Source organism: Nonomuraea sp. NPDC050783 (genome assembly GCF_040802095.1).
Classification (GTDB): Bacteria; Actinomycetota; Actinomycetes; order Streptosporangiales; family Streptosporangiaceae; genus Nonomuraea.
On sequence record NZ_JBFAHK010000004.1, the window covers coordinates 167,852 to 224,688 of the forward strand.

The following is a 56,837-nucleotide window of genomic DNA, read 5'->3' on the forward strand; positions in this document are numbered from 1 at the left end:
GGAAGACACCGGGCACAACTTCGGCCACTTCCTCACTCACGAGGCTCTACTCTATCCGGTATCGTTCCCACAATGGATGTCCTCCAGTGGATCGTTCCCTGTCCCAAGAAGGCCGCCCTCGGGTCTTCGCACCTCGACCTGGGTGCCTGCCGGATCCACGGTGACGATGCCACCGGCACGGCGGTCGACGCGCTCACCTCCTCCCTCGCCCTCGCGGAGCCCTCCACCGACGCCCCGGACACCCGCGTGGAGGTCCGCGTGGAGGTCCGCGTGGACGCGGCGGCGGGCCTGCCGCCCGAGGGCTACACCCTGGTCGCCGGCGACGGCCGGGTGGCCGTCGTCGGGGCCGACGCGGCGGGCGCGTTCTACGGGGCGCAGACGCTGCTCGCGCTGGCCGCCGTCCCCTGCCCCGAGCACGCCAGGTGCGTGCCGGAGTGCGAGGTGCGCGACTGGCCCGACCTGCCGCTGCGGGGCACCATCGAGGGCTTCTACGGCACCCCGTGGAGCCACGCCGCCCGCCTCGACCACCTGCGCTTCTCGGCCCGCCACAAGCTCAACGCCTACGTGTACGCCCCCAAGGACGACCCCTTCCACCGCGAACGCTGGCGGGAGCCCTACCCTCCGGAGGAGCTGGCGCGGCTGGCGGAGCTGGTGGCCGAGGCGGGCCGGCAGCACGTGCGGCTGGTCTTCGCGCTGAGCCCCGGCCTGTCGATGGTCTGCAGCGACCCGGCCGAGCGGGCGGCGCTGCGGGCCAAGGCCGAGCAGGTGTGGGAGATCGGCGTGCGCGAGTTCGCGCTGCTGTTCGACGACATCCCGCCGGAGCTGCGGCACGAGGCCGACCGGGCGGCGTACGGCACGGAGGAGGGCGCGAGCGCGAGCGCCCACGCGGCCGTCTGCCGCGACTTCGCCACTGAGTTCCTGGCCAGGCACGGCGCCGAGCGCCCGCTGACCATGGTGCCCACCGACTACGCCGGCACCGCCCGCGGCGCCTACCGCGACCGGCTGGCCGCGGAGCTGCCGCCCGGCGTGCTCGTCTGGTGGACCGGCCCCGACATCGTGGTGGGCACGATCCCGGCCTACGACATGACGGCCGCCGCGGCCTCCTACGGCCACCGCCTGGCCCTGTGGGACAACTTCCCGGTCAACGACTTCGACTTCTCCCGGGTCTTCCTCGGCCCGCTGGTCGGGCGGGCGACCGACCTCGGCCACGCGCCGCTGGAGGGCGTCACCGCCAACCCGATGGTCCAGGCGACCGCCTCCCGGCTGGCGCTGACGACGGTGGCCGACTACGCCTGGCACCTGGCGGCCTACGACCCCGGGCGCTCGCACCGGGCGGCCGTCCGGCTGCTGCCGGGGGCGGCGGAGCTGCTGCCGCTGGTGGAGGCGTGCTCGGCCTGGCCGCCCGGCGCCGACCAGAGCCCCGCGCTGACCGCCCTGTGCGCCTCGGCCCTGCTGGGCGAGGGCGCCGGGCGGCTCAGGGCCGAGCTGGAGCGGCTGGCCGGGCTGCCGGTGGACGTGCCGGGCGCGTTCGCCGCCGAGCTGGCCCGCTGGGTGGCCGCCGCCCGGGACATGGGCGCCGCGGGTCTGGCGGCGCTCGACCTGCTGGCGGGGGGCGAGCCCGGGCCGGCGCGGCGGGCGCTGGAACGTGCCGAGGCGCACGAGGCCAACGTCCTGCGCGGGGTGATCCCGCCGTTCGTGCGCGCGGCCCTGGAGCGAGCGCCCGGGAGCGCCCCGGCCTGACGGCGGGCCGGCCCCTGCCGACCGGGCCGCGCTCCTGCACGGGGCCGCGCTCCCGCACCGGGCCGCGCCCCTGCACCGGGCCGCGCTCCCGCACCGGGCCGCGCTCCCGCACCGGGCCGGCCCCCTGCACCGGGTCGGCCCCCTGCACGGGGCCGGGCCGCCGGGGGCCGGCTGCCGTCAGAGGGACAGCACCTGGCCGGCGGCGGCCAGCTCCTCCTGGAGGGCGGCCACGTCCACGTCCTGCACGTCCGCGCCGGTGGCGGCCGCCCGGGCGGCGGCGAGCCCGGCGGCGTGGCCCAGCATCTGGTACTGGACCTCCATCCGGATCGACGAGAACGCCACGTGCGAGGCCGACACGCACACCGGCACCAGCAGGTTCGCGCACTCCTCGCGCCGCGGCACGATCGCCCGGTACGGGATCGGGTACGGCGGCACCCGTACCGACAGGTAGCCCTCGTTGACCACCATCGGCACCGGGTCCGGGTGCTCGTACACCCATCGCCAGGTGCGCTGCACCTCCCGGATGTCCAGGTGGTAGGAGCCCATGGCGACGGCGTCCGGCCACGGGCGGGCCCGGCGCAGGTCGTGCTCGGTGAGGTGCGCCTCCCCCAGCATGCGGCGCGCCTCGCGCACGTAGAGCTGGTGCGGCAGGTGCCCGGTGTCGGCGAACTCGTCGGCGGGCAGCCCCCACCGGCCCAGCTCGGCCCGCACGGGCGCGGGCACCTCGGGGTCGGTGGCGAGGAAGTACAGCAGGTCCTGGGCGTGGTGGAGGTGGTGCAGCCGGATGCGCTCGCGCTCGGCCGGGCCGGCCTCCGGGTAGGCCCAGGCGGAGCGGTCGAGCACGCTGAGCGAGAACGGGCCGAGCGAGTTGCCGTCGCACTTGCCGTTCGGCAGGTTGGGCTCCAGGCCGACGAGCCGCCCGGCGGGCACCTCGACGCCGCGCTCGCGCCAGTGCCGGAACAACCGCCGCCCCAGCTCCCAGTGCTCCTCGTCGTAGCCGGGCCGCCGCTCGAACGGGATCCGGCCGGGGGCGGTGGTCATGCAGACGCGGTAGCCGTAGGACATGACGCCGCCGTCGCCCGCGCCGACCTCGGCCATCGGGCCGTCGGCCACCTGCGGGAGCAGGTCGCCGCCGGCGCGGAACGGGGAGACCCACGACGGGAAGCCGTGCCTGCCGGGCATCACCTCGCGCCGGCCGGCGAAGGTCTCCCCGTGCAGCGCGCGGTCCTCCCTGCCGACCCGGTAGCCCACCCCGGCGGCGGCCATGAGGTCGCCCTCGTAGCCGGCGTCCACGAAGACCCCGGCGGTGTGGCCGGAGGCGGAGACGATCCGGCCGCCGGCGGTGACCACGTCGCGCAGCGGGGCGTCGAACACCACCTCCACCCCGGCGCGCTCCAGCCACTCCAGGAAGATCCGCTCGGCGACGTGCGGCTCGGGGCCGGCGTAGTGGCCGGGGGCGACGCCGTAGGCGCCGGCGACCGCCCGGCGGAACTCGGCGGCCATGCCGCCCAGCACGCGGGCGTCGCCGAGGTCGGTGTAGCCGAGCCCGCCGGAGGTCATGCCGCCGACGTGCCGGCCGGGCTCCAGCAGCACGGTGTCGAGGCCGCGGCGGGCGGCGGCGACGGCGGCGCAGACCCCGGCCGACGTGGCGCCGAGGACGACGACCTCCGCCTGCCTCAACGCCGCCACCAGGCGGCCACGCGGCGCAGGTCGTCGCCGGTGATCTCCTCCAGCGAGCCGTCCACGCGCTCGGCGTAGTAGAGGGCGGGCACGCCGAGCGCGGGCTGGGCCTCGGCGTAGGCGAGCCAGTCGGCGCGGCTCGGCATCGGCCACTGGTCGGTGTCGATCAGGTGCCGGGGCATGGCGTGCGTGGCCACGGCGTGCCGGTAGCGGAGCTGGTCGGCGGCCGGGACGCGGGCGCCGCGCGGGTCGTACTCCAGCACGTCGTTGAGCCGGATCATGTCGGTGACGTCGCCGAAGGCCGGGTGCGGGGTGTGGGTGATCATGAGGGCGTCGGGCTTGACGCGCTTGGCGGCCCCGTACATGGTGGCCAGCAGCTCGTGCAGCAGCGCCAGGCCCCACGTGGAGCCGTACGCCTTGAGGTGCGTGCCGCTGGGGAACCACTGCGTGAAGTCGATCTTGAAGCCGTCCGCGGCCAGGTCGCCGAGCAGCCGCTCCATGATCTCCCCGACGCGCCGCCGGTAGGCGGGGTTGGAGGGGTCGGCGGCCACGGGGCGGCCGGCCGCGTCCAGCACGCACTCCTCGGGCGGCAGCCCGTCGGCCGACCAGGCCCGCCACCACAGCAGCACCCGCTGGCCGCGCGCGTGCCGGCCGGCGATCCAGCCGCGCAGGTCGGGCCACTTGTCCGGGTCCGGACGCGGGTCGCCGTAGGCGAGCTGCCAGCGGTCGTCCACGACGACGGTGCCGGGCACGACGCCGTGCGCCTCCAGCCGGGCCAGCCACCCGTCGTAGAGGTCCTGGCGGGACAGCTCGACGGGCGAGCGGGCGCCGTTCGCGCGGGCGCACTGGGCGCCCCAGCCGCAGAAGATCGGCTCGCTCCACCAGGCGTGCCGCTCGCGGGCCGGCCCGGCGGGGGCGAGGCGGTGGGCGAGCAGGTCCTGGCGGTGCTGGGTGATGGCCTCCCAGGGCGAGCCGGCCAGCCACAGCACCACGGCCGGGGACGTCCACGAGCCGCGTACCTCGGTGTGGCACTCGTAGTCGAAGCGCAGCAGCGCGCCGCCGTCCACCGGCTCGTACGCCAGCTCGGTGAAGGTGAGCCCGGCGATCCCGGCCCGCACGGCCGCCGCCAGCCAGGTGCCCTCGGGCACGTCGGTGGGCCCGGCCGGCTCCTCCTTGGTGAAGGCCAGCACCAGCGGCGGCGGCGAGAAGACCGCGTGCAGCCGGCCCGGCGAGGCGTCGCCGATCACGGTCAGCGCGACGCCGGCCGACACCGGCCGGACGACCTGCACGGGGTGGGCGGGCGTGGGGCTGAAGACGCCGCGGGCGTGCAGGCCGCTGCGGAACGTTCCCGCGGCGCGCGAGTTGAGCACGGCCCGGCCGCCGAGCAGCGTCACGTCGGACAGCACGCCGTCGCCCTCGACCCGCACCTCGACGGCCAGGGTCTCGGGGGTGCAGGTGAGGCGGACGGTCTTGGCCTCCCACCCGGTGCTGCGCTGCGGGAAGTCGAAGACCACCTCGCCCTCGCGCTCGGCGAGCACGGGCGGCAGCGTCTCGTAGGTCTCGTCCCGCCCGGCGGCGGTGCCGACCGAGGACAGGAGGCTGAGCGTCGCCCAGCCCTCCAGCTCGGCGCTGGGGTCGGTACGCGAGACGGTCAGCCGGTAGTGGCCGGTGTCCAGGTAGTACGCCTGGTCGGTGGTGGTGACGCGCATGGTCTGGAGGACCCTCATCTGCCGCCGGTCGTGGCGATGCCCCTGACGAAGTGCTTCTGGCCGAGGAAGAACAGGATGATCATCGGGATCGTGGTGATCACGCTGGCCGTCATGACGATCTCCCAGTGCCACTCGCCGCCGAAGCCGAACTGGTCGAGCAGCGCCTTCAGGCCGCGCGGCACGGTGAAGGTGCCGGAGTCGCGCAGGTAGATCAGCGGCCGCATGAGGTCGGTCCAGGCGGCCTGGAACTCGAACAGCAGCGTCACCACGACGGCCGGCCTGCACAGCGGCAGCGCGATCCTGGTGAAGATCCGCCAGTTGTCGGCGCCGTCGATCTTGGCCGCCTCGAACGGCTCGCGCGGCAGGCCGAGGAAGAACTGCCGCAGCAGGAAGATGTAGAAGGCGCTGCCGAACAGGTTCTGCGCCCACAGCGGCGTCAGCGTGCCCACCATGCCGAGGTCGTTCCAGATGAGGAAGACCGGGATCATGGTGACCGCGCCCGGCAGCATCATCGTGGCCAGCACGATCCCGAACAGGAAGCCGCGGCCGGGGAAGCGGAAGTAGGCGAAGCCCCAGGCCACCATCGCGCTGGTGATCGTCACCGCCACCGCGGCCAGCACGGTGACCAGCAGCGTGTTGGCCATCCACAACGCCAGCGGCGCCTCCTGCCAGACCCTGAGGTAGTTGTCGAAGGTGAAGGTCTCGGGGATGAGCCGGTGGTCGAACACCTCGCTGCGCGGCTTGAACGACGCGCTGAGCAGCCAGATGAACGGGTAGACGAACAGGAGCGCGAAGCCGCTGAGCGCCGTCCACGTCGCGGCCAGCCTGATCCGCCGTCTCACGGCCGACCCCCTTCGTAGTGCACGAACCGCCTGGTGACGAGCATCTGCACGGCGGTGATCACCATGATCACGACGAACAGCAGCCAGGCCATGGCGGAGGCATACCCCATGTGCAGGAACTCGAAGGCCTGCTGGAACAGGTAGATCGCGTAGAACAGGGCGGCGTCGTTGCTGTAGGTGGTGTTGCCGGAGCCGAAGAAGGCGGTGTACGCCTCGGTGAACGACTGCAGCGCGTTGATGCTGTCCACGATGAACAGGAAGAACAACGTCGGGCTGATCATCGGGACGGTGATGCGCAGCGTGCGCCGCCACCAGCCGGCGCCGTCCACCAGCGCGGAGTCGTACAGCTCCTGCGGGACGGCGCGCAGCGCGGCCAGGATGATGACGATCGAGGAGCCGACCGTCCACAGGTTCATCAGGACCAGGCCCGGCTTGACCCAGTCGGGGTCGGTGGTCCAGGCGGGCCCGTCGATGCCGAAGATGCCGAGGAAGCCGTTGATGAGGCCGCTCTGGCCGTTGAACAACATCAGCAGCAGGATGCCGACGGCGACCGGCGGGGTCATCTTCGGCAGGAAGAACGCGGTGCGGAAGAACCCGGTCGCCCGGGTGGCGCCGTTGAGCAGCAGCGCCAGCCCGAGCGCGACCACGAGGTGGGTCGGCACCGACAGCACCAGGTAGACGAAGGTGTTGCGCAGGGCCAGCCCGACCTTGGGGTCCTGGAAGAGCTGCACGTAGTTGTCGAAGCCGACGAAGTTCGGGTCGTTGATGACGTCGTAGTCGGTGAGCGACAGGTACGCGCTGTTGATGACGGGCCACAGGGTGAAGATCAGGAACCCGAGGATCCAGGGGCTGATGAACAGCAGGGCGGCCCGGGTCTCGATCCACTGCATGGACCGCCGGCGCGGGACCTTGGCACGGGTGGGCGGCATGTCAGTTGGTGCGCTTCGTCCAGCCGGCCCACGCCTTGTCCAGCGCCTCCTGGGCCTCCTTCTGCGCCCGGTCGAGCGAGGACTGCGGCTTGTCCTGGCCGTTGAGCACCCGGTTCACCCCGTCCTGCCACGCCTTCTTGAACTCCGCGTCGGCGGGGTTGGCCGGCAGGCTGAAGGTGTGGTCGTTGGCCTCGTAGAAGGCCTTGACGCCGGAGTCCCAGGGCTCGCCGCCGGAGGTCAGCATGCCCTTGATCTCCGCGTCGGCCTTGACGTTGCCGGTGAGGATGCCGGTGAACGGCTTCTTCTCCTGGTTGCGCTTGTCCAGGCGGGCCTGGGCGGCGGCCTTCCAGGTCTCGACGAGCGTCATGGTCTTGGCGAAGCGGCAGGCGGCGCCGGCGTTCTTGGAGCCCTTCGGGATGGCCCAGGCCGAGCCGGAGGAGTAGGCCAGCGACTCGCCCTGCGGGGTGCGGAAGGTGTCGAAGGCGAGCGGCGCCTTGGGCGAGACGTCGTTGAGCACGTTGACGTACCACTGCTCCATGGGCATGGCGCCCAGCGCGCCGGTGGCGAACTGGTTGCCCTTGCCGAAGAAGTCGGCCGCGTCGCGCACGGCCTTGACCTTGGCGAAGCCGCCCTGCGCGTCGTAGACGCCGACCGCGAACTCCAGGGCCTTGACCACGGCCGGGCTGTTGAGCTGGGCGGTCCTGCCGTCGGCCGACAGCAGGTCGGCGCCGTTGGCCTTGGCCCACAGGGGCAGGAACTCCGGCAGCTTGCTGTCGTAGCCGATGACCTTGAGCTTGCCGCCGGGCGCGCTGTAGAGCTTCTTGGTCGCGGCGGTGACCTTGTCCCAGCTGGAGCCGTTGACGTCCTCGACGGTCAGGCCGGCCTTCTTGAGCAGGTCGGCGTTGGCCATCGTGATCTGGACCTGGTTGAACTCGGGGATGCCCCAGACCTCGCCGCCGAAGGTCACCTGGGCCAGGGCGTTCTTGTTGTACATCGAGGTGTCGATCTGCTCGCCCTGGACGCACGCGGTCAGCGGCACGATGGCGCCGCGCGAGGCGAAGGTGCCGATCTGGTCGCGGTTGGCGTAGATGATGTCCGGCGGGTCGCCGGCCGCCACCGCCGACAGGAACTGCTGGATGTCGAGGTCACCCTCGATCAGCTTCACGTCCGCGCCGCCGAGGGCCGCCTTGGCCTTGGCCACCCGGGTGGAGCCGATCTCGTCGGTCGCGCCGAAGCCCATCACGGAGATCGTGCCCTGGTAGGTGGCAGCCGGGTTGAACTGGCCGGGGGACTGCGACGGGGCCGCCGTGCCGCCGCCGGTGCCCTTGGCGCACGAGGTGAGCGCGAGGGCCAGCGACACCGTGACGACGGACCAACGGGCGAGGGGGGAGCTCATGAGATATTTCGCCTCCACACTGATCAAGCGGGGCTCAGGCATGCCGATGACGGCCACGTGGCGGCGTGCCAGTGTGGCAACGTTCACATATCTGAGAACGTACCCATACCGCTGAAATCCCGTCAACCACTCACTTCACTGCGTTTCATGGTTGTTAAGATCGCCGCCGGTGCGGGATGCCGATTCTCTTCCCGCCGAGGCACTTCCAAACCTGAAGACCGCTTCAAAAACCGGGGCCCGGTTCAGGACGTGACGGCGACGCCCTGGCGGAGGTAGGCGCCGTCCTCCAGCTCGGACACCATGAACGCGGCGAGGTCCGCGCGGGACACCTTGGACGTGAAGGTCAGCCGGAGATCCGGGCCGGCGCGGTAGCGGCCGGTCCGCGGCCCGTCGGTCAGGACGGGCGCCCGGACCAGCGTCCACGCGGTCTCGCTGGATCGCACCAGGGCTTCCATGTGCTCCTTGTCGCGGAGCACCGGCCGTTGCAGGAGCCAGGAGACGGCGACGTAGAGGCCGCGGTGACGGCTTTCGGCGACGCCGTAGTTGCTGAGGACGAGGAGCCGGCGCGGCCGGCCGTCGGCCATCGCCGACAGGATCGTCCGGATCCCCTCGGTGCAGATCGCCGGCCCGCGTCGCCGCCGACCCAGGGTGCTGACCACGGCGTGCGCATCCTCGACGGCCCGCGCGACGGGCACGGGGTCGCGCACGTCGCCGGTCACCACGCGAAGGCGCTCGTGCCGCGGGATCGCCCCCGGGTCCCTGCTCAGCGCGGTGACCTGGTGCCCGCGTTCGAGAGCCTGGTCGAGGAGGACGCGGCCGGCGCGACCGGTCGCGCCGAAGAGGGCCAGACGCATGATGCCGCCTCTCTGAGGGGGTACGGCCACAATTATGCGGGACGTGTGTCCCGGTTAAGTGTTATCGTGCCGTACGACACCACGCAAACGGAGGTCGAACATGGTGATCGTCGCGGGCAGGGGCTACGTCGATCCGCGGCAGCGCGAGGCGTTGCTCACGAGCCTGGAGGCGTCCCTGCGGCGGACGCGGACCGAGCCGGGATGCCTGGACTACGTCGTGGCCGCCGATCCGGTCGAGCCCGGCCGCGTCAACGTGTACGAGCGGTGGGAGTCCGAGGAACACCTCGCGGCCCACCTGGCGGCGATGACCCCGCCGGAGGGGCCCGCCCCGGCCGTGCTCGACATGGAGATCACGCGGTACGAGATCGCCGCTTCCTCGCCCTTCCGGGCCTAGCGCGGTGTCTATGATCGGCAGGGATGGCACAGGAACGATTCCCGGGCGAGGCGGAGCCGAGTGAGGCGGAGCCGGGTGAGGCGGGCGAGCAGGCCACGGCGCGCCCGCTCAGGCGCCGGCGCGCCGACGGCCGTCGCAACCAGGCACGGCTCCTGGAGGCCGCCTTCGCCGCCTTCGCCGAGCACGGCGCCTCCGTCTCCGTACGGGAGATCGCCCGGCGGGCGGGCGTCAGCACCGGCACCTTCAGCAGGCACTTCCCGACCAAGGACGCGCTGTTCAGGGCCGTCGTGCTCCACCGCGTCGGGCAGCTCGTCCAGCGCGCCGACGAGCTGGCCGCCGACGACGACCCGGCCACGGCGTTCTTCGCCTTCCTCACGCTCCTGGTGGAGGAGGGCGCGGCCGACCACGCGGTCGGCGCCGCGCTCGGCAGCACGGGTTTCGACGTGCAGGCCGCCGCGTCGGCAGCGGGACTCGACTTCGGGAGCGCCCTGCGCGGCCTGCTCGCCAGGGCGCAGGAGGCCGGCGCGGTACGCGGGGACGTCGACGCCGCCGACGTCAAGGCGCTGGTCGTCGGCTGCCTGGCCCGGGAACGCGACGGCATCGACGACAGCGCGCGGCGGCGCATGATCTCGATCATCCGCGAGGGGCTCCGCGCCCGCCCGCGGCCCTGAGGGAACCCCTCACGGGGCAGAGCCCTGCGCGGAAGACGCCCGGGCGGGGGTGGGCGCCTTCCGCGGGAGGCGCCCTCAGGGCAGGTGGCGCCTCGCTGTTCGGGCCGTGCGGGCCCGGGTCGGTGCCGGCCGGGTCGAGGCCGGCCGGATCGGTGCGGGTCGGGTCAGTGCGGCCGGGTCAGTGCGGGGTCGCCTTCTCCGCGCCGACGCCGGTGAGCGAGCGGACCTCGATCTCGGCGTACTTGGCCTCGTTGTGCTCCTTGCTCAGGATCGTGCCGAGCCAGCCGCACAGGAAGCCGATCGGGATCGACACGATGCCCGGGTTGCTGAGCGGGAACCAGTGGAAGTCCGCCGTCTTGAACAGGGCCGTCGCCGATCCGGAGACCACCGGCGAGAAGATCACGAGCACGAGGGCGGAGACCAGGCCGCCGTAGATGGCCGCGACCGCGCCCGCCGTGTTGAAGCGCTTCCAGAACAGGCTGTAGAGGATGGCGGGCAGGTTGCCCGAGGCCGCGACGGCGAAGGCCAGCGCCACCAGGAACGCCACGTTCTGGCCCTGGGCGAGGATGCCGAGGCCGATCGCGATGGCGCCGATGATCAGGGCCGAGATCCTGGCCACCACGACCTCCTGCCGCTCGCTGGCCTGGCCGCGCTTGAAGACGTGCGCGTACAGGTCGTGCGAGAAGCTGGAGGAGGAGGCCAGCGTGAGACCGGCGACCACGGCCAGGATCGTGGCGAAGGCCACCGCGCCGATGAGCGCGAGCAGGATCGTGCCGCCGACCGGGCCGAAGATCTCCTCGCCGATGCGCTGGGCCAGCATCGGCGCGGCGGTGTTGCCCGCCGCGTCGCCCTTGGTGATGGCCGCCTTGCCGACCAGGGCCGCCGCGCCGAAGCCGAGGACCAGGGTGAGCAGGTAGAACACGCCGATGATGCCGATGCCCCACAGGACCGACTTGCGGGCGTCCTTGGCGGTGGGGACGGTGTAGAAGCGGATGAGGATGTGCGGCAGGCCGGCCGTGCCCAGCACCAGGGCGAGGCCCAGGCTGACGAGGTCGATCTTGCCGGCCAGGCCCTGCGCCTCGGTGCCGTACTTCAGGCCGGGGCTGAGGAAGCTCTCCGGGTTGGCCTTGGGCCCGCTGACCGTGGCGGCCTGGCCGAGCAGCGACGACAGGTTGAAGCCGAACTTGCCCAGCACCAGCACCGTCACCAGCGCCGCGCCGCTCATCAGCAGCACGGCCTTGACGATCTGCACCCAGGTGGTGCCCTTCATGCCGCCGAACACCACGTACACGATCATCAACGCGCCCACGCCGACGATCGTCCACGCCTTGCCGGCCGGGCTGGTGATGCCGAGCAGCAGGCCGACCAGCGCGCCCGCGCCGACCATCTGGGCCAGCAGGTAGAAGATGCTGACGACGATCGTGGAGACGCCGGCGGCGGTGCGGACCGGGCGCGGGCTCATCCGGAAGGCCAGCACGTCGGCCATGGTGAACTTGCCGGAGTTGCGCATCAGCTCGGCCACCAGCAGCAGCGCCACCAGCCAGGCCACCAGGAACCCGATCGAGTACAGGAACCCGTCGTAGCCGGACAGCGCGATGATGCCCGCGATGCCGAGGAAGGAGGCGGCCGACATGTAGTCGCCGCCGATGGCCAGGCCGTTCTGCACGCCGCTGAACGAGCGGCCGCCCGCGTAGTAGTCGGCCGCCGTCCTGGTCTGGCGGCTGGCCCAGAAAGTGATCCCCAGCGTGGCGGCGACGAAGGTGAGGAAGAGGATCATCCCCAGGGTGGTCGAGCTCACGGAGTCTTCTCCTCAACCTCGTGGCGCAGCTTGTCGGCGATGGGGTCCAGCTTCCGCTCGGCGTGCCTGGCGTAGGCCCAGGCGATCAGGAACGTGGACACGAACTGCAGCAATCCGAAGATCAGCCCGACGTTGATGTCCCCGAGCACCTTGATGGCCATGAACCCGCGTGCCCAGCCCGACAGCACGACGTAGAGCAGGTACCACACGAGGAACGCCACGGTCATGGGGAACGTCCAGGCCCGGAAGCGGCGTTTCAGCTCCTGGAACTCGCTGCTCGCCCGGACCTGCTCGTAGACCGAGGCATCATGTTCTTGAGTCGTCACGAGACCTCCACTGTGATGCGGATCACGCCCAACGTAGGAGCGCAACCTATCCCGCGTGGAGGCCCCCGGGAGGGTTGTTCGCCGAGCCGCCGCCGGGCCGCGATTAGTTGGGGTGGGTCTGCGGTGAAAGGTCTTTTACACGCGACGAGCGGTAGGTCATCCCTTTCACCCCCTTACCGCCGTGCTGGAGACAGCGCTGTCAGCCGGGCCGGGCGGTCAGGCGGCCAGCCCCTCCAGCGCCAGGTCGAGGTCCTTGACCAAGGCGTCCGCCGGCTCCAGGCCGACCGACAGGCGGACCAGGCCGATCGGGATGCCCATCGTGGCGCGCACGCTCTCCTCGGTGGACAGGGCCGGCGCGTTGACCAGGCTCTCGAAGCCTCCCCAGGACACCCCGATCCTGAAATATCGCAGCTTGTCGAGAAATCTCGCCACCTTGTGGCGATCGTCCGTCGCCAGCTCGATGCTGAACAGGCTGGAGAAGCCGGACATCTGCCGCAGCGCGATCGTGTGTCCCGGATGCGACGGCAACCCCGGATGGTTGACCGCCCGCACCGCCGGATGATCGGCCAGGAACCGCGCCACCGCCAGCCCCCGCTCCTGGTGGGCGGCCATCCGCACGGGCAGCGTCCGCAGGCCCTTGATCACCTTCGCCGCGTCGTGCGGCGACATGGCGGCGCCGTAGAGCTGGTACTCGGTGAGGGCGAGCGGCCTGACGAGCCGGGACGGGCCGACGACCACCCCGCCGACCAGGTCGCTGTGGCCGCCGACGTACTTCGACAGCGAGTGCACGACGAGGTCCACGCCGAGCGTCAGCGGCTTCTGGAACAGCGGCGTGGACCAGGTGTTGTCCATCACCGTCACCAGCCCCCGCCCGCGCGCCCAGGCCGCGACCCCGGCGATGTCCACCACCGCGTACGCCATGTAGGAGGGCGACTCGAAGTAGAGCAGCCGCGTCCGCTCCTTGATAGCGCTGTCAGCCTGCCCGAGATCGCCCACGTGCGTGTGCGTGACCCCGAACTTCTCCAGGTAGCGCAGGAACTGCGTGGTTGGCCCGTACACCGCGCCCAGCACCAGCACGTGGTCGCCGGCCGACACCAGCGACGAGATCGTCGCCGCGATGGCCCCCATGCCGGAGCCGAAACACTTGGCCCGCTCTCCCCGCTCCAGCGCCGCCAGCTTACGCTGGGCGAGGTCGACCGTCGGGTTGGTCCCCCGCCAGTAGACGTAGCGCTCGTCCTCGTTCCTGACCGCCTCGCCCAGCTCCTCGGCGGTCGCGAACGCGAAAAGCGAGTTCTCGAACACCGGCGGGTTGACCGCGCCCAGCATCCACGGCTCGTCCTCGCCCAGCCGGCCGCAGATCCATTCATCATCCATGGGGGCAGAGTATGACAACGCGCAAGCCGACCATGGCGGACGTGGCCCGGCAGGCGGGGGTCAGCCTGAAGACCGTCTCCCGGGTGGTCAACCAGGAGCCGCACGTGCGGGCGTCGCTGCAACGCCGGGTCCAGGAGGCCATCAGCACGCTCGGCTACCGGCGCAACGAGGCCGCCGCCCGCCTGGCCAGGGGCGCCACCATGCTGACGCTGGGCCTGGTCATGGAGAACATCTCCAACGAGTTCTACGCGCGCCTCGCGGCGGCGGTGGAGGCGGCCGCGGCCGCGCACGAGGCCCTGGTGGTCTTCGGCTCCTACGAGGAGAGCCCCGACAAGGAGCGCATGCTCATCGAGTCCATGTCGGCGCGGGGCGTGGACTCCCTGATCGTGGTCCCGTCGGCGGCCGACCACGGCTGGCTGGCCGAGCACCCGGGCCTGCGGATGGTGTTCGTGGACCGGGTGCCGCGCGGCCTGGCCGCGGCCGACGTGGTGGTCCTGGACGACGAGCGGGGCGGCCGGGCCGCCACCGAGCACCTGCTCGCCCACGGGCACCGGCGGATCGCGCTGATCTCCGACGACGACGGGCTGAGCTCCGTCCACGACCGCGCCGCGGGGCACCGGGCGGCGCTGCGCGCGGCGGGGCTGCCGGTGGACGGCGCGCTGGCGGTGCACGGGATCTTCGACCCGCGCCGGGTGGCGGGCGAGGTGTCCCGCCTGCTGGACCTGGCCGATCCGCCGACCGCGTTCTTCGCCACCAACAACCGGGCCGCGAGCGGCATCCTGCAGGCGCTGCGGGAGCGGCCGGAGCGGCCCGCGTACGTCGGGTTCGACGACTTCGCCCTCGCGGACGTCTTCACCCCCGGGGTGACGGTCGTCCGCTACGACGTCGCCCGGCTGGCCCGCAGCGCCGTGGAGCTGCTGCTGCGGCCGGCGGAGGGCACGCGGCGGGTACGGATCCCGGTGGAGCTGGTCCCGCGCGGCTCCGGCGAGCTGCCTCCCCCGACCTGACCCCGCCCGACCTGACCCCGCCCGCCCGGCCCCTGCCCGCACCGGCTCCTGCCCGCGCCGGCCTCCGCGCCCCTGCCGCCCCGCCGGTCCCCGCCGCTCCGGGTCCGGGGCGGCGCCGCCGGTGCCGGTCCGGCGGTGTGATCTGTCGGGGTGGGTCGCTAGGCTCGTCGTCGTGCGCCGCACCACGACCGCCGAGCTGACCGAGCTCCTGGGCCACCGCCCCGAGCTGGCCGTGGCCCCCTCCATCGAGGTGGTCGAGCGCCTGCTGGCCAGGCCCGAGCTGGCCATCCCCGTGCTGCTCGACCTCGACGCCGACTGCCACGTGGTCAGCCAGGCCGTGCAGGCGGCCGGCGGGTCCACCACCCGCGCGGCCCTGGCCGCCGGCCTCCACGACCCGCACGGCCGGCTCGACGAGGTCCTCGCGACGCTCGCCGCCCGCGGCCTGCTCACCCTCGACGGCGGGTCCGTGCACTCCCCGCACCGCCCCGGCCTGTGGGAGCACCCGTTCGAGCTGGGCCGGCCGCTGCGGGAGCTGGCCGAGGGCCTGACCACCGACGCGCTGAAGACGCTGGTGTCGGCCCACGGCGGCCGCCCGCGGGGCCGGAAGGCCGAGCTGACGGCCCAGGCCGCCGAGCTGCTGCGCGACGGCGCCGCCGTGCGGGCCCGCGCCGCCCGCCTGCCCCGCCAGGCCGCCGACCTGGTGCGCGTCATGGCCACCGCCCGGCCGGTGCTGGAGAGCGACCAGGTCCACTACGTCTCCGGGTCCCGTACGCATCCGGTGCCGCGCCTGGTCGAGGGCGGGTTCGTGGTGCGCGACGGGTGGACGTACGAGATGCCGCGCGAGGTGGCTCTGGCCCTGCGCGGCGACGGCTGGAAGCCGGTGCTGACCGGCCGGCCCGACGTCCCCGTCCGGATCGCGCACGACGGGCGGGCCGGCGGGGCCTGCGCCGCGCTGGCCGCGCTCGACCGGGTCGATGCGCTGGTCGAGCTGGCCACGGCGGCCCCGGTCAGCGAGCTGAAGGCGGGCGGCGTGGGCACGCGCGAGCTGCGCCGCGTGGCCAAGGCGCTGGGGGTGCCGGAGCAGGAGGCGACGCTGTGGCTCGACGTCGCCCACGCGGCCGGCCTGCTCGCCTCCGACTCCGGCGAGCGCCTGACCGGCACCACCGTGGCCGACGACTGGGCGACCCGCTCCCCCGCCGCCCGCTGGCGGGCGCTGGCCACCGCCTGGCACCGCCTGCCGCAGGCGCCCACCCACCGGGTGGTGGGGTGCTGCGAGGGGCACCTCGACCCGCTCGCGCCGCCCTATCCGTTCGACAGCGGCGCGGGCTCGATCCGCCGCGCCGTCCTCGACCTGCTCCGCACCCTGCCCCCGGGCGCGGGCTCGGACGCGGCCGGCCTGATGCCGGCCGTCCACTGGCGCACCCGGGCCGCCGCCGAGTCGCCCCCGGCCGCCGAGTCCTTCGTGGCGGCCGCCCTGCGCGAGGCCGACCTGCTCGGGTTCACCGCCGGCGGCGCCCTGACCCTGCTGGGCCGCGCCTGCCTGGCCGCCTTCGACGACCCGGCAGACGACGGTGACGCCGCCCTGGCCGGGCTGTTCCCCGAGCCCGTCCGCACCGTCACCCTGCAGAACGACCTGACGGCCATCGTGACCGGCCTGCCCTCCCCCGAGCTGGCCGCCTTCCTCAACTCGTGCGCCGACCTGGAGTCCCGCGACCGCGCGAGCGTGTGGCGCTTCTCCGAGGGCAGCGTCCGCCGGGCCCTCGACGCGGGCGCCGGCGCCGACGACCTGCTGTCCGGCCTGGCCCGCCACAGCGCCAAGCACGTCCCCCAGCCGCTGCGCTACCTCGTCACCGACACCGCCCGCAAGCACGGCAGCCTCAAGGTCACCGGCGCCCCCTCGGTGGTGGTCGCCGCCGACCCGGCCACGCTCACCGAGCTGTGCCACGCGCGGGCCCTGCGCAAGCTGGCCCTGCACGCGGTCGCCCCCACGGTCGCGCTGTCCGCGCTGCCGCCGGAGGAGACCCTGCGCCTGCTGCGCGAGGCGGGCCACGCCCCGGTCGCCACGGCGCCCGACGGCACGATCAGGGCCGAGCCCGCCCGCCGCGCCCGCCTCCAGGTGGAGCTCGCCCCGCCGCCCGACCCGGCCGCGACGGCCGCCGCCATCCTCGGCGGCGGCGCCGGCGCGCCGAGCGGCACGGCCGAGGCCCTGGCCCTGGCGGCGCTGACCGGCGAGCTGGTCGTGGTCGTGTGGCAGCGCCGCGAGCACTACATGGACAGCCTCGCCATCGCGGGCGACGCGGTCACCGGCTACTGCCACGACTGCGACCGCGGCCACACCCTCGACCGCACCCGCGTCAAGAAGGCATACCTGCCCTAGGAGGAGCGGGGGCGCCAGTCGCCGCGGTCCAGGTCCAGGTTCTCGGGGGTGTGCAGGCGGACCATCACGCGGGCGACGCCCGCCGGGACGCGGTGCGGGGTCAGGAACGACACCGACACCATCACCACGAACGCGATCGGCACCGTCCACGCCGCGGGCTGGGCCAGCAGCGCCGCCGTGAAGCCGTCGTTCGGCGCCCCGCCGATCGTGGCCAGTACGGCGCCGCAGGCCAGGCCGCCGCCCACGAGCAGCCCCGCCAGCGCCCCCGTGGTCGTGAGGCGGCGCCACCAGATGCCCAGCACCAGCAGCGGGCAGAACGACGAGGCGGCCACCGCGAAGGCCAGCCCCACCACGTCCGCCACCGGCAGCTCGCGCGCCTGCAACGCCAGACACAGCGGCACCGCCACGGCCATCAGCGTGGCGATCCTGAACGAGCGCACCCCGCCCTTGAGCAGGTCCTGGGCGATCACCCCGGCCACGGAGACGGTCAGCCCGGAGGAGGTGGACAGGAACGCGGCGAACGCCCCGGCCGTCAGCAGCGCCGTCAGCAGGTCGCCGAGGGTGCCGCCGATCATGCGGGCGGGCAGCGTCAGCACGACCGTGTCGGTGCGGGTCAGGTCGGGGGCGTAGAGGCGGCCGAGCCAGCCGTACGCGGCGGGCATCAGGTAGAAGGCGCCGAGCAGGGAGAGCACGACGAGCGTGGTGCGGCGGGCGGCCCGGCCGTCGGGGTTGGTGTAGAAGCGCACGAGCACGTGCGGCAGCCCCATCGTGCCCAGGAAGGTGGCCAGGATCAGCGAGTACGTCGAGTACAGCCCGTACTCCTTGCCGCCGGCCAGCGGCACCTGCCAGGTGGCGGCGTCGGCCGGGCTCACCCCGGGCGCGCCGCCGGCCCGCCAGGCCATGAGCAGGAACACCAGCGGCACGGCCAGCGCCGTCAGCTTGAGCCAGTACTGGAACGCCTGCACGAACGTGATCGACCGCATGCCGCCCGACAGCACGTTGACCGCCACGACGAGCGCCACCAGCAGGCCGCCCATCCAGCCGGGCGCGCCGGTGATCTCCCGCAGCACCAGCGAGGCGCTCTGGAACTGCGGCATCAGGTAGAGCCAGCCGATCAGCACGACCAGCACGCTCGCCGTGCGGCGCACGGTCATGGACTCCAGCCGGGCCTCGGCGAAGTCGGGCAGCGTGTACGCCCCGGAGCGCCGCAGCGGCGCGGACACCAGCACCAGCAGCACCAGGTAGCCGCCGGTCCAGCCGACGGGCAGCCACAACATGTCCACGCCGAAGGACAGGATGAGCCCGGCGATGCCCAGGAACGAGGCGGCCGACAGGTACTCGCCGCCGATGGCGGAGGCGTTCCAGAGCGGGCTGACCGTGCGGGAGGCGACGTAGAAGTCGGAGGTGGTGCGCGAGACACGGATGCCGAACGCCCCGATGAGCACGGCCGCCACCACCACGACCAGCACGGCGGTCAGGCTCATCGGCGCTCGACCAGCTCGGCGAAGTGGCGCTCGTTGCGCTCGGCCTGGCGGACGTACAGCCAGGCGCCCAGGACGAACGCGGGGTAGATGAGCCCGGCGAGCACCGCCCACGGCAGGGGCACGCCGAGCAGGTCCACCTCGCGCAGCGCGGGGATGAGCAGGAACAGCAGCGGCAGGCCGCCCACCACGCAGGCCAGCACCGTGCAGACGAACAGCGCCAGCCTGAACTGGGTGCGCAGCAGCGAGCGCATGTACACCTCGCCGAGGCCGGTCTGCTCGTCGATCTCGCGGGTGGCCGGATAGCGGGGGCGGCGGGCGGCGGCGGTGCGCGGGCTGGTCACCGCCACCCGGCGCGGCGACTCCCGCGGCGGGCGCCACTCGCGCGGGATCCGCCCTTCCTTGGTCATTCCGGCCGTCCTTTCCGCGCGCGCCGCACCAGCAGGTCGCGCAGCTCGCGCGTGTGCCTGCGGCTGACCGGGATCTCGGTGCCGCCCACCCGCACCGTGCACCGGCCGGAGTCGATGTGCAGCTCGTCGATGTGCTTGACGGCCACCAGGTGGCTGCGGTGCACCCGGACGAACCCGGCCGGGGCCCACCGCTCCTCCAGCGTGGCCAGCGGGATGCGGACGAGGTGGCTGCCGGCCGCGGTGTGCAGCCGGGCGTAGTCGCCGTGCGCCTCGACGTAGATGACGTCGGCGCTGGAGACGAAGCGCGTCACGCCGCCCAGCTCGACCGGGATCGTGTCGCTCCCGCCGCCCTCGGCCGGCACGTCCGCCGAGACCGCGACCCGCCGGATGGCCTCGGCCAGCCGCTCCGGCCGCACCGGTTTGAGCAGGTAGTCCTCGGCCTTGATCTCGAAGGCGTCCACGGCGTGCTCCTCGTACGCCGTCACGAACACCACCCGCGGCGGGTTGGCGAACTGCGACAGCAGCCGTCCGAGCACCACCCCGTCGAGCCCGCGCATGCGGATGTCGAGGAAGACCGCGTCGATCGGCCGCCCGTCGGCGATGGCCCGGTCCAGCAGCCGCAGCGCCTGGGAGCCGTCCCGCGCGGTGGCCACCTCGCCGATGCGGGGGTCGGCCCGCAGCAGGTACGACAGGTCTTCGAGGGCGGGCAGCTCGTCGTCGACCGCGAGGACCCGGAGTTGTGCCATAGACAGTGATGAAACCGACAACAAAGATCGAGGTCAACGGGCAGAGACACCGGGGTGATATTTCGGCAACCTGATGTTGACCTTGGTGCCCGCTCCCTCGCCGGTCTCGACGACCAGGCCGTACTCGTCGCCGTACACCTGGCGCAGCCGCTCGTCCACGTTGGCCAGCCCGACGCCGCCCGCCGGGACGATCTCACCTGCGAGGATGCGCCGCAGCCTGTCGGGGTCCATGCCGAGCCCGTCGTCCTCGACGCTGATGCGGCACTCGGCCCCGGCGTCCTCGGCGACGATGGTGATGCGGCCGACGCCGTTGCGGCTCTCCAGGCCGTGCCGGACGGCGTTCTCGACCAGCGGCTGCAGGCACAGGAACGGCACCGCGACGGGCAGCACCTCGGGCGCGATGCGCAGCGTGACCTGGAGCTGGTCGCCGAACCTGGCCCGCTCCAGGATGAGGTAGCGGTCGATGGAGCGCAGCTCCTCGGCGAGCGTGGTGTACTCGCCGTGCCGCCGGAAGGAGTAGCGGGTGAAGTCGGCGAACTCCAGCAGCAGCTCCCTGGCCCGCTCCGGGTCGGTACGCACGAACGAGGCGATCGTGGTCAGCGAGTTGTAGATGAAGTGCGGCGAGATCTGCGCCCGCAGCGCCCGCACCTCGGCCTCCATGAGCCGGGTGCGCGAGCGGTCCAGCTCGGCGAGCTCAAGCTGGGAGTCCACCCATCCGGCGACCTCCTGGGCGGCGCGCACCAGGCCGGCCGAGGCGCTCTGGCTGTAGGCGATGAGCGCGCCGACGACGCGGTCGTCGGTGGTGAGCGGCACCACCACGGCCTGCCTGATCGGGCATTCGAGCAGGTCGCAGTCGAGGGTGAGGACCTGGATGCGGCCGTCCTCGACGGTGGCGGCGGCGTGCTGGAAGGCCGCCTCGGCGTGGTGGTCGTCGCCCTCGCCGTCGTAGACGAGCAGCCGCTCGGCGTCGGCGATGGCCAGGGCGGGCGAGTTGAGCAGGGCGCGCAGGTGCCGGGAGGCGCGCTCGGCGCCGTCGGCGGTGAGCCCGGAGCGCAGCGGCGGCCCGGCCAGCGAGGCGGTGTGCAGGGTCTCGAACGTGGCCCGCTCGGCCGGGCTGGTGCCCAGCTCGCGGCGGCCCCGCATGACGCGCCAGAGAACGATCGCGGGCACGCCCACGAGCGCGGCGACCACGGCGCTGCCGACGACGTACTCCACGCGGCCGAAGCCTAGCTCATGGGGCTCGCCGGGCCCGCGGGGCTCACAGGGCCGCCGCGATGCGGGCGGCGTACGACGCGGCCTCCTCGGCGGAGTCGTACGTGGTGCGCGGCCAGAAGAAGCCGCGCAGCCCGTCCTTCTTGCGCCGCGGCACCACGTGGACGTGCAGGTGGGGCACGCTCTGGCTGATCCGGTTGTTCATGGCGACGAACGTGCCGCCGGCCTCCAGCCCTTCCTCCACGGCCCTGGACATGGCCTGCACCCGGGCGAAGAACGGCCCGACGTCGCCGAGGTCGGCCAGCGTCTCGGCGTGGGCCCGGGGCACGACCAGCACGTGCCCCTTGAAGACCGGCCGGGTGTCGAGGAACGAGACCGCCACGTCGTCGGCCCGCACCAGGTGGGCAGGCCGCTCGCCGGCGATGATCTCGCAGAACAGGTCTGTGCTCACCGCTCGACCCTACCGGCCCGGCGCCCAGCGGCCCGAGGCCGCGGCTCGCGCTCGGCGCGACGCGGGCGCGTGCCACAATTCCTTCCGGGACGCCGCTGAGGATCGTTGGGTGTGATGGAGTTACGCGACATCGAGATCTTCCTGACGCTCGCCGAGGAGCTGCACTTCGCCAGGACCGCCGAGCGGCTGCGCGTCAGCCCGGCACGCATCAGCCAGGCGGTCAGGAAGCAGGAGCGCCAGATCGGCGCCAAGCTGTTCGAGCGCACCAGCCGCAGCGTCCGCCTCACCGCGATCGGCGAGCAGCTCCACGGCGACCTGCGGCCCGCCTACCGCGAGCTGTGCGCCGGCCTGGAGCGGGCCAGGCTGGCCGCGCAGGGCAAGACCGACGTGCTCAGCGTCGGCATGCTGCCCTGCAACGCCTACGACCTGCGTCCCTACTGGGAGGCGTTCCGCGTCCGCCACCCGCAGTGGGGCCTGCGCATCCGCCACAACCCGTTCATCCACCCCTTCGAGCCGCTGCGCAACGGCGACGTGGACGTGCTGGTCTCCTGGCTGCCGATCGAGGAGCCGGACTTCACCGTGGGCCCGGTCGCCTTCACCGAGCCCCGAATGCTGCTGGCCGCGCCGGGGCACGAGCTGGCCGAGCGTTCCTCGGTCTCGATCGAGGTCTTCGGGGAGTTCGGCGCCCTGCGCGCGGCGGTGCCCCTGCCCGACTACTGGGAGGACGCCTTCATCCCGTTCCGGACACCCGGCGGCCGGCTCGTCCAGCGCGGCCCGGCGGTCGGTCAGCTGGAGGACATCCTCACCATCGTCGGCGCCGGCGAGGCCGTGCACCACCTGGGGGCCCATGTCGCCCGCTACCACGCCCGCCCGGACGTGCGGTTCGTGCCCATCCATGACGTCCCGCGGCTGCGCTGGGGCCTGATCTGGCGCGCCGAGGCCGCGTGCGAGCGCGTCCTGGCGCTGGCCCGGGTGGTCCGCGACCTCGGCCCCGTCGCGCTCTGAGCCCCGGCCGCGCGGCGTCGCCGGGGCGCCGGCGCACCTAGCGCACGGTCAGCGTGAAGACCGCCTCGCCCGACTGCCGCCTGCTCTCCTCGTCCTTCGGCGTGCGGTCCGTGCCGCAGCGCCAGCAGTCGAACAGCCTGATCTCGGTGGTGCCCGCCCGCTTGGCGTTGAAGACGAAGTAGACGGTGGCCGGCGCGCCCGGCTGGTGGCTCTCGCCGTCGCTCTCCTGGCTGATGAACGAGGCCACCTTCGCGTCCGGCACGGCCGCCAGCGACCAGCTGTCGCCGACCGAGGCGTTGCTCGGCACGGCCAGCGAGAAGCGCTGCCCGGAGCGGAGCTCGACCGGCACGGTGGTGCCCTTGGCGCCCTTGACCACCGTGCCGAAGTCGCTCACCGCCGCGCCCGCGCCGCATCCGGTGAGAAGCAGCAGGCCGAGCGCGGCGGCGACCGTTCGAAGTGTCATTCCGGCAGGTTATCGACCTTCGGGGGATCGCGGGGCACGGCGTACGGCTCCCGCTCCGCCGGGCGGCCCTGGGCGATCGAGCGCTGGCGCATCAGCTCGGCGTCGAGCTCCGCGCCGAGCAGCAGCGCCATGTTGGACAACCACAGCCAGACCAGGAACACCACGATCCCGGCCAGCGCGCCGTACGTCCTGCCGTAGGAGGCGAAGGTGGCGACGTACACGGCGAACCCGCCGGACACGAGCACCCACAACACGATCGCGAGCACGCTGCCCGGCGAGATCCAGCGCACGCCGGGCTGGCGCACGTTGGGCGCGGCCCAGTACAGCAGCATGATCAGGCCGGCGGCGACGACTACCATGACCGGCCATTTGAGGATGTTCCACGCGGTCACCGTCGCGTCGGTGAGGCCGAGGGCCCCGCCGACCGTCTCGGCGATGTCGCCGGTGAGCGTGACGGCGATCGCGCCGAGCGCCAGCAGCACGGTGGTGAGCAGGGTGAGGCCGATCCGCAGCGGGGTCGTCTTCCAGAACGGCCGGCCCTCCTCGATGTCGTAGATGGCGTTGCCCGCCCGGATGAAGGCCGCGATGTAGCCGGAGGCCGACCACAGGGCGACCAGCAACCCGACGATCGCCACGACGCCCGCCCTGCCCGTGCCGCCCTGGGCCGCCTCGATGCTCTTGACGATGAGCTCGCGCACCTCGGCGGGCACCAGCACCAGGACGCTGCCGAGCTGGGCCGAGGCGTCGCTCCTGCCGAGCATCCCGAACACCGACACCAGCACGATCAGCGCGGGGAAGATGGACAGCACGGCGTAGTAGGTGAGCGCGGCGGCCAGGTCCTGCACGCGGTCGTTCCTGAACTCGATGAACGTCCGCTTCAGCACCGTCCACCAGGCCCGCCGGGGGAACTCGCCGGGCCCTTCCGGCACGCCTCGCGGGTCGGTCACCTCACTTGCCCCCGCGGCGCCCCATGACCCGGGACCCCATGACCCGGGACCCCATGACCCGGCGGACCGCTGCCCGGCCGCTCGCGAGCCGGCCGCCCTGCCGGGCCCGGCGCCTCATGACGACGCGGCGCACCACGAGGGCGGCCACGGCCGCGGCGGCGGCGACGAGCACCACCGGCTTCCTGCGTGCCTCCTCGGCCACGGCCCTGACCTGGTCGGGCGCGTGCTCGCCGAAGCGGCCGGCCATCTCCGCGGTCCTGTCCACGACCACGCCGGCGGCCCCGGCCGCGCGGGCCTTGACCGTCCCGGCTGCCTCGACCGCCTTCTCCTTGGCCGTCCCCGCGGCCTCGGCGGCCCGTTCCTTGGCCGTTCCCGCGGCCTCGGCGGCCCGTTCCTTGGCCGTCTCGGCGGCGTGGCTCGCCCTGGCCTTGACGTCGGCCTTGCCGGCCAGCGCGCTGACGGTCCTGCCCAGCTCCGCGCGGGTCTCCTCGATGTCCCTGCGCACGGCGCGCCTGGCAGCGTCGTCCTCGTCGTCGTCACCGTCCCCGGTGGTCCTCCGGGCGGGGGCGGTGCCGCCCTCGCGGGTGGTCCCCGTGCGCGTGGACGTGCCGCCGGGGGTGTCGGTCCGGTTCGTGCCCTCCATGGAACGTTCCTCGGTACGCCGGCTGTCGACGGCGTCGGTGCGGTCGTCCTCGATGGGCGGCTGGGGGACGAAGGTCTCGTGCCCCTTCCTGGAGGCCTCCTCCCGGCGGGCGTTCTCCGCCGCGCCCGGCCTGGTCGCCGGCACGTTGACGGACTCCGGCTCGGTCGGCGTGCCCACGGTGGCGCGGTGGGCCCCGATGTCGCCGGCGTGCTGCTCGCTGTATCCGGGGTTGGTCTCGCTCATCGGCGTGCCCTCTCCTTGACCATGTCGATATCGGCCTTGACGCTCGCGATGGTCTCCTCGGGGACCGGCGGCGTGGCGCGTTTCACCTGGTTCTTGCCGATCAGGCCCAGCACGGCGGCGGCGATGAGCAGGACGACGCCCACGATGAGGGCCGCCAGCCAGCCGGGCATGACCAGAGCGAGGAGCAGGACGACGGCGGCCACCAGCACGGCACCGCCATAGAAAGCGGCCGTCCCGGCCGCACCGAACAGGCCCGCGCCGAGGCCGGCGCGCTTGCCTTTCGCCGTGAGCTCCATCTTGGCCAGGCGGAGCTCATCCTTGACGAGCCTGGAGACCTGCTCGGAGAGATCGTTGACCAGTTTCTGGGTGTCGTTCACGATCGTTCGCCTCCTCCGTCGAGTGAGGCGACTACCCAGGCACTTGGCCTTCTATCACGTACTACTTACGTCTTGCGGACTTCAGGACGAAGTCAAGGACCTTCAGCACGGGGTGCTCGGGCACGTCGCACCAGTTGCCGGGCTGCTTGGGGCGGCTCCACGGGGACGGGAGCTCGCACGGCGGGGCCTGCGGACCAGGCCGTTCACACCACGATCCGGGAGTCTTGTTCATCCGTCCATTTTACAACTTCAGGGGCCGCTTATATAAGGGTCGTGGCGGGCGGCGGTAATCTGCCGTGGTGCTGGTCGTACACGGAGTCTGGGCGGGAGACGGGCTCGCGTTCTGGGCGGAGGACGCCGGGGCGCCACCCGGGCGGCCCGGCGGCGGCGACCGGCCGCGCCCGCATCCCTTCGCCGCCCCGGCCGCCGCCGTCGCCGCCGCGCTCGGCCTGGAGGACCCGCCGGAGCGCACGCTGGAGCTGCTGTTGCCCGGATCGGCCAGGGAGCCGCTGCCGTCGCCGGAGAGCGGCCGGCCCACGGAGATCGCCCGGCCGCGGCTGCGCCCGTGGCGGGTCCCGGTCGTCGTCCCGCCCGCCGCCACGGCCCTGCGCCTGCTCGACGGCCGGCCCGGCACCGCCACCCTCCGCCACTGGGCGGCCGTCGCCGCCTTCGCCCGCGACCTGGTCCGCCGGGGCCGCGTCCTGCCCCAGCTCCTCGCCCCGGAAGGCCCAGAGCCGGACAACACAGGGCCGGGCAGCACGGGGCCGGGGAGCATGTGGGAGGTGCCGTCCGCGGACGCGCGGGCGGTGTGGCGGCCGGTGGTCAGCGGGGTGGACGGCGGCTACTTCCGGGAGTTGGCGCTGGCCATGCCGCCCGCCTGCCGCGCCTGCGGCGCCGAGCGGCCCTCCGCCGGCGTCCTGCGCGAGGCCCTGGAGGCGTTCGCGGACGCGCTGGCACGGCAGGCGCTCACCGGGCCGCTCGTCGCCCGCCCCACGACCCTGCGGGACCGCTGGCTGGCCGCGCTGACCGGCCCCGACCCGGCCTGCCCCGACGTTCCCGAGCTGCGGCGCGAGCTGGAGAAGTGGCACGCCGCCGCCACCGCGGCCGAGGGCACGGCCCGCGTGTGCTTCCGCCTGATGGAGCCCGCCCCGGACCGCGACCCGGACGGCGAGGCGGGCGGCGAGGTGGGCGGCGAGGTGGGCGGCTGGCGGGTGGAGCTGGCGCTGCAGGCCGCCGACGACCCCAGCCTCTACGTCCCCGCCGCCGCCCTCTGGGCCGGCGAACGCGCCCCCGGCCTGCCCCCGGCCCCCGGACGCGAGCTCCTGACCGGCCTCGGCCGCGCCGTCCGGCTCTACCCGGAGCTGGAGCCCGCCCTGCGCGTGCCGGAGCCGAGCGAGCTGTGGCTGGACACCGCGGGCGCGTTCGGGTTCCTGCGCCAGGCCGCGCCGCTGCTGCAGGCGGCCGGGTTCGGCGTGCAGCTCCCCCGCTGGGCCGGCCGCACCCGGCTCGGCCTCAAGCTGACCGCCAGGACCAAGGCGCAGACGGCGGCCGTGAGCCAGGGGTTCGGCATGCGGGAGCTGGTCGACTTCCGCGTCGAGCTGGCGGTGGGCGAGGAGACGATCAGCGAGGAGGAGCTGGCTGAGCTGGCCCGGCTCAAGGTGCCGCTGGTCCGGGTGCGCGGCCAGTGGGTGGAGCTGGACGACCGGCAGCTCAGGGCGGCCCTGCGCGCCGTGGAGGGCGCGCGGGCGGGCGAGGCGAGCGCCGCCGACGTCCTGCGCCAGGTGATCCAGCACGACGGCGACCCGCCGCTGGTGGCGGTGGACGCCGACGGCGTGCTCGGCGACCTGCTGTCCGGACGGGCCGAGCGGCGGCTGCGCCCGATCCCGGCCCCGGCGGGGCTGGAGACCGTGCTGCGCCCCTATCAGGAGCGCGGCCTGGCGTGGCTGAGCTTCCTGTCCGAGCTGGGCCTGGGCGGGGTGCTGGCCGACGACATGGGGCTGGGCAAGACGGTCACCACGCTCGCGCTGCTGGTCCACGAGAAACAGGCCCACGAGAGACGGGCCCATGAGAGACAGGCCCACGAGAGACAGGCCCACGAGGGGCCCGCTCACGAGCGGCCCGCGCCCACGCTGCTGGTGTGCCCGATGTCGCTGGTCGGCAACTGGCAGCGCGAGACGGCCAGGTTCGCGCCGGGCCTGCGCGTGTACGTCCACCACGGCAGCGGGCGCGACCCCGCCCGCGTCCTGGACGCCGACCTGGTGATCACCACGTACGGCACCGCCCACCGCGACCTCGACGCCCTCAGCCGGTACGAGTGGCGCCGGGTGGTGTGCGACGAGGCCCAGGCCATCAAGAACAGCGGCACTTTGCAGGCGCGGGCGGTCCGCTCGATCCCGGCCGCCACCCGCCTGGCCCTGACCGGCACCCCGGTGGAGAACCACCTGGCCGAGCTCTGGTCGATCATGGAGTTCGCCAACCCGGGCCTGCTGGGGCCGCGTTCCCGGTTCCGGACGCGCTTCCAGGAGCCGATCGAGGCCCGCCAGGACGACGAGGCCGCCCGCGCGCTGAAGCGGGCGACGGGCCCGTTCATCCTGCGCCGACTCAAGACCGACACCTCCATCATCTCCGACCTGCCGGAGAAGCTGGAGGTCAAGGAGTGGTGCCCGCTCACGCCCGAGCAGGCGAGCCTCTACCAGGCGGTCGTGGACGACATGCTGGACCGGATCGACGGCAGCGAGGGCATCGAGCGGCGCGGCCTGGTGCTGGCCACCATGGCCAAGCTCAAGCAGGTCTGCAACCATCCGGCCCACCTGCTCAAGGACGGCTCCCGCCTGGCCGGCCGCTCGGGCAAGCTGACCCGGCTGGAGCAGCTCGCCGAGGAGATCCTGGCCGAGGGCGAGAAGGCGCTGCTGTTCACCCAGTACGCCGAGTTCGGCGCGATGCTCCAGCCCTACCTGGAGCGGCGGCTGGAGCGCCCGGTGTTGTGGCTGCACGGCGGCCTGCCGAAGAAGACCCGCGACCGCCTGGTCGAGCGGTTCCAGAACGACCCGGAGCCGACGTTGTTCGTGCTGTCGCTGAAGGCGGCCGGCGTCGGGCTCAACCTGACGGCGGCCAACCACGTCGTGCACGTGGACCGCTGGTGGAACCCGGCCGTTGAGGAGCAGGCCACCGACCGGGCCTTCCGCATCGGGCAGCGCAGGAACGTGCAGGTACGCAAGCTGATCTGCGCCGGCACGCTGGAGGAGCGCGTGGACGAGATGATCGAGCGCAAGAAGGCCCTGGCCGAGCGGGTGGTCGGCACCGGCGAGGACTGGCTGGCGGAGCTGTCCACCGGCGAGCTGCGCGAGGTGTTCCGCCTCACGGCCGAGGCGGCGCGAGGGGCGGGAGACTGAGGATGTCCTGGTTCGGCGACTTCGACCACGGGGACTTCCCGTACCAGCGGCCGATCCGGGTCGAGGGCGGGCTGCGGGCGCGCTCGATGCGCGGCTCGATCGGCTCCACCTGGTGGTCGCGGCGCTTCATCGACCTCCTGGAGCGGGTCTGCGACAAGGGCCGCCTCGCGCGCGGCCGGGCCTACGCCCGCCAGGGCCAGGTCCTGGCGATCGAGCTGGCCGCCGGGGAGGTCAGGGCCTCCGTGCAGGGCTCGCGGCCGGCCCCGTACACGGTGGTGGTCAGGATCGAGGCGTTCGGCGAGAGCCGGTGGGCCGCGCTGGAGGAGGCCATCGCGGCGCAGGCCGTGCACCGGGCCAGGCTGCTGGCCGGGGAGATGCCGCCCGAGATCGAGGAGCTGTTCGCCGCGGCGGGGGCGGAGCTGTTCCCCAGCGAGCTGGACATGGACTGCTCCTGCCCGGACTGGGGTTTCCCGTGCAAGCACCTGTCGGCGGTGCTCTACCTGCTGGCCGAGTCGTTCGACGACGACCCGTTCCTGGTGCTGGCCTGGCGCGGGCGCACCCGCGAGCAGCTGCTGGGGTCGCTGGCCGCCGGCGGGGCGGCGGACGAGCCGGAGGTGGCGGACGTGCCGTTCGCCGACCGGCTGGCCGACTTCTACGCCCCCGGCGCCACCGCGCACCGGCCCGAGCGGCCCGCCGCGGGCGCGGCGCCCGACCTGCTGCTACGGATCTTCCCGCCGCCCGGCGACCTGGGCCGCGTGCTCACCCCCGCCTACCGGGCACTGGGTGAGGTCTGATCAGGCGAGGTCTGATCAGGTGGGGTCCGATCAGGTGGGGTCCGATCAGCGGTCCTCGAAGGAGGCCGGCACCATGACGCGCACGCCGTTGGGCACCACGCGCAGCCGGATCGGGGTGCGCAGCCGCACCTCGCCGTCCACGTCGGCGGCCATCGGCGGGTCGGTCTCCAGCAACATCTCGCGCCCGACCACGAACGGCCCGCCCGCGAGGCTGCGCCAGCGGCCGGTGGTGGCCCGCAGCAGGGTCTCGCCGAGCAGGCGCAGCTTCTTGCCCGAGCCGAGCTGGTAGGCCACGAGCATGCCGTTGTCGATGCTGATGTCCCTGGCCACCTGCCAGCCGCCGTGGAAGCGGCCGTTGGCGATGTTGAGCTGGTGGGTGAGCAACTCGTGGCGCTGCCCCTCGACGGTGATGAAGGCCCGGAACGGCCGGTGGCCGGGCAGGACGGTCAGCGCCGTCATCGGGTAGGCCGGGCGGCCCACCAGGCGCTTGAGCCACGGCTTGACCTTGCCCGCGACCTCCACCGACACGCCGAAGCTGGCCAGGTTGGCGAACGGCCGGTCGTCGGCCATGCCGAGGTCGATGTCGGCCACCTTGCCGGTGGCGAAGACCCGGATCGCCCCGGCCAGGTCGAGCGGCAGGCCGAGGCTGCGGGCGAAGTTGTTGGTGGTGCCGAGCGGCAGGACGCCGAGCGCCACGTCGCGGTGGGCCACGTGGCGCACGGCCGAGGACAGGGTGCCGTCGCCGCCGCCCACGATGAGCAGGTCGGGGTCGGTCGCCAGCGCGGTGTCGAGCAGCTCGCGCAGCCGCTTGGGGTTGTAGACCGACAGCTCGGCCAGCGGCTCGAAGCCGGAGGCGTGCAGCTGCTCGATCACCTCGAAGTAGTGCCGCCGGCCGCGGCGCGAGCGAGTGTTCACCACCACGGCCACCCGGCGATCCCGCTGGATCGCCTCGGTGTGCTCGGTCTTGGTGCGCAGTTCGCTCATGGTCACCAATGGTAGGGCCGCCGGGAGGTCCCGGCGGCCCATGATCTACTTCTTCGGCGGGACGACCTGGACGATGGCGCCCAGGTTGCCCGGGAGCGGGCTGATCAGCTTGAACTGCACGCCCAGCGCCTTGCCCTCGTCACCGGGGTTGCCGGTGCCGAGCACCGAGCCGGCGGCCACCTGGCCGTACAGCTCGGGGGCGGGGGTGCCGTCCTGGTGCACCACGCGGGTGGTGTACTTCTGGTCGCCCTTGGACGGCACGACCACGGAGGCGTCGAAGTCCCGGTAGGCCAGCGCGCCGTTGATCACCTCAAGGCCCGGGTACCAGGTCTTGGCGTCGGTGAAGGCGGACACGCCCTTCTGCGCCGGGAAGTCCGTGCAGTACTCGCTGAACGGCTCGTCCGGCGCCTCCAGGCACTCCTTGAACGGGTACGTCTTGCCGAACCCGAACGCGGCGTTGGAGGTCTGGACGCGGCCCTGCAGGTTCTTGTTGAGCGTGGGGTCCTTCTGGGCGGCGGTGCCGGTGCGGCGCAGCGGCTCGAAGTGCGAGTCCACCACGAGCAGGCTGCCCTTGGGCCCGATGCTCGGCGGGAGCTGCAGCGTGCTGGCCAGGTTGTTGTTGATGTAGGTCGAGTCGCGGTACCACACCAGCAGGCCCGGCGCGTTGTACTTGATCTTCTGCACCTTCCACGCCCCGTCGCGGGAGTAGTCGGTGTCGTAGGTGTAGGCCAGGCCCTTGTCGAAGCCGTCGAAGTTGCGCCACTCGGCCAGGTAGAAGCGGGAGATCTCGCGCTCACCGTTGTTGCGCGTCCAGCCCGTTCCGCTGGTGTTGGTGAACGTGCCGCCGGTGGCCTTCCAGCCGTTGTCGCCGCCCTCGACGTCGTCGCTCCACACCGTCTCGGTGCCGTTGGTCAGCGCGAAGTCGTCCACGTGCCAGCCGCGCTCCTGGAAGGCGGCGTCGGTGTTGTACGTCAGCCGCAGCTTGATGCTCTTCCCGGCGAACGGCGTCAGGTTGACGTAGTCGTGCCGCCAGCCGCCGCTGTCACCGGTGAGGCCGTACTTCTTGTGGCCGAAGGTGGCGAGGTTCTTGTTCGGGTCCGGGTAGTCGTCCGGCGTGGTGACCTCGGTGCCGGCCTCGTCGTAGACCTTCTGCTGGGCCCAGGTCTCGCCGCCGTCGGTGGAGACCTCGACGAAGCCGAAGTCCCAGTCCTGCTCGATGACGTAGTTGTTCCACATCCACAGCCGCAGGTCGGTCCCGGCGGGGACGGCCAGGTCGCGGGTGAGGGTCAGGTTGGCCCAGTCCTGGTCGAGACCGCTCCACCAGGCGTTGGAGCCGCTGTGCACGTCCACCATCTTGAGCGGCGTGGAGGCGAGGTTGACCCGGACGCCGTCGGCGGTGAGCTTGGGCGTGCGCGAGGACTGCCCGACGGTCACCAGCTTGGCGGCGTCGCCGGGGTCGAACGTCTTCGGGTTCGCCCAGCCGAGCACCCACTTGTCCCACAGGCCCATGTGCGACGGCATCGACTGGAAGATCGGCCCGGAGTGCGAGCCGCTGGACATCAGGTCCCAGAAGTCGACGGCCGAGCTGGCCGCGCCGGAGGTGTCGTACAGGTCGGGCAGGCCGAGGTCGTGGCCGTACTCGTGGGCGAAGACGCCGACGCCCGAGTCCTCCGGCTGCACGATGTAGTTGGAGATCTTCTTGTCGGTGCCGGGGACCTTGTAACCGCCCGCCACCGCGCTGGAGTGCGCCCAGATGGCGTAGGTGCCCTGGGCGCCGCCGTCGGAGGACTTGTCCTTGCCGGCGTGCACGAGCACCAGGTGGTCGATGACGCCGTCGGGCTCGTTGAAGTTGCCGTCGCCGTCGGCGTCGGAGACGTCCTCGACGTCGTAGTCGGCCCACGGGAAGCTCGGCTGCGCCTGGGCCAGGGCGTTGACGGTGTCGATCGGGAGCTGCTGAGCGCCGAGCGGGTTGTCCGGGTGGCCGGACATGTCCTGGGGCGCTCCGCCGCAGGCCGCGGCGCCGTACCACGCCTCGGAGTGCGGCACCTTGATCCAGCCGACCGCCGAGCCGGTGACCGAGTAGGCGCCCTTCGACATCTCCTCGTACATCTTCTTCATGGTGTAGCCGGAGATGTCGATGCCGGGCTTGCCGTCGCGCGGGTCCTTCAGGTCCTTGCGCACGCGCTCGGTGATGCCCTGGTCGGTGTAGAGCATCTTGTTGAAGTGCTCGGGGCTGAAGTCCTTGACCCAGAAGGAGTTGTTGTCCTTGTGCGGCAGCGTGGCCGGGTCGGGGATCTTGTTGTGCAGCGGGCCGTTCTGGAGCGTGCCCGGCGGCTCGACGACGCAGTCGTCGGGGTCGCTGTCGGGGGTGCGCAACCGGTTGAAGCCCGAGAAGTCGTCGTTGGCCTGCTCGTTGAACTCGACGAGGATCGTCAGGAGCTTGGCCGTACGGGTCTGCTTGGTGTTCTTGAAGATCCACTCAGCCGGGTTGCGGCCGGTCCTGATGGCCTCGTTCTCGCGGGCGGCGAGGACGCGGCCGGCGGCCGGGTTGCCGCTGCTGAACTTGCGGTCGAACTTCTGGGCGGGAGTGAGCGAGCGCGCCTGGCGCTGGTTCACCGGGGGCGCCTCGGGATCCTTCGCCACCCGGGGCGGGGCGTAGTTGACGTAGAAGTCCGAGGCCGCGGGCTCGTAGTCGGCGACGGAGGCCGCCTGAGCGGTGGGCACGGACAGGGCGGCCCCCAGCAGGGCGACCGCCGGGAAAGCTGCCAATAAGCGCTTTGTGCTGGGCACCAGGAACCCTCTCTGCCCGGGGTCGCCGGGCGCATGGCCATAGGGTGTGCAATGCCGGACGTTAGAACGTCGATAAACCCGGCGTAAAGTGCGTTGTTGAAACGTGATCAAAACACGACATTTAGACCATCAATAGTGTCGCGACCACACCCCCGACAATGGCCCCTCCGTAACACAACACCGCGATGATCGGGTCGAACCTGGCGATCCCCAGCAGTTCCTCGCTGGTGAACCTGATCCGGTGCGCGGCGTGGAAGAGGCACAGCACGACCACGACCGGCACCGCGACCCGCACGACCGGGTTCCCGGCCAGGTCACGCAGGTGCGCGGCGGTCGGCCAGTCCACCACGCCGAGCGGCATGAGCACCCCGAACAGCAGCACGAGCACCGGCAGCACCAGCGCCGCCACCACTCCCCCGCCGCTGAACAACAACCACAGGTACGGCTCCGGCGTGCGTCTCATGGCGTCCTCAGCACGAAGTAGGCGACGATCAGCGAGACCAGCGCCCAGGCCGTGTGGTTGCCGCCCTGGATCATCCAGGCCGGCACCCGCCAGCCGTCCAGCCGGACGACCGTCGCCTTGGGCGCGAGGTTGAGGAAGGTGACCGCGTGGAAGACCGTCGCCGCCAGCGCGACCACGTTGACCGCGATCATCCACGGGCGCGCGGCCAGCGCCGCGAACTCCTCCTGCGTGCCGTCCAGCACCGCCGCCAGCAGCATCAGCGTGAACGCGACCGCCCACGCCACGAAGACACTGGTCAGCTCGCGCAGCACGAACACCGTGCAGGAGCGGGTGCGGGCGAACCAGAAGCGGTCGCGGCGGGCGCGGTAGGTGGCCGTCATCGCCGCCGCCCCCAGGGCAGCACCGAGCGCATGGCCGCGGTCACCTTGTAGCGCTGGATGGCCTCGGCCGGGTCCACGTGCTTGGGGCAGACCCGGGTGCACTCGCCGACGAACGTGCACCCCCAGACGGCCTCCTCGGCGTTGAGCACGTCGAAGCGGTCGTCCATGTCGCGCGAGTCCAGGTTGTAGCGCTGCGCCAGCGCGATCGCGGCCGGGCCCAGGAAGTCGGGGTCGAGCACGTACACCGGGCAGGCCGAGTAGCACAGCAGGCAGTTGATGCACTGGCTGTACTGCTTGTACGCCTCAAGCTGCGCGGGCGTCTGGGCGTACTCGGTGCTCAGCGGCAGCTCCTCGCCCTCCCGCACCAGCCACGGCCGCACCGACGACAGCTTGTCCAGGAAGCCGTCGATGTCCACCACCAGGTCCCTGATCACCGGGAAGCCCTTCAGCGGCTCGATCCGCACCGGGCCCCCGCCGTACTCGGTCAGGAACGTGCCGCAGGTCAGCCGGGCCTCGCCGTTGACCGTCATGCCGCACGAGCCGCACACGCCCATCCGGCACGACCAGCGGAACGACAGGCTGCCGTCCAGGCGGTCCTTGACGTAGGCCAGGCCGTCGAGCACCGCCCAGTCGGCCATCAGCGGCACGTCGTAGCCCTGGAAGACCGGCTCGGCGTCCCGGCCCGGCCGGTAGCGGGCGATCTCCATCCTGATCGTGCGGGTGCCCGCCTCCCGCCGGGCCTCGCGCGTGGTGTCAGTCACGGCCGTACACCCTTTCTCCCGGGGGCCAGCGGGTGATCGTCACGGGCAGCAGCGTCACCGACGGGGTGCCGTCGGGGGCGCGGTGCACCAGCGAGTGGGCGAGGTAGGCGCGGTCGTCGCGGGCGGTGTGGTCGGTGCGCTGGTGCGCGCCGCGCGACTCGCGCCGGTTGAGCGCGCAGGCGGCGACCGTGCGCGCGACGTCCAGCATGGCGTGCAGCTCCTGCAGGGCGACCAGCTCGGTGTTGAAGGCGTCGCTGGTGTCCTCCACGCGCGCCTCGTCGGCGCGCTCGCGCAGGTCGGCGAGGGTGTCGACGGCCCGCGCCAGCGCGCCGCCGTCCCGGTAGATGCCGGCCGCGCCCTCCAGGGTGTGCTGCATCCGCTCGCGCAGGTCGGCGATGCGCTCGCCGGAGGCGTTGCCGGCCCGCGCCCGCAGGAGCCTGCGCTCCTCGTCGGCGCCCTGGCTGCGCACGGCCGCGGGCTCCGCCTCGCCGCGGTGCGAGCGGGCGAAGGCGGCCGCCGCGGCCCCGGCGCGGGCACCGAAGACCAGGCACTCCGGCAGCGAGTTCGAGCCGAGCCGGTTGGCGCCGTTGATGCTCACGCAGGCGGTCTCGCCCGCCGCGTACAGGCCGGCGATCGGGGTGGCGCCGTCGAGGTCGGTGTGGACGCCGCCCATCATGTAGTGCACGACCGGGCGCACCGGGATGAGGTCGGTGGCCGGGTCCAGGTTCTGGTAGCTGCGGCACAGCTCGCGCACGAACGGGATGCGGGCGTCGATCTTGCGCTCGCCCAGGTGGCGCAGGTCCAGGTAGACGACCGGCCCGTACGGGGTGTCCACGGTCCGCCCGGCCCGCTGCTCGTGCACGAACGCCTGGGAGAGCCGGTCGCGCGGCCCCAGCTCCATGCTGCGCAGCGTCGGGGACGGCGTGGGCTTGCCCAGGTCGTAGTCCTGGAGGTAGCGGTAGCCGTCCTTGTTGATCAGCCAGCCGCCCTCCGCCCTGGCCGCCTCGGTGATGAGGATGCCGGTGAACGGCAGGCCGGTCGGGTGGTACTGGACGAACTCCATGTCCTTGAGCGGCGCGCCGGCGCGGTAGGCCAGGGCCATGCCGTCGCCGGTCTTGATGGCGGCGTTGGTGGTGAAGGGGAAGATCCGGCCGCAGCCGCCGGTGGCCAGGAGCACGGTCCTGGCGGGGATGGCCTCGATCCGGCCGGTCCTGATCTCCAGGGCGACGACGCCGTGGACGCGGCCGTCGTCCACGATCAGGCTGGTGACGAACCACTCGTCGTAGCGGATCAGCTCCCGGTACTTGAGCGTGGTCTGGAACAGCGTGTGCAGCAGGTGGAAGCCGGTCTTGTCGGCGGCGTACCAGGTGCGCATCTTCTTCATGCCGCCGAACGGGCGGACCGCGACCCGCCCGTCCGGCTCCCGGCTCCACGGGCAGCCCCAGTGTTCGAGCCGCATGAGCTCGCGGGGGGCCTCGCGCACGAACGCCTCGACCGCGTCCTGGTCCGGCAGCCAGTCGCCGCCGGAGATCGTGTCGTAGCAGTGCTCGTCGTGCGAGTCGTCGAGGCCGATCACCCCCGCCGCGCCGCCCTCGGCCGAGACCGTGTGGCTGCGCATGGGGTAGACCTTCGAGACGACCGCCACCTTCGCGGCCGGATCGCTCTCGGCGGCGGCGACGGCCGCGCGCAGGCCGGCCGCGCCGCCGCCGACGATCAGCACGTCGATCATGCTCAGCTCCCGTGGTCGGGCTGGAGAAGGTCCCTGACCCGCTTGCCGTCGCAGCGGACGGCCGACAGGTGGATGCTCCCGTCGTGGTACTCGTGCCGGATGCGCCGGCAGCCGCAGTCGAAGAACTGGTCGCGGATCACCATGCCGTAGCCGTCGTCGTCGGCCAGGCGCTGACCTCCGGACTTCTTGCCGCAGGGGGCCGTCTCGGGGTCGAAGGGGGTCTTCGTACCGTTCATCGCCGATCTCCCTAGATAGGCGAAAGGTCACTTTCACCCAAGCACCGGGGTCGCTCGCGTGAAAGGTCAGTCGGATGTGTCCCCGGGCGCCTCCCGGGGGCCGATCGCGGGGCTGTCGGACTCGTCGGCCACCGGCTCCCGCTCCCCCGGCCGGCGCGGGTAGTGCAGGTCGAAGGCGGGCCGCTCGGAGCGGATGGGCGGCATGGTGAGGAAGTTGTGCCGGGGCGGCGGGCAGGAGGTGGCCCACTCCAGCGAGTTGCCGTAGCCCCACGGGTCGTCGAGCGTGACCTTGGGGGCGCGCCTGGCCGTCTTCCACACGTTGTACAGGAACGGCAGCGTCGAGGCGCCCAGCAGGAACGCGCCCACCGACGAGATCTCGTTGAGCGTGGTGAACCCGTCGGCGGCGCTGTAGTCGGCGTAGCGGCGCGGCATGCCGAGCTGCCCCAGCCAGTGCTGGATGAGGAACGTGGTGTGGAAGCCCACGAACAGCAGCCAGAAGTGCAGCCGGCCGAGCCGGTCGTCCAGCATCCGCCCGGTCATCTTCGGCCACCAGAAGTAGAACCCCGAGAACATGGCGAAGACCACCGTGCCGAACACCACGTAGTGGAAGTGCGCCACCACGAAGTAGGTGTCGCTGATGTGGAAGTCCAGCGGCGGCGAGGCCAGGATGATGCCGGTCAGCCCGCCCAGCAGGAACGTCACCAGGAACCCGACGGCGAACAACATCGGCGCCTCGAAGCTCAGGTGCCCCCGCCACATCGTGCCGATCCAGTTGAAGAACTTCACGCCCGTCGGCACCGCGATGAGGAACGTCATGAACGAGAAGAACGGCAGCAGCACCTGCCCGGTGACGAACATGTGGTGCGCCCACACCGTCATCGACAGCCCGGCGATCGCGATCGTGGCCCCGACCAGCCCCATGTAACCGAAGATCGGCTTGCGGCTGAAGACCGGGATGACCTCGGTGATGATGCCGAAGAACGGCAGCGCGATGATGTAGACCTCGGGATGGCCGAAGAACCAGAACAGGTGCTGCCAGAGCATCGGGCCCCCGTTGGCGGCCTCGAACACCTGCGTGCCGAGCTTGCGGTCGGCCTCCAGCACCAGCAGCGCCGCCGCCAGCACCGGGAACGCCATCAGCACGAGCATGCTGGTCAGCAGCACGTTCCAGGTGAACAGCGGCATCCGGAACATCGTCATGCCGGGCGCCCGCATGCCGATGATCGTGGTGATGAAGTTGACCGCGCCGAGGATCGTGCCCAGGCCGGACAGCGCCAGCCCCATGATCCACAGGTCCCCGCCCACCTGCGGCGTGTAGGTCGACCACGACAGCGGCGTGTAGGCGAACCAGCCGAAGTCGGCCGCCCCGCCGGGCGTGAAGAACCCGGCGAACACGATGAGCCCGCCGAACAGGAACAACCAGTACGCGACCGCGTTCAGCCGGGGGAAGGCCACGTCGGGCGCGCCGATCTGCAGCGGCATCACCACGTTCGCGAACCCCGCGAACAGCGGCGTGGCGAACAGCAGCAGCATGATCGTGCCGTGCATGGTGAACAGCTGGTTGTACTGCTGCTGGCTCACCAGTTGCAGCCCCGGCGCGGCCAGCTCGGCCCGGATCACCATCGCCATGACGCCGGCCGCCAGGAAGAACACGAACGAGGTGATCAGGTAGAGATAACCGATGACCTTGTGGTCCGTCGTGGACAGCCAGGACGCGATGACGGTCCCGGTGCGGCGGCGCCTGACCTGTTCGATCGTGCTCTCGCGTACGGTCGTCACGGCTGCTCCCTCCGGTCTGGAGTTGGGCTGCCCCCGATCCCCCCATTCCACGACATGGATCGCCGCTCGGGAAGCCGTTCGCGCACATTCGCCCCCGGCGACTTGGCACCCGGCCGATTCTTCTATCCTTGGGCGGGCACCGACCGAACCGGAGGAGAGATCTCTCGTGACCGCACAGCGTGACTACGACGCCCTCGTCCAGCGCGGGCTCTCGCTCGACCTCACCCGGGGCAAGCCGTCGCCGCGTCAGCTCGATCTCTCCAACGACATGCTCAAATTGCCCACGAGCTACCGGGCGGCCGACGGCACCGACGGCCGCAACTACGGCAACCTGCAGGGCCTGGCCGAGCTGCGCGAGCTGTTCGCGCCGCTGATCCAGGTGCCGGCCGGGCAGCTCGTCGTGGGCGGCAACGCCAGCCTGGCGCTCATGCACGACACCGTGGTGCACGCGCTGCTCAGCCCGGTGCCCGGCGCGGCCCGCCGGTGGATCGAGGAGCCCAGGATCACGTTCCTGTGCCCGGTGCCCGGCTACGACCGGCACTTCACCATCTGCGAGCGCTTCGGCATCACGATGGTGCCGGTGCCGATGACCGCCGACGGCCCCGACATGGACGTCGTCGAGCGCCTGGCCGCCACCGACGCGAGCGTCAAGGGCATCTGGTGCGTGCCGAAGTACAGCAACCCGTCCGGCGTCGTCTACAGCGACGAGACCGTGCGGCGGCTGGCGGCCATGCCCGCGGCCGCGCCCGACTTCCGCGTCTTCTGGGACAACGCCTACGCGGTGCACCACCTCACCGACACCCCGGCCGAGCTGGCCGACCTGCTGGCGCTGGCCGCCGAGGCGGGCCACCCCGACCGGGTGTTCGTCTACGCCTCCACCTCCAAGGTGACGCTGGCCGGGGCGGGCGTGTCGTTCTTCGGCTCCTCGCCGGCGAACGTCGAGTGGTTCCTGTACAACACCGCCAAGCAGTCCATCGGCCCCGACAAGCTCAACCAGCTCCGGCACGTGGAGTTCCTGCGCGACGCGGCGGGGGTGGCGGCGCACATGCGCCGGCACGCCGAGCTGATCGGGCCGAAGTTCGAGCTGGTGGACAAGGTGCTGACCGAGCGGCTCGGCGGCCTGGCGAGCTGGACCAGCCCCAAGGGCGGCTACTTCATCAGCCTGGAGGTGCCGCACGCCGCCGAGGTCGTGGCCCGGGCCAAGGCCGCGGGCATCGCGCTCACGCCGGCCGGGGCCACCCACCCCTACGGTAAGGACCCCGACGACCGCACGATCCGCATCGCGCCCACCTACCCGGAGCTGGACGAGCTGGAGCAGGCCATCGAGGGCCTGTGCGTGTGCGTCCGGCTGGTGGCCGAGGAGCGCGGGCTCGCCTAACGCCGGGAGCGGGCTCACCCGCGGCGCGGGCGGGCCCGCCTAGCGCCGCGGGCGGAAGCCGAAGATGTACTCGCGCGTCTCACTCGGGTGGAACCAGACGCCCACGCCCGGCTCGTAGACGATGTTGTCGCGGGCGCAGTAGCGCAGGCGTTCCCACACGGCCAGGGCCTTCTCCCTGGCCGGGGCCTCCATCGCGTCCCGCTTGCGGGCGCCGCGCGCGCCGAGCACGTTGAGCAGCCCGAACCCCCAGAACAACCCCGTCAGGCAGAACGGGGCGAGCAGCACCTCGCCCCACTGCGGGTCCTGGCCCATCGCGATCACCAGCGAGACGACCAGGTGGACCAGGGCCGCGACGAGCAGCATCAGGTAGCCCTGGTTCCTCGTCCAGGCCGTGTAGTGGCGGCTGGGGAACGACAGCCAGACCGCGAGCTGCGTGCGGCTCATCACGTGCTTGGACGCGCCGAGCGTGGCGGCGGTGGGCAGGTCGGCGACATCGCGCGTGCCGGGTAACCTGACCCGCCCGATGCGGTAGGTGGTCCCGGCCGCTACCGCACCGGGGACCGCGACGACCTGGTCGGTCTCCGAACACACCGGGCACCTGACTTCCACCCGGGCAGTCTGGCCTTAAGGACGGCCATGCGCAAACCGTAGGCTGCCGGTGTGAGACCGATTGATGCCCTGGTGCACTCGCTGTCCGAAGCCCGCGTCGTGACCGATCCCGACGTGGTCGCCTCCTACGCCCGCGACCGGACGTTCCTGGAGCCCGGCAGGCCGCTCGCGGCCGTGCTCGCCGCCTCCCGCGAGGACGTCGTGACCACCCTGCGCTGGGCGAGCGAGCACCGGGTGCCGGTGGTGCCGCGCGGCGCGGGCACCGGCCTGGCCGGCGGGTCCGTGGCCGGCGACGGGGCGGTGATCCTGTCGCTGGCCCGGATGACGGCCGTCAGGGAGCTGTCCCCGGCCGACGAGATCGCCGTCGCCGAGGCCGGCGTCATCACCGCCGACCTGGACCGGGCGGCCAGGGAGCACGGCCTCATGTACGCCCCCGACCCCTCCTCGTACGAGATCTCCACGATCGGCGGCAACCTGGCCACCAACGCGGGCGGGCTGCGCTGCGTCAAGTACGGCGTGACCCGCGACTCCGTGCTCGGCCTGGAGGTCGTGCTGGCCGACGGCCGGGTCCTGAACACCGGCCGCCGCACGATGAAGGGCGTCACCGGCTACGACCTGACCGGCCTGTTCGTCGGCTCGGAGGGCACGCTCGGCGTGATCACCGCGGCCACGCTGCGGCTGCGGCCCGCGCCGGACGGGCCGCCCGCGACGTTCGCGGCCGAGTTCGGCTCGCTGCGGGAGGCGGGCGCCGCCGTGTCGGCGATCATGGCGGCGGGCTGCCGGCCGTCGCTCATGGAGCTGCTCGACCGGGCCACGCTGGAGGCCATCGACGACTGGCGCAACATCGGGCTGGAGCCCGGCACCCGGGCCATGCTCATCGGCCAGTCGGACGCGGGCGACGGGCAGCAGGCGGCGGTCGATCGTATGGGGCGGATCTGCGTGGAGCACGGGGCCTCGTTCGTGGCCGTGGCCGCCGGGCCGGAGGAGGCCGAGGAGCTGATCGGGCTGCGGCGGCTGGCGTACCCGGCCGAGGAGCGTCTGGGGGCCTGCCTGGTGGAGGACGTGTGCGTGCCGCGCTCGGCGCTGCCCGACATGATCACCGCCATCGAGGCGGCGGGCGCGCGCCACGGGGTGCGCGTCTGCACGGTCGCGCACGCCGGGGACGGCAACCTGCACCCGGTCTTCATCTTCGGCCACGGCGTCGCCGAGCCGCCCGCCGAGGTGTGGGCGGCGGCGGACGAGGTGTTCACCCGGGCGCTGGAGCTGGGCGGCACGCTCACCGGGGAGCACGGGGTGGGGCTGCTCAAGCGGCGCTGGCTGGCGATGGAGTCGGGGCCGGTGGCGGCCGAGGTGCAGCGGGGCATCAAGGCGACCCTCGATCCGCTGGGCATCCTCAACCCCGGCAAGGCCATCTGAACCCGGGCGAGGCCAGCTGAACCCGGGCAGGGCCAGCCGAGAGTGACCGGCGGGTGACCGCGTTCACCAAGCCGTGACCTTGGGTTTCGCCGCGCACACGACCTGCGACGGAAGCTGACTTCGCCGGGTCAGAACATGAAACTTCTGACAAGTCCGGCAGACGCCTCAACGGTCACGCTGGTAGCGTTTTGCCTCATCTATTGGGTTGTAATGGGGGTCCGACGTGAATCAGTTCCAGCCGTTGGCGGCGGACGACCCGCGACGGCTGGGGGCGTACGACATCGTCGCCCGGCTCGGCGAGGGCGGCCAGGGCGTTGTCTACCTCGGCAAGAGCGACTCCGGGGAGCAGGTCGCGGTCAAGCTGCTGCACCACGCCCTGGTGGCCGACGCCGACGCGCGGACCAGGTTCCTGCGCGAGGTGGCGGTGGCGCAGCGGGTCGCCCGGTTCTGCACCGCGCCCGTGCTCCACGCCGACCTGGACGGCAGCCGGCCGTACATCGTGAGCGAGTACGTTCCCGGGCCGTCGCTGCGCGAGCTCGTCCTGACCGAGGGGCCGCGGCGGGGCGCGGCGCTGGAGCGCCTGGCCATCAGCACGGCCACCGCGCTCGCCGCCATCCACCGGGCGGGGATCCTGCACCGCGACTTCAAGCCCGCCAACGTCCTCATGGGGCCCGAGGGGCCCGTCGTGATCGACTTCGGCATCGCGCGCGCCCTCGACTCGCCCGGCGCCACGGCCACGGGGATGGCGATGGGGACGCCGTCGTACCTGGCGCCCGAGCAGCTCACCGGGGCGGTGGTGTCGGAGGCGGCCGACGTGTTCGCCTGGGGCGTCACCATGGTCTTCGCCGCCACCGGCAGGCCCGCCTTCGGGGCCGACTCGATCCCCGTCGTCATGAACCGCATCCTCAACGAGGAGCCGCAGCTCGGCGGCATGGAGGGAGAGCTGGGCGAGCTGGTCGCGGCCTGCCTGTCCAAAGACCCGTCCCAGCGGCCCACGGCCGACGAGCTGATCGTCCGCCTCACCGGCCAGCCCGCCCCGAAGGCCGCCATCGAGCCGGTCACCGGCCAGAACCACACCACCCCGCCCCCCGGCCCCCCGGCCGGCCAGGTCGCCGGCCCCCAGCCCGGCGCCCACGGCGGTCAGCCCGGCGGGCCCCAGGGCGGTCAGGCGGCCGGGCCCCAGGCGGGTCCTTGGGCGGCGGGTCTGCCGCAGCCGGGGCTGTCCCCGCAGTCGGGCCCCTTCCCGCACCTCGCCGCCGCCATCCAGAACGGCCCCGCCCAGCCCGGCCCGGCCTCCGCCGCCCCTGGCTCCCACCCCAACAGCGGCCCCCACCCCAACGGCCCCGTACCCGGCGGCCCGGCCTCGGGCGCCCCTGTCCCGGGCGGCTCCGTGCCCGGCGGCTCCGTGCCGGGCGGCTCCGTGCCGGGCGGTCCTGGAGCCGGTGCCCACGCGCCCGGCGGTGCGGCGCCCGGCGGTCCCGTAGCCGGCGGCCCTGGGGCCAGTGCCCCTGCGTCCGGCGGCGCGGCGCCCGGTGGTCACGGCGGCCCCGTACCCGGTGGCCCCGTACCCGGTGGTCACGGTGGTCCTGGGGCCGGTGCTTCTGGGGCCTCCGGCGCGGCCGGGAGCTCCGCGCACGGGGGGCCGCACGCGCGGCCCGGTGGTTCTCGTCCGGGCGGGGCGGGGGCCTCGGGTGGGCAGGGTGGCGACGCGGCGGCCGGCAGGCAGCGGCGCACCATGACGCTCGCCCTGTCCGGCGCCGCCGCCGCGGCGCTGCTCGTGGTGGCCGGCGCCGTCGTGGTGCAGGCCAACAGCAAGCAGACCCCCGTGGTGGCCGCCGGCGACGCCACGCGCAGGACCCAGGACGGCGGCTCGGGCGCGGGCCAGCCCGGCGAGCCGCCCGCCACCCAGGAGAACACCGACCCGGTCGTCCCCACGGACGACCCCGTCCCGGTCGGCACCCTCGACATCGAGGAGCCGGAGAAGAAGACCGGCAAGAAGCACTCCGAGCAGCCGGTCGCCCAGGTCCCGACCCCGCCGGTCAGCACGCAGCCGCGCCCGCAGACCTCGGCGAAGCGCCCGCACGCCTCCTCGACGCCGACGCCGACGCCGAAGCCGACGCGCAGCAAGAAGAAGACCGTCGCGGTGGACCCGGAGGCGGAGCCGACGAACGCGCCGACGCACGACCCGGACGAGCCCACCAAGACCGTCACTCCGTCGAAGCCGCCGGCCAAGCCGAACCCGTACACGGCGACCGGCGCCTGCGGGGCCGGCTACAAGGTGATCAACTCCCACGCGCTGGGCAACTACGCCACGATCTACCTGCTGTGGAACGCGAGCGCGAGCAAGAACTGCGTGGTGACGATGGCCCGCTACCAGTATCCCGGCAAGATCGAGATGAACGCCACCCTCCAGGTCAAGGGCGGCGCCAGCGGCAGCAACCCGGGCAAGTTCACCGCCTACGCCGGCCCCGTCCGGCTGGCGGCCGCGAAGAAGTGCGTGATCTGGGGCGGTTCGATCGCCGACCTGAGCTGGAAGTCCGGCTGGAGCCACTGCAAGTAGCCGTGGCCCGTCCGCGGGGAGCCGCCGTCCGGGTGCGGGCGGCGGCTCTTTCGCGGGCGGGGCGCCCGCCGCTACCGTACGAGGGATGATCGTCAGCAGACTCGATGCCGGGAGCGCCGAGTACCGGGCACGCCGCGAGGCCATGCTGGCCCGGTTGCGCGAGCTGGACGCCGAGCACGCCAGGGCGGTGGCCGGGGGCGGCGCGAAGTACGTCGAGCGGCACCGGCGGCGCGGCAAGTTGCTCGCCAGGGAGCGCGTGGAGCTGCTGGTGGACCCGGACTCGCCGTTCCTGGAGCTGTCGCCGCTGGCGGCGTGGGGCAGCGAGTTCCCGGTCGGGGCGAGCGTGGTGACCGGGATCGGGGTGGTCGAGGGCGTCGAGTGCGTGATCACCGCGAACGACCCGACGGTCCGGGGCGGCGCGTCGAACCCGTGGACGCTGCGCAAGACGTTGCGGGCGGCCGACATCGCGCTGCGCAACCGGCTGCCGTACGTGAACCTGGTCGAGAGCGGCGGCGCGGACCTGCCCACGCAGAAGGACATCTTCATCCCGGGCGGGCGGGTCTTCCGCGACCTGACGCGGCTGTCGGCGGCCGGGATCCCGACGGTGGCGCTGGTGTTCGGCAACTCGACGGCCGGCGGCGCGTACGTGCCCGGTCTGAGCGACCACGTGGTGATGGTGCGCGAGCGCGCCAAGGTGTTCCTGGGCGGCCCGCCGCTGGTGCGGATGGCGACCGGCGAGGAGTCCGACGACGAGTCGCTGGGCGGCGCGGAGATGCACGCCCGGGTCAGCGGCCTGGCCGACCACCTGGCCGAGGACGAGTACGACGCGCTGCGGATCGGCCGGCGCGTCGTGCGCTCGCTGAGCTGGCGCAAGCTCGGCGCCACGCCGCTGCTGCCCGCCGAGGAGCCGCGCTACCCCGCCGAGGAGCTGCTGGGCATCGTCCCCGAGGACCTGAAGGTGCCCTTCGACCCGCGCGAGGTGATCGCCAGGGTGGTGGACGCCAGCGCGTTCGAGGAGTTCAAGCCGCTGTACGGGACGTCGCTGGTGACCGGCTGGGCGCGCGTCCACGGCTATCCGGTGGGGGTCCTGGCCAACGCGCGGGGCGTGTTGTTCAGCGAGGAGTCGCAGAAGGCGACGCAGTTCATCCAGCTCGCCAACCAGTCCAGGACGCCGCTGGTGTTCCTGCAGAACACCACCGGCTACATGGTCGGCAGGGAGTACGAGCAGCGCGGCATCATCAAGCACGGCGCGATGATGATCAACGCCGTGTCCAACTCGACGGTCCCGCACCTGACGGTCGTCATGGGCGCCTCGTACGGGGCGGGCAACTACGGGATGTGCGGGCGCGCGTACGAGCCCCGGTTCCTGTTCTCCTGGCCGAGCGCCAGGTCGGCGGTGATGGGCCCCGCGCAGCTCGCCGGGGTGCTGTCGATCGTGGGCCGGGCGGCGGCCGAGGCCAGAGGGCAGGTCTACGACGAGGAGGCGGACGCGGCGATGCGTGCCACGGTGGAGGCCCAGATCGAGGCGGAGTCGATGCCGTTCTTCCTGTCGGGGCGGCTGTACGACGACGGGGTGATCGATCCGCGCGACACCCGTACCGTGCTGGGGATGTGCCTGTCGGCGGTCAACAGCGCGCCGGTGCCGGAGGCGGCCGGGTTCGGGGTGTTCCGCCCGTGATCGGCCGGCTGCTCGTCGCGAACCGGGGGGAGATCGCCCGGCGCGTCTTCCGTACCTGCCGGGCGCTCGGCGTGGAGACGGTCGCGGTGTTCGCCGACCCCGACGCGGACGCGCCGCACGTGGCCGAGGCCGACCTCGCGGTACGCCTGCCGGGCGCGCTCCCCGCCGACACCTACCTGGACGCCGGCCGGATCGTGGCCGCCTGCCGGGCCGCCGGGGCGGACGCCGTGCATCCCGGTTACGGCTTCCTGTCGGAGAGCGCCGCGTTCGCGCGGGCGGTGCTGGAGGCCGGGCTGGTGTGGGTGGGCCCGCCGCCGGGGGCGATCGCCGCGATGGGGTCGAAGATCGAGGCCAAGCGGCTCATGGCGGCGGCCGGGGTGCCCGTGCTGCCCTCGCTGGACCTGGCGGATCCCGGGGAGTTCCCGCTGCTGGTCAAGGCGTCGGCGGGCGGGGGCGGGCGGGGCATGCGGATCGTCAGGGAGGCCGGGGAGCTGGCGGGCGAGGTCGCCTCGGCGCGGCGGGAGGCGCTGGCGGCCTTCGGCGATCCCGCGGTGTTCGCCGAGCCGTTGTGGGAGCGGGCCAGGCACGTCGAGGTGCAGGTGCTGGCCGACGCGCACGGCACCGTGTGGACGCTGGGCGAGCGCGAGTGCAGCGTGCAGCGGCGGCACCAGAAGGTCGTCGAGGAGTGCCCGTCGCCCGGCGTCGGGGCCGGGCTGCGGGAGCGGCTGTGCGAGGCGGCCCGGCGGGCGGCGGCCGCGATCGGGTACGTCGGGGCCGGGACGGTGGAGTTCCTGGTCCAGGGCGACCGGGTGGCGTTCCTGGAGATGAACACCCGGCTCCAGGTGGAGCACCCGGTCACCGAGCTGGTGTACGGGGTGGACCTCGTGCGGCTGCAACTGGAGGTCGCCGAGGGCGCGGCGCTGCCTGCCGGGCCGCCGGCGCCGTCCGGGCACGCGGTGGAGGCGCGCCTCTACGCGGAGGACGAGCGTTACCTGCCGCAGGCGGGCGTGCTGCGGCGCTTCGACGTCGGCGGGGACGTGCGGGTGGACGCGGGCGTGGAGTCCGGGTCGGTGGTGCCGCCGTACTACGACCCGATGCTGGCCAAGGTGATCGCGCACGGGGAGTCGCGGGCGGCGGCGATCAGGAAGCTGGTGACGGCGTTGCGGCGGGCGCGGCTGCACGGCCTCACCACCAACCGGGACCTCCTCGTACGGATCCTGACGAACCCGGCGTTCGCCGCCGGTGACACGCACACCGGTTTCCTGGACCCCGGCGGCCCGGTCGCCCCGGCCGCGCCCGAGCCCGTGGACGCTCTGACCGCGCTGGCCGCCGCCCTCGCGCTGGCCGCCGCGAACCGCCGGCGCGCCCCCGTGCTGGGCGGCCTGCCGAGCGGCTGGCGCAACGTTCGCTCCCAGCCCCGCGGCGTCGCCTTCGCCGGGATCGAGGTCGTCTACGACCCGCTGCCGGACGGCGTCACCGTGGTCGGCGCCACCCCCGAGCGGGTGGTGCTGGAGCGGGACGGCGTCCGGCACGCCTTCGACGTGGCCCGCTACGGCGAGGACGGTCCCGCCAGGGACGTCACGGTGTACGTGGACCACCCCGGCGGCCACGCCGAGCTGACCCCGCTCCCCCGCCTGCCCGAGCCCGCCGAGCACGTCGCCCCCGGCTCGCTGCTGGCCCCGATGCCGGGCGGCGTGCTCCGCGTCGAGGTGGCGCCCGGCGACCGGGTGGCCAAGGGGCAGGTGGTGCTGGTGCTGGAGGCGATGAAGATGGAGCATCGGATCACCGCTCCCGCCGACGGCGTGGTCTCCGGCGTCCACGTCGAGACGGGCCGGCAGGTCGAGGCCGGGGCGGTGCTGGCGATCATTCAGGAGGGGAACCCATGACGAGCCTCGTGCACCAGGATCTCGCGGGCGGCGTCGCGACCGTCACGCTCGACTCGCCGTCCAACCGCAACGCGCTGTCGGCGCGCCTGCTCGCCGAGCTGAAGGAGCGGCTGTCCTGGGCGCTGGCCGAGCCGGGGTGCCGGGTGATCGTGCTGACCGCCACCGGCCCGGTGTTCTGCTCGGGTGCCGACCTCAAGGAGCAGCGGGCGAGCCGGGAAGGGGGGAAGGCGCCCGTGACGGCGTCGCTGCCGGAGATCTTCACGCTGCTCTGGGAGAGCCCGAAGCCGGTCGTCTGCCGGCTCAACGGCACCGCGCGGGCGGGCGGGCTCGGGCTGGTGGCCTCGTGCGACTTCGCGGTCGCGCCGCTGTCGGCGTCGTTCGCGTTCACCGAGGTGCGGCTGGGCGTGGTGCCGGCGATGATCTCCGTTCCCGTGCTGCGGCGGCTCGATCCGCGGGCCGCGGCCGAGTACTTCCTGACCGGCGAGGTCTTCGACGCCGCCCGGGCGGCCGAGATCGGGCTGCTGTCGCGGGCGGTGCCGGAGGAGGAGCTGGACGCGACGGTCGCGCACTACGCGGAGATGCTGGCCAAGGGCGGGCCGGAGGCGCTGGCGATCACCAAGCGGCTGGTGCGGGAGGTGCCCGCGCTGCCGTTCGGCGAGGGGCTGCGGCGGATGACCGAGCTGTCGGCCGAGCGGTTCGCCTCGGAGGAGGGGCAGGAGGGCATCGCGGCGTTCTGGGAGAAGCGCCCCCCGAAGTGGGCCCCGCGATGACCGGGCCCGCGACGACCGGGCACGCGATGACCAGGCGCCCGACGACCAGGCGCCCGACGACCGGGCGCGGGCCGCGATGACCCTGCGGATCGCCAACTGCAGCGGCTTCTACGGCGACCGGCTCTCGGCGGCCCGCGAGATGGTCGAGGGCGGCCCGATCGACGTGCTGACCGGCGACTGGCTGGCCGAGCTGACCATGCTCGTCCTGGCCGGCAACCGGGCCAAGGGCCGCCCGGGCTACGCGCCGACGTTCCTGCGGCAACTGGAGGACGTCCTGGGCACCTGCCTGGAGCGGGGCATCAGGATCGTCTCGAACGCCGGCGGCCTGGACCCGGCCGGCTGCGCCGGAGCGGTGCGCGAGCTGGCCGCCCGCCTGGGCCTGTCCGCGCGGGTCGCGCACGTCGAGGGCGACGACCTGACCGGCCGGGACCTCGACCTGGTCAACGCCGACACCGGCGAGCGGCTGGGCGTGCCGCCCCTGACCGCCAACGCCTACCTCGGCGGCCGGCCCGTCGCGGCCGCCCTGTCGGCGGGCGCGGACGTGGTGGTGACCGGCCGGGTGACGGACGCCGCCCTGGTCACCGGCCCGGGGATCTGGCACTACGGCTGGGGCCCGGACGACCTGGACCCGCTGGCGGGCTCGGTGGTGGCCGGGCACGTCATCGAGTGCGGCTGCCAGGCCACGGGCGGCAACTACGCCTTCTTCCAGGACGTCCCGGACCTGGCGCACTGCGGCTTCCCGCTCGCCGAGCTGCGCGCGGACGGCTCCGCGGTGATCACCAAGCATCCCGGCACGGGCGGCATGGTGACGGTCGGGACGGTGACGGCGCAGCTCGTGTACGAGCTGGGCGGCCCGCGTTACCTGGGCCCTGACGTGGTGGCCAGGTTCGACACGATCGCGCTGGCCGAGGACGGGCCGGACCGGGTGCTGGTCTCGGGCGTGCGCGGCGAGCCGCCGCCCGGCACGCTCAAGGTCTCGGTCACGTACCCGGGTGGCTACCGCAACACCATGACGCTGGTGCTGACCGGGCTGGACGCCGAGGCCAAGGCGCGGGTGGCGGAGGAGGCGATCTGGGCGCGCGTCCCGAAGGAGTCGTTCGACGCGGTGGACGTGACGCTCACGGACGCGGGCCTGCTGCGGATCACGGTCATGGACGCCGACCGCCGCACGGCGGGCCGCGTCTTCTCCTCGGCGGTCGTCGAGACCGGCCTGGCCAGCTATCCGGGCTTCTACGCGCTGACCCCGCCGGGCGACGCCACCCCGTACGGCGTCCACTGGCCGGTCCTGGTCCCGGCCGGCGAGGTGCGCCCGCGGGTCTTCCTCGACGGCGAGGAGCTGCCGGCCGGCGAGCCGCCGGCGACCGGCCCGGCACGCGTGGAGGTCGCGCCCCCGGCGCGCGTGAGAACCCCGGTACCGGCCGCCCCGGTCGTCGCGGGCGGGCCCGCCGTCCGCGTCCCCCTCGGCCGGATCGCCGGGGCGCGCTCCGGCGACAAAGGGGGCGACGCCAACCTCGGCGTCTGGGTGGACAGCCCCGCCAGGTACGCCTGGCTGGCGGTGTACCTGACCGCCGACCGGCTGGCCGCGCTCCTCCCCCATCTGGCGGCGTACCGGATCGACCGCCACGAGCTGCCGAACATCAGGGCGCTCAACTTCGTCGTCCACGGACTGCTCGGCAGGGGCGTGGCCGCGAACCCGCGGATGGACCCGCAGGCCAAGGCCCTGGGCGAGGAGCTACGCGCCCAGTGGGTGGACGTCCCGGCCGCCCTGGCCGAGCCGGTTCCCCCGCCGTAAACCGTTTTCGGCGCGGGAGCAAATGGCGAAAATGTCCCTTATGACCATTCGCCGCCTCACCCTCGACGACCTCGACGCCTGCCTCCGACTGGCCGCCGACCGCGGCTGGCCGCCCGAGCGGCACAAGTGGCGCCTGCTGTTCGAGCTCGGCGAGCCGTACGGCATCGACGCCCCCGACGGCGACGGCCTGGCCGCCACGACCGTCCTGACCTGCTACGGCGCCGGCCACGCGGTGGTCAGCATGGTCCTCACCGCCTCCCGCTACGAGCGCCGCGGCCTGGCCGGCCGCGTCATGGGGCACGTGCTGGAGCGCGCCGGCGACCGCGCGGTCTCCCTGTACGCCACCGAGTACGGCCGCCCCCTCTACGAGCGGCTCGGCTTCCGCGTCGTCGGCCGCGCGGCCAGGCACACGGGCGTCTTCACCGGCGAGCCCTCCGGCCGCACCCGCCCGGCGTCCCCCGGCGACCTGGAGGCGATCCTGGCGCTGGACGCCGAGCTGTTCGGGGCGGACCGGTCGGCGGCCCTGCGGCGGATGCCCGCCTTCGGGGAGCAGATCAGGGTCGCCGAAGGAGGTTCCGGCCTCCTGGGTTTCGGACACTGCTGGCGCAACGACGACAACACGGTCATCGGCCCGGTCGTGGCCCGCGACGACGGGACGGCGCGGGCGCTGATCGGCGACCTGGCCCTGGCGGCGGGCGGCGAGGTGCGGATGGACTTCGACCTCTCCCACGGGCCGATGATCGCCTGGGCCGCCCGGCACGGCGTCGGCGACCCGTGGCCGGTCTCGCGGATGGTCAGGAACGGCGGGCTGCCCGGCGATCCGGCCCGCCAGTACCTGCCGTTCATGCAGGCCCTGGGTTGACCGGGCGGGCGGCGCTCTCGTAGGGTCCCACCAGAATATCATTCTGCCGGATTCCGCTCCCGCCGAAGGACGATCATGACCTCCACGCACATCGACGTCGGCGCCATCGACTTCGACGCGCTCGGCGCGTGGATGGACGCCCAGGGCCTGCCCGGCGGCCCGATCACCGGCGTGGCGCCGGTCCTCGGCGGCACCCAGAACGTCATGGTCCGCCTGGAGCGCGGCGGACGCCCGTACATCCTGCGCCGCCCGCCGCTGCACGCCCGGAGCAGGAGCAACGAGGTGCTGCGCCGCGAGGCGCGGCTGCTGGCGGCGCTGCGCGGCACGCCGGTGCCCGCGCCGGTGCTGGTGGCCGCGCAGACCGAGCGCGAGCCGGTCTTCTACCTGATGGAGCCGGTGGACGGCTTCAACCCCTCGACGGGGCTGCCCGAGCCGCACGCCTCGGACCCGGCGATCCGGCACCGGATGGGGTTCGAGGCGGTCGCGGCGCTGGCCGAGCTGGGACGGGTCGATCCGGGCGTGCTGCCCGGGTTCGGCCGGCCGGAGGGGTTCCTGGAGCGGCAGGTGCCGCGCTGGCTCAAGGAGCTCGACTCCTACGGCGACCTCGACGGCTACCCCGGCCCCGACATCCCCGGCCTGCGGGAGACCGCCGACTGGCTGACCCGCCGCCTGCCCCGCTCCTTCGCCCCGGGGATCATGCACGGCGACTACCACTTCGCCAACCTCATGTTCGCCTGGGACGGCCCGCGCGTGGCGGCCATCGTGGACTGGGAGATGTGCACGATCGGCGATCCGCTGCTCGACCTGGGCTGGCTGCTGGCCACCCGGCCGTCCAGCGACGGGCACGTGCCGGGACTGCCGCCGGGGCGGGAGCTGGTGTCGTACTACGCGGCGCTGTCCGAGCGCGACCTGTCGGCCATCGACTGGTACGCGGTGATGGCCTGCTTCAAGCTCGGCATCGTGCTGGAGGGCACGCACGCCAGGGCGTTCGCGGGAAAGGCGCCGAAGGACATCGGCGACCTGCTGCACGCCACGACCCTGGGCCTGTTCGAGCGGGCCCGCGCGTTCATGGAGGGTGCTCTGGACTGACGCCGACAACTTAAAATCGGGATTTCCGGAAAGGCGATCACATGACAGGCCCCGAGCCGTACAATTGCGCGCAATTGCACCTTTTTCGGGGAAGGATCGTCATGCGCATGCGGTTCCTCGGCTCCACCTCGGAAGCCGGCGCCTGCCCCACCCTGTACGAGACCGACCGCGGCACCATCGTCGTTCAGGGCCTCCAGGTCACCGACGCCGAGGCGCTCGCGGACCTCCGCGACGTCCTCGACGGCGAGACCGCGGTGGAGGTCCCCCGCGAGCTCATCACCGAGATCGCCCGCCGGGTCCTCCCCGACGGCGGCCCGGCAACCCCTTTCCCGAGCAGTGAGGCGACACCCACGGTAACCGGTTGATGACAATTGCGCCCGGCGCTGGCATGATCGGCGCAATCGGGGCTAGCCTCTTGCGGCGTGACGTCCTTTCAGCAGGCGCGCATCGACCTCGGCGGTCACCTCCGCCAGCTCCGGGAGGCCGCACACCTGTCGGGCAAGGAGCTGGCCGAGCGGGTGCACTGGCAGCCGTCCAAGGTCTCGCGGCTGGAGAACGCCCGGCAGACCCCCACCGAGGACGACGTGGTCGTGTGGGCGCAGGCGGTCGGCGCGGCGCCCGACACGATGGACGACCTCATCAGGCAGGCCCTCGCGCTCCAGGAGCGGCACGACAGCTGGAAGCAGCGCTACCGCAGCGGCCTGGCCGCCATCCAGGAGGACATGCGCGACCTGGAGGCCCGCACCAAGCTCTTCCGCGCCTTCGAGCCGGGCATCATCATGGGCCTGCTGCAGACGGCCGAGTACGCCAGGCACGTCTTCCGCAAGGTCAAGCGCCTCTACAGCGCCGCCGACCAGATCGACGCGGCGGTGCGGGTACGCATGCAGCGCCAGGAGATCCTCTACGACCGCAGCCGCACGTTCCGGTTCGTGGTGCCGGAGGCCGCGCTGCACACCATGCTCGCCCCGGCCGACGTCATGCGCGGCCAGCTCGACCGGCTGCTGGCGGTCAGCACGCTGCCCAACGTCGAGTTCGGCGTGATCCCCTTCGGCACCGAGCTGCCGTCCGCGCCGATCAACGGCTTCTGGATCTACAACGAGGCCATGGTGGGCGTGGCGACCATGACGAAGGATCTGGTGATGCGCGAGCCTGACGACATCGCGTTCTACGTACAGGCGTTCGACGATTACGCAAAGGTCGCCGAATTTGACGAAGGCGGAAGAGACGTCATGATCCGCATTCTGCACACATATCGGAAACAAGCTCCACATTAACCGCAGCAATTGCTTGCCAGCCCCCGCAAGATCGTGCAATTCTGGCGCGAGACGATGCGGAGGTGACGCATGATGCTCGATACAGCGCTCAGCCTCGAGCGGTTCGCCTGGCACGCGGGTCGTCACGCCGACCTGTCCGTCCAGAGCCTTGCCCTGGCGAGCGACCCGGCCTACGTGGCGGTCCGCAACCGCTTCTCGGCCACCCTCGCCGAGACGGTCACGTGCTCGGAGGAGGGCGCGTTCGTCACCTCGTGGGGCTACCGCCTGGGCACCACCGACGACGTCGAGTCCGCCGCCGCCCGCCTCGCCTTCCTTCTCGCGGCCCTCCCCGCCTGAGCCGGCCCGGGCGCCGCCCTGAGCCGGCCCGCGTCCCTTCCTGAGCCGGTCCGGGCGCCGCCCTGAGCCGGCCCGCGTCCCTTTCTGAGCCGGTCCGGGCGCCGTCCCCTGCCGGCGGCGCCCGTCCCCGCGAGGCCCGTCAGGTGCCGGTCGCGCAGTCGTACAGGCCGTCCTGGCCGGTCACGGCGGCGCAGTTCTCCTCCACCCAGCTCGTCACCTCGCTGCTGCCCCGGCCGGGGCCGCCGCCGTCGCCGGTCATGACGTACCTGAGCTGCCCGGAGGAGACGAGCCCTCGCAGCCGCGCCACGGTCATGGCCGGGTCGCTGCCGGTGAAGCCGCCCATCGCGATCACCGGCCTGCCCGTGGACAGGATCAGGCCGGACGCCTGCTGGGCGCTGCTCACCGCGACCAGCCAGGTGGCCCTGCCCTGGTTGGCGAGGAGGTACTTGGTCATGGCGTCGCCGACGCCGCCGCCGGGGCCACCGCGCCCGAACCCGCCCCGCCGCCCGCCGTCGCCGTCCTGACCGGTCTGACCGGGCTGGCCACTCTGACCGGGCTGGCCGGGCTGGCCGCCGGGGGGCTGGCCCGGCGGCATTCCGCCGCCGCCCGGGAACCGGCCGGTGCCGCCCGGCCGGCCGAACATGCCGCCCGTGGACGGCCCCGCCGTCGGGTTGGTGCCGTTCACCGGCGAGGCCAGCGGCGTCACCGCGTACGCGGCGGGCCCGGCCAGCGTGGCGACCACCGTCGCCGCCAGCGCGAACGCCGCCACCCGCACCGCCACCCGCGCCCGCACCCGGGCCAGGACCAGCGCCGCCACGGCCGCCAGGGTCGCCCCGAGCACGACCCAGGCCAGCCACGGCGTCCAGTCCGGCGTCCGGCGCAGCACGGTGAACGCCCACGCCCCGGTCGCGGCCACCGCCAGCGGCAGCGCCCATGCCCACGCCCGCGAGCCGCGGTACGCCTGCCACATCACGACCGCGCCCATGCCGCTCAGCGCGGCCACTGCGGGCGCCATCGCGGTCGTGTAGTACGGGTGGAAGGTCCCGCTGGAGAAGCTGAACACCACGTAGTGGACGACCAGCCAGCCGCCCCACACCAGCCAGCCCGCCCCCGAGGGCGCCTGCCCGGCCGGTGCCCGCCGCACCCGCGCCAGCACCGCGACGGCCAGCGCCACCGCGCAGAACGGCAGCAGCCAGGAGATCTGCCCGGCCATCACCTCGTTGAACAGCCGCCCGGCACCGGACGCGCCGCCGAAGCCGCCGCCCCCGAAACCGCCCCCGCCTCCGAAGCCGCCGCCGAACCCACCGCCGCGGCTCTGCCCGAAGACGCGGCCCAGCCCGTTGTAGCCGATGACCAGGTCCCACACCGTGTTGTCGGTGGAGCCGCCGATGTAGGGCCGCGAGTCCTTCGGCCACAGATCGACGACCACCATCCACCACGCGCTGGAGACCGCCATCACCACCCCGGCCGCCAGCAGGTGCCCCACCCGCCTGGGCCAGGACGCGCGGGCGCAGGCCAGGTAGGCCACCCCGAAGGCGGGCACCACCAGGTACGCCTGCAACATCTTGGCGTTGAAGGCCAGCCCCACGAACAGCGCGGCGGCCAGCAGGGGCCGCACCCGCCCGGTCCGCAGCGACTCCAGGCAGCACCAGGCCGCCAGCACCAGCAGCAGCACGAGCACCGTGTCGGGGTTGTTGTCCCGGTTGATCGCGACGGTGATCGGCGTCAGCGTCATGACGACGGCCGCCACCAGGGCCGCGACGTGCCCCGCGCGGCCGGCGGGGAAGGACCGGCGCACGGCGGAGTGCACGAGCGCCACGGCGGCCACGCCGGACAACGCCTGCGGCAGCAGCATGCTGTAGGTGCCGTACCCGAAGATCCGCGCCGACAGGCCCATCACCCACAGCGCCAGCGGCGGCTTGTCCACGGTGATGTAGGACCCGGCGTCGAGGGCGCCGAAGAAGAACGCCTTCCAGCTCCGGGTGCCCGACAGGACGGCGGCGGCGTAGTACTCGTTGGCGTCGCCGCTGAGCGACCAGGCGTACAGGACGAACGCCGCGGCCAGCACCGCCCACAGGGCGGGGCGCGACCAGCGCGGGTCGCCCTCGCGGCCCAGGAGCAGCCGGGCGGGCAGGGCACGGCTGGGAGCGGCCCGGTGCGCGGGCCGCGACAGGATGCCGATCATCGACCGTTCCTCCGCTGGGGGTTGAACACCCACACGCGCAGGAGCAGGAAGCGGACGAGCGTGGCGGCGGCGTTGGCGGCGATGACCGCGGCCAGCTCGACGCCGTGCGAGACCCCGCCGGGCAGCAGCGCCAGGCTGCCCGAGGTGAGCGCCAGCCCGACGAGGAAGGCGATCAGTCCCTCGAACTGGTGCCGCAGGGCGCCGGCCGAGCCGGTGACCCCGAAGGTGAAGCGCCGGTTGGCGGCGGTGTTGGCCACGGCGGTGACCAGCAGCGCGACCGCGTTGGCGGCCAGCGGTGGGATGGCCAGCCGCAGCAGCGAGTACAGCGCCAGGTAGGCCAGCGTGCTGAACGCCCCGACGATCGCGAAGCGCGGGAGCTGGCGGGCCATGCCGCGCGGCAGCTCGGCCCGCTGCACCCGCGCGGGCACCGGGATGCCGGCGGCCCCGGACAGCGTCTTGCGCGCCACCCGGGCCAGGCCCCGCAGGTCGTCCAGGGCGGTCCTGACGATGTCCACCCGGCTGTCTGGGTCGTCCACCCAGTCGACGGGGACCTCGTGGATGCGCAGCCCGTACCGCTCGGCCAGCAGCAGCAGCTCGGTGTCGAAGAACCACTCCTCGT

At 73.1% G+C, this 56,837-nt stretch carries 51 protein-coding genes (2 of these 51 running past the window's edge); 20 read left to right on the forward strand and 31 right to left on the reverse strand.

Going from position 1 to position 56,837, the window contains the following annotated elements; all coding sequences use genetic code 11:
• A protein-coding gene (locus AB0H75_RS12205) for an MBL fold metallo-hydrolase (RefSeq protein WP_367794697.1) crosses the window boundary here: on the reverse strand, window positions 1-40 show its 5' end (the start). 1,808 nt of this gene lie to the left of the window's left edge; the window shows 40 of its 1,848 coding nt (coding positions 1-40); the start codon lies at window positions 38-40; its stop codon lies off the left edge, out of view.
• A gap of 32 nt (window positions 41-72) precedes the next feature.
• Between AB0H75_RS12205 and AB0H75_RS12210 the strand changes: the two genes are divergently transcribed.
• Window positions 73-1,740, forward strand: coding sequence for a beta-N-acetylglucosaminidase domain-containing protein (locus tag AB0H75_RS12210; RefSeq protein WP_367794700.1), 1,668 nt, complete (start codon window positions 73-75; stop codon window positions 1,738-1,740).
• Window positions 1,741-1,917: 177 nt separating this feature from the next.
• On the opposite strand, the gene AB0H75_RS12215 is transcribed toward AB0H75_RS12210, so the two are convergent.
• The 6 genes from AB0H75_RS12215 to AB0H75_RS12240 form a co-directional block, all read right to left on the reverse strand.
• The gene (locus AB0H75_RS12215; protein WP_367794703.1) at window positions 1,918-3,420 is read right to left on the reverse strand and encodes an FAD-dependent oxidoreductase; all 1,503 of its coding nucleotides are present in this window, start codon (window positions 3,418-3,420) and stop codon (window positions 1,918-1,920) included.
• Window positions 3,417-5,147: a hypothetical protein gene (locus AB0H75_RS12220; RefSeq protein WP_367794706.1), complete on the reverse strand. Its 1,731-nt coding sequence runs from the start codon at window positions 5,145-5,147 to the stop codon at window positions 3,417-3,419. The genes AB0H75_RS12215 and AB0H75_RS12220 overlap by 4 nt, the downstream gene beginning before the upstream one ends.
• A complete protein-coding gene (locus AB0H75_RS12225) occupies window positions 5,144-5,971 on the reverse strand; it encodes a carbohydrate ABC transporter permease (protein ID WP_367794709.1) in 828 nt (275 codons plus the stop codon). The genes AB0H75_RS12220 and AB0H75_RS12225 overlap by 4 nt, the downstream gene beginning before the upstream one ends.
• Window positions 5,968-6,900: a carbohydrate ABC transporter permease gene (locus AB0H75_RS12230; protein ID WP_367794712.1), complete on the reverse strand. Its 933-nt coding sequence runs from the start codon at window positions 6,898-6,900 to the stop codon at window positions 5,968-5,970. The genes AB0H75_RS12225 and AB0H75_RS12230 overlap by 4 nt, the downstream gene beginning before the upstream one ends.
• A gap of 1 nt (window position 6,901) precedes the next feature.
• Window positions 6,902-8,296, reverse strand: a complete 1,395-nt coding sequence (locus tag AB0H75_RS12235; protein WP_367794715.1) for an ABC transporter substrate-binding protein — start codon at window positions 8,294-8,296, stop codon at window positions 6,902-6,904.
• Window positions 8,297-8,538: 242 nt separating this feature from the next.
• Window positions 8,539-9,150 carry an NAD(P)-dependent oxidoreductase gene (locus AB0H75_RS12240; RefSeq protein ID WP_367794718.1) on the reverse strand — a complete coding sequence of 204 codons (612 nt, stop codon included), beginning with the start codon at window positions 9,148-9,150 and terminating at the stop codon, window positions 8,539-8,541.
• A gap of 100 nt (window positions 9,151-9,250) precedes the next feature.
• On the opposite strand from AB0H75_RS12240, the gene AB0H75_RS12245 reads away from it, so the two are divergent.
• Entirely contained in the window at window positions 9,251-9,544 is a 294-nt protein-coding gene (locus AB0H75_RS12245; protein WP_367794721.1) for a putative quinol monooxygenase, read from the forward strand.
• Window positions 9,545-9,567: 23 nt separating this feature from the next.
• Entirely contained in the window at window positions 9,568-10,215 is a 648-nt protein-coding gene (locus tag AB0H75_RS12250) for a TetR/AcrR family transcriptional regulator (protein ID WP_367794724.1), read from the forward strand.
• 178 nt (window positions 10,216-10,393) lie between these two features.
• Here the strand turns inward: AB0H75_RS12250 and AB0H75_RS12255 are convergent, their stop codons facing one another.
• The 3 genes from AB0H75_RS12255 to AB0H75_RS12265 form a co-directional block, all read right to left on the reverse strand.
• Entirely contained in the window at window positions 10,394-11,992 is a 1,599-nt protein-coding gene (locus AB0H75_RS12255; RefSeq protein ID WP_367795985.1) for a cation acetate symporter, read from the reverse strand.
• A gap of 17 nt (window positions 11,993-12,009) precedes the next feature.
• The gene (locus AB0H75_RS12260) at window positions 12,010-12,339 is read right to left on the reverse strand and encodes a DUF485 domain-containing protein (protein ID WP_367794727.1); all 330 of its coding nucleotides are present in this window, start codon (window positions 12,337-12,339) and stop codon (window positions 12,010-12,012) included.
• A gap of 216 nt (window positions 12,340-12,555) precedes the next feature.
• The gene (locus tag AB0H75_RS12265; protein WP_367794730.1) at window positions 12,556-13,713 is read right to left on the reverse strand and encodes a PLP-dependent aspartate aminotransferase family protein; all 1,158 of its coding nucleotides are present in this window, start codon (window positions 13,711-13,713) and stop codon (window positions 12,556-12,558) included.
• Between the two features lie 11 nt (window positions 13,714-13,724).
• On the opposite strand from AB0H75_RS12265, the gene AB0H75_RS12270 reads away from it, so the two are divergent.
• Together AB0H75_RS12270 and AB0H75_RS12275 are read left to right on the forward strand one after the other, a co-directional pair.
• A complete protein-coding gene (locus AB0H75_RS12270) occupies window positions 13,725-14,720 on the forward strand; it encodes a LacI family DNA-binding transcriptional regulator (RefSeq protein ID WP_367794733.1) in 996 nt (331 codons plus the stop codon).
• A 172-nt stretch (window positions 14,721-14,892) separates the two neighbouring features.
• Window positions 14,893-17,097 carry a helicase-associated domain-containing protein gene (locus AB0H75_RS12275; RefSeq protein WP_367794736.1) on the forward strand — a complete coding sequence of 735 codons (2,205 nt, stop codon included), beginning with the start codon at window positions 14,893-14,895 and terminating at the stop codon, window positions 17,095-17,097.
• Here AB0H75_RS12275 and AB0H75_RS12280 read toward each other — a convergent pair.
• From AB0H75_RS12280 to AB0H75_RS12300, 5 genes are read right to left on the reverse strand one after another with little or no spacing between them, the layout of a single operon-like run.
• A complete protein-coding gene (locus tag AB0H75_RS12280; protein WP_367794739.1) occupies window positions 17,094-18,581 on the reverse strand; it encodes a cation acetate symporter in 1,488 nt (495 codons plus the stop codon). The genes AB0H75_RS12275 and AB0H75_RS12280 overlap by 4 nt on opposite strands.
• Window positions 18,578-18,988, reverse strand: a complete 411-nt coding sequence (locus tag AB0H75_RS12285; RefSeq protein WP_367794742.1) for a hypothetical protein — start codon at window positions 18,986-18,988, stop codon at window positions 18,578-18,580. Before AB0H75_RS12285 ends, AB0H75_RS12280 begins: the two co-directional genes overlap by 4 nt.
• Window positions 18,985-19,734: a LytR/AlgR family response regulator transcription factor gene (locus AB0H75_RS12290; RefSeq protein WP_367794745.1), complete on the reverse strand. Its 750-nt coding sequence runs from the start codon at window positions 19,732-19,734 to the stop codon at window positions 18,985-18,987. Before AB0H75_RS12290 ends, AB0H75_RS12285 begins: the two co-directional genes overlap by 4 nt.
• Window positions 19,735-19,767: 33 nt before the next feature.
• Window positions 19,768-20,949 carry a sensor histidine kinase gene (locus AB0H75_RS12295; protein ID WP_367794748.1) on the reverse strand — a complete coding sequence of 394 codons (1,182 nt, stop codon included), beginning with the start codon at window positions 20,947-20,949 and terminating at the stop codon, window positions 19,768-19,770.
• A 43-nt stretch (window positions 20,950-20,992) separates the two neighbouring features.
• Complete coding sequence (locus AB0H75_RS12300) at window positions 20,993-21,397, reverse strand: HIT family protein (RefSeq protein ID WP_367794751.1); 405 nt, start codon at window positions 21,395-21,397, stop codon at window positions 20,993-20,995.
• Between the two features lie 114 nt (window positions 21,398-21,511).
• Here AB0H75_RS12300 and AB0H75_RS12305 point away from each other — a divergent pair, with 114 nt between their 5' ends.
• Window positions 21,512-22,402, forward strand: a complete 891-nt coding sequence (locus tag AB0H75_RS12305; protein WP_367795988.1) for a LysR family transcriptional regulator — start codon at window positions 21,512-21,514, stop codon at window positions 22,400-22,402.
• A gap of 37 nt (window positions 22,403-22,439) precedes the next feature.
• Here AB0H75_RS12305 and AB0H75_RS12310 read toward each other — a convergent pair whose 3' ends face one another.
• The 5 genes from AB0H75_RS12310 to AB0H75_RS12330 all read right to left on the reverse strand — a co-directional run bounded on the left by AB0H75_RS12310 (window position 22,440) and on the right by AB0H75_RS12330 (window position 25,307).
• On the reverse strand, window positions 22,440-22,865 hold the full coding sequence (locus AB0H75_RS12310) for a protease inhibitor I42 family protein (RefSeq protein WP_367794754.1): 426 nt from the start codon (window positions 22,863-22,865) through the stop codon (window positions 22,440-22,442).
• Entirely contained in the window at window positions 22,862-23,812 is a 951-nt protein-coding gene (locus tag AB0H75_RS12315) for a YihY/virulence factor BrkB family protein (RefSeq protein ID WP_367794757.1), read from the reverse strand. The genes AB0H75_RS12310 and AB0H75_RS12315 overlap by 4 nt, the downstream gene beginning before the upstream one ends.
• Window position 23,813: 1 nt before the next feature.
• A complete protein-coding gene (locus AB0H75_RS12320) occupies window positions 23,814-24,698 on the reverse strand; it encodes a DUF3618 domain-containing protein (RefSeq protein WP_367794760.1) in 885 nt (294 codons plus the stop codon).
• Window positions 24,695-25,075, reverse strand: a complete 381-nt coding sequence (locus AB0H75_RS12325) for a phage holin family protein (RefSeq protein ID WP_367794763.1) — start codon at window positions 25,073-25,075, stop codon at window positions 24,695-24,697. Before AB0H75_RS12325 ends, AB0H75_RS12320 begins: the two co-directional genes overlap by 4 nt.
• A gap of 61 nt (window positions 25,076-25,136) precedes the next feature.
• Window positions 25,137-25,307: a hypothetical protein gene (locus tag AB0H75_RS12330; RefSeq protein WP_367794766.1), complete on the reverse strand. Its 171-nt coding sequence runs from the start codon at window positions 25,305-25,307 to the stop codon at window positions 25,137-25,139.
• 67 nt (window positions 25,308-25,374) lie between these two features.
• On the opposite strand from AB0H75_RS12330, the gene AB0H75_RS12335 reads away from it, so the two are divergent.
• Both AB0H75_RS12335 and AB0H75_RS12340 read left to right on the forward strand, forming a co-directional pair.
• The gene (locus tag AB0H75_RS12335; protein ID WP_367794769.1) at window positions 25,375-28,467 is read left to right on the forward strand and encodes a DEAD/DEAH box helicase; all 3,093 of its coding nucleotides are present in this window, start codon (window positions 25,375-25,377) and stop codon (window positions 28,465-28,467) included.
• Window positions 28,468-28,469: 2 nt separating this feature from the next.
• The gene (locus tag AB0H75_RS12340) at window positions 28,470-29,261 is read left to right on the forward strand and encodes an SWIM zinc finger family protein (protein ID WP_367794772.1); all 792 of its coding nucleotides are present in this window, start codon (window positions 28,470-28,472) and stop codon (window positions 29,259-29,261) included.
• Window positions 29,262-29,306: 45 nt separating this feature from the next.
• Here AB0H75_RS12340 and AB0H75_RS12345 read toward each other — a convergent pair whose 3' ends face one another.
• The 8 genes from AB0H75_RS12345 to ctaD all read right to left on the reverse strand — a co-directional run bounded on the left by AB0H75_RS12345 (window position 29,307) and on the right by ctaD (window position 38,383).
• Window positions 29,307-30,245, reverse strand: a complete 939-nt coding sequence (locus AB0H75_RS12345) for a diacylglycerol kinase family protein (protein ID WP_367794775.1) — start codon at window positions 30,243-30,245, stop codon at window positions 29,307-29,309.
• A 45-nt stretch (window positions 30,246-30,290) separates the two neighbouring features.
• Window positions 30,291-33,014, reverse strand: a complete 2,724-nt coding sequence (locus AB0H75_RS12350) for an immune inhibitor A domain-containing protein (RefSeq protein WP_367794778.1) — start codon at window positions 33,012-33,014, stop codon at window positions 30,291-30,293.
• Between the two features lie 142 nt (window positions 33,015-33,156).
• The gene (gene frdD, locus AB0H75_RS12355; protein WP_367794781.1) at window positions 33,157-33,498 is read right to left on the reverse strand and encodes a fumarate reductase subunit FrdD; all 342 of its coding nucleotides are present in this window, start codon (window positions 33,496-33,498) and stop codon (window positions 33,157-33,159) included.
• A complete protein-coding gene (locus tag AB0H75_RS12360; protein WP_367794784.1) occupies window positions 33,495-33,878 on the reverse strand; it encodes a hypothetical protein in 384 nt (127 codons plus the stop codon). The genes frdD and AB0H75_RS12360 overlap by 4 nt, the downstream gene beginning before the upstream one ends.
• Window positions 33,875-34,639, reverse strand: coding sequence for a succinate dehydrogenase iron-sulfur subunit (sdhB, locus tag AB0H75_RS12365; RefSeq protein ID WP_367794787.1), 765 nt, complete (start codon window positions 34,637-34,639; stop codon window positions 33,875-33,877). Before sdhB ends, AB0H75_RS12360 begins: the two co-directional genes overlap by 4 nt.
• The gene (gene frdA / locus AB0H75_RS12370) at window positions 34,632-36,368 is read right to left on the reverse strand and encodes a fumarate reductase (quinol) flavoprotein subunit (protein ID WP_367794790.1); all 1,737 of its coding nucleotides are present in this window, start codon (window positions 36,366-36,368) and stop codon (window positions 34,632-34,634) included. The genes sdhB and frdA overlap by 8 nt, the downstream gene beginning before the upstream one ends.
• Before the next feature lie 2 nt (window positions 36,369-36,370).
• On the reverse strand, window positions 36,371-36,604 hold the full coding sequence (locus AB0H75_RS12375; RefSeq protein WP_367794793.1) for a hypothetical protein: 234 nt from the start codon (window positions 36,602-36,604) through the stop codon (window positions 36,371-36,373).
• A gap of 66 nt (window positions 36,605-36,670) precedes the next feature.
• On the reverse strand, window positions 36,671-38,383 hold the full coding sequence (gene ctaD / locus AB0H75_RS12380) for a cytochrome c oxidase subunit I (RefSeq protein ID WP_367794796.1): 1,713 nt from the start codon (window positions 38,381-38,383) through the stop codon (window positions 36,671-36,673).
• Window positions 38,384-38,549: 166 nt separating this feature from the next.
• On the opposite strand from ctaD, the gene AB0H75_RS12385 reads away from it, so the two are divergent.
• Window positions 38,550-39,761, forward strand: a complete 1,212-nt coding sequence (locus tag AB0H75_RS12385) for an aminotransferase class I/II-fold pyridoxal phosphate-dependent enzyme (protein ID WP_367794798.1) — start codon at window positions 38,550-38,552, stop codon at window positions 39,759-39,761.
• Window positions 39,762-39,800: 39 nt separating this feature from the next.
• On the opposite strand, the gene AB0H75_RS12390 is transcribed toward AB0H75_RS12385, so the two are convergent.
• Window positions 39,801-40,352, reverse strand: coding sequence for a hypothetical protein (locus AB0H75_RS12390; RefSeq protein ID WP_367794801.1), 552 nt, complete (start codon window positions 40,350-40,352; stop codon window positions 39,801-39,803).
• Window positions 40,353-40,421: 69 nt separating this feature from the next.
• On the opposite strand from AB0H75_RS12390, the gene AB0H75_RS12395 reads away from it, so the two are divergent.
• The 11 genes from AB0H75_RS12395 (at window position 40,422) to AB0H75_RS12445 (ending at window position 54,033) form a co-directional block, all read left to right on the forward strand.
• The gene (locus tag AB0H75_RS12395) at window positions 40,422-41,786 is read left to right on the forward strand and encodes an FAD-binding oxidoreductase (protein ID WP_367794804.1); all 1,365 of its coding nucleotides are present in this window, start codon (window positions 40,422-40,424) and stop codon (window positions 41,784-41,786) included.
• A 223-nt stretch (window positions 41,787-42,009) separates the two neighbouring features.
• Window positions 42,010-44,346, forward strand: coding sequence for a protein kinase (locus AB0H75_RS12400; RefSeq protein WP_367794807.1), 2,337 nt, complete (start codon window positions 42,010-42,012; stop codon window positions 44,344-44,346).
• Between the two features lie 85 nt (window positions 44,347-44,431).
• Window positions 44,432-46,024, forward strand: coding sequence for an acyl-CoA carboxylase subunit beta (locus AB0H75_RS12405; RefSeq protein WP_367794809.1), 1,593 nt, complete (start codon window positions 44,432-44,434; stop codon window positions 46,022-46,024).
• Window positions 46,021-47,910 carry a biotin carboxylase N-terminal domain-containing protein gene (locus tag AB0H75_RS12410; RefSeq protein ID WP_367794812.1) on the forward strand — a complete coding sequence of 630 codons (1,890 nt, stop codon included), beginning with the start codon at window positions 46,021-46,023 and terminating at the stop codon, window positions 47,908-47,910. The genes AB0H75_RS12405 and AB0H75_RS12410 overlap by 4 nt, the downstream gene beginning before the upstream one ends.
• Complete coding sequence (locus AB0H75_RS12415) at window positions 47,907-48,680, forward strand: enoyl-CoA hydratase-related protein (RefSeq protein WP_367794815.1); 774 nt, start codon at window positions 47,907-47,909, stop codon at window positions 48,678-48,680. The genes AB0H75_RS12410 and AB0H75_RS12415 overlap by 4 nt, the downstream gene beginning before the upstream one ends.
• Window positions 48,681-48,756: 76 nt before the next feature.
• Window positions 48,757-50,472, forward strand: coding sequence for an acyclic terpene utilization AtuA family protein (locus tag AB0H75_RS12420; protein ID WP_367794818.1), 1,716 nt, complete (start codon window positions 48,757-48,759; stop codon window positions 50,470-50,472).
• A gap of 40 nt (window positions 50,473-50,512) precedes the next feature.
• On the forward strand, window positions 50,513-51,334 hold the full coding sequence (locus AB0H75_RS12425; RefSeq protein ID WP_367794821.1) for a GNAT family N-acetyltransferase: 822 nt from the start codon (window positions 50,513-50,515) through the stop codon (window positions 51,332-51,334).
• Between the two features lie 75 nt (window positions 51,335-51,409).
• Window positions 51,410-52,423 (forward strand): phosphotransferase family protein, encoded by a 1,014-nt coding sequence (locus AB0H75_RS12430; RefSeq protein ID WP_367794824.1) that lies wholly within the window; start codon window positions 51,410-51,412, stop codon window positions 52,421-52,423.
• 101 nt (window positions 52,424-52,524) lie between these two features.
• Window positions 52,525-52,788 (forward strand): hypothetical protein, encoded by a 264-nt coding sequence (locus AB0H75_RS12435; RefSeq protein WP_367794827.1) that lies wholly within the window; start codon window positions 52,525-52,527, stop codon window positions 52,786-52,788.
• Window positions 52,789-52,845: 57 nt separating this feature from the next.
• Window positions 52,846-53,697, forward strand: a complete 852-nt coding sequence (locus AB0H75_RS12440) for a helix-turn-helix domain-containing protein (protein ID WP_367794830.1) — start codon at window positions 52,846-52,848, stop codon at window positions 53,695-53,697.
• A gap of 69 nt (window positions 53,698-53,766) precedes the next feature.
• Window positions 53,767-54,033, forward strand: coding sequence for a hypothetical protein (locus AB0H75_RS12445; RefSeq protein ID WP_367794833.1), 267 nt, complete (start codon window positions 53,767-53,769; stop codon window positions 54,031-54,033).
• Between the two features lie 139 nt (window positions 54,034-54,172).
• Here the strand turns inward: AB0H75_RS12445 and AB0H75_RS12450 are convergent, their stop codons facing one another.
• The gene (locus tag AB0H75_RS12450) at window positions 54,173-56,218 is read right to left on the reverse strand and encodes an ArnT family glycosyltransferase (protein ID WP_367794835.1); all 2,046 of its coding nucleotides are present in this window, start codon (window positions 56,216-56,218) and stop codon (window positions 54,173-54,175) included.
• Window positions 56,215-56,837 carry the 3' portion of a glycosyltransferase gene (locus AB0H75_RS12455; RefSeq protein WP_367794838.1) on the reverse strand. It continues 553 nt past the right edge of the window, so the window shows 623 of its 1,176 coding nt (coding positions 554-1,176); its start codon lies beyond the right edge, outside the window; its stop codon occupies window positions 56,215-56,217. The genes AB0H75_RS12450 and AB0H75_RS12455 overlap by 4 nt, the downstream gene beginning before the upstream one ends.

Bases quoted from the DNA above. Each gene is read 5' to 3' on its own strand.
- AB0H75_RS12415 (WP_367794815.1), top strand. From the start codon at position 47,907: ATGACGAGCCTCGTGCACCAGGATCTCGCGGGCGGCGTCGCGACCGTC.
- AB0H75_RS12220 (WP_367794706.1), bottom strand. From the start codon at position 5,147: ATGAGGGTCCTCCAGACCATGCGCGTCACCACCACCGACCAGGCGTAC.
- AB0H75_RS12280 (WP_367794739.1), bottom strand. From the start codon at position 18,581: ATGAGCCTGACCGCCGTGCTGGTCGTGGTGGTGGCGGCCGTGCTCATC.
- AB0H75_RS12210 (WP_367794700.1), top strand. From the start codon at position 73: ATGGATGTCCTCCAGTGGATCGTTCCCTGTCCCAAGAAGGCCGCCCTC.
- AB0H75_RS12430 (WP_367794824.1), top strand. From the start codon at position 51,410: ATGACCTCCACGCACATCGACGTCGGCGCCATCGACTTCGACGCGCTC.
- AB0H75_RS12235 (WP_367794715.1), bottom strand. From the start codon at position 8,296: ATGAGCTCCCCCCTCGCCCGTTGGTCCGTCGTCACGGTGTCGCTGGCC.
- AB0H75_RS12230 (WP_367794712.1), bottom strand. From the start codon at position 6,900: ATGCCGCCCACCCGTGCCAAGGTCCCGCGCCGGCGGTCCATGCAGTGG.
- AB0H75_RS12330 (WP_367794766.1), bottom strand. From the start codon at position 25,307: ATGAACAAGACTCCCGGATCGTGGTGTGAACGGCCTGGTCCGCAGGCC.
- AB0H75_RS12450 (WP_367794835.1), bottom strand. From the start codon at position 56,218: ATGATCGGCATCCTGTCGCGGCCCGCGCACCGGGCCGCTCCCAGCCGT.
- AB0H75_RS12435 (WP_367794827.1), top strand. From the start codon at position 52,525: ATGCGCATGCGGTTCCTCGGCTCCACCTCGGAAGCCGGCGCCTGCCCC.
- AB0H75_RS12425 (WP_367794821.1), top strand. From the start codon at position 50,513: ATGACCATTCGCCGCCTCACCCTCGACGACCTCGACGCCTGCCTCCGA.
- AB0H75_RS12270 (WP_367794733.1), top strand. From the start codon at position 13,725: ATGACAACGCGCAAGCCGACCATGGCGGACGTGGCCCGGCAGGCGGGG.
- AB0H75_RS12320 (WP_367794760.1), bottom strand. From the start codon at position 24,698: ATGAGCGAGACCAACCCCGGATACAGCGAGCAGCACGCCGGCGACATC.
- AB0H75_RS12290 (WP_367794745.1), bottom strand. From the start codon at position 19,734: ATGGCACAACTCCGGGTCCTCGCGGTCGACGACGAGCTGCCCGCCCTC.
- AB0H75_RS12305 (WP_367795988.1), top strand. From the start codon at position 21,512: ATGGAGTTACGCGACATCGAGATCTTCCTGACGCTCGCCGAGGAGCTG.
- AB0H75_RS12445 (WP_367794833.1), top strand. From the start codon at position 53,767: ATGATGCTCGATACAGCGCTCAGCCTCGAGCGGTTCGCCTGGCACGCG.
- AB0H75_RS12250 (WP_367794724.1), top strand. From the start codon at position 9,568: ATGGCACAGGAACGATTCCCGGGCGAGGCGGAGCCGAGTGAGGCGGAG.
- AB0H75_RS12420 (WP_367794818.1), top strand. From the start codon at position 48,757: ATGACCCTGCGGATCGCCAACTGCAGCGGCTTCTACGGCGACCGGCTC.
- AB0H75_RS12255 (WP_367795985.1), bottom strand. From the start codon at position 11,992: ATGATCCTCTTCCTCACCTTCGTCGCCGCCACGCTGGGGATCACTTTC.
- frdA (WP_367794790.1), bottom strand. From the start codon at position 36,368: ATGATCGACGTGCTGATCGTCGGCGGCGGCGCGGCCGGCCTGCGCGCG.
- AB0H75_RS12285 (WP_367794742.1), bottom strand. From the start codon at position 18,988: ATGACCAAGGAAGGGCGGATCCCGCGCGAGTGGCGCCCGCCGCGGGAG.
- AB0H75_RS12245 (WP_367794721.1), top strand. From the start codon at position 9,251: ATGGTGATCGTCGCGGGCAGGGGCTACGTCGATCCGCGGCAGCGCGAG.
- AB0H75_RS12310 (WP_367794754.1), bottom strand. From the start codon at position 22,865: ATGACACTTCGAACGGTCGCCGCCGCGCTCGGCCTGCTGCTTCTCACC.
- AB0H75_RS12360 (WP_367794784.1), bottom strand. From the start codon at position 33,878: ATGACGGCCACCTACCGCGCCCGCCGCGACCGCTTCTGGTTCGCCCGC.
- AB0H75_RS12375 (WP_367794793.1), bottom strand. From the start codon at position 36,604: ATGAACGGTACGAAGACCCCCTTCGACCCCGAGACGGCCCCCTGCGGC.
- AB0H75_RS12405 (WP_367794809.1), top strand. From the start codon at position 44,432: ATGATCGTCAGCAGACTCGATGCCGGGAGCGCCGAGTACCGGGCACGC.
- AB0H75_RS12345 (WP_367794775.1), bottom strand. From the start codon at position 30,245: ATGAGCGAACTGCGCACCAAGACCGAGCACACCGAGGCGATCCAGCGG.
- frdD (WP_367794781.1), bottom strand. From the start codon at position 33,498: ATGAGACGCACGCCGGAGCCGTACCTGTGGTTGTTGTTCAGCGGCGGG.
- AB0H75_RS12340 (WP_367794772.1), top strand. From the start codon at position 28,470: ATGTCCTGGTTCGGCGACTTCGACCACGGGGACTTCCCGTACCAGCGG.
- AB0H75_RS12240 (WP_367794718.1), bottom strand. From the start codon at position 9,150: ATGCGTCTGGCCCTCTTCGGCGCGACCGGTCGCGCCGGCCGCGTCCTC.
- AB0H75_RS12265 (WP_367794730.1), bottom strand. From the start codon at position 13,713: ATGGATGATGAATGGATCTGCGGCCGGCTGGGCGAGGACGAGCCGTGG.